The organism is Streptomyces sp. NPDC048269, from assembly GCF_040652395.1.
Lineage (GTDB): Bacteria > Actinomycetota > Actinomycetes > Streptomycetales > Streptomycetaceae > Streptomyces.
In genome coordinates this window covers 1-44,916 of sequence record NZ_JBEZLW010000053.1, presented here as the reverse complement: position 1 = coordinate 44,916, position 44,916 = coordinate 1, and the positions used below count along the sequence as shown (strand labels likewise).

At 67.9% G+C, this 44,916-nt stretch carries 30 protein-coding genes and 5 pseudogenes; 20 read left to right on the top strand and 15 right to left on the bottom strand.

What is annotated here, in order from left to right; genetic code table 11:
* Positions 1 to 412 precede the first annotated feature (412 nt).
* The gene (locus AB0D48_RS32810; protein WP_362405327.1) at positions 413 to 937 is read left to right on the top strand and encodes a hypothetical protein; all 525 of its coding nucleotides are present in this window, start codon (positions 413 to 415) and stop codon (positions 935 to 937) included.
* A gap of 60 nt (positions 938 to 997) precedes the next feature.
* On the opposite strand, the gene AB0D48_RS32805 is transcribed toward AB0D48_RS32810, so the two are convergent.
* Positions 998 to 1,192 (bottom strand): DUF397 domain-containing protein, encoded by a 195-nt coding sequence (locus tag AB0D48_RS32805; RefSeq protein WP_362405345.1) that lies wholly within the window; start codon positions 1,190 to 1,192, stop codon positions 998 to 1,000.
* A gap of 17 nt (positions 1,193 to 1,209) precedes the next feature.
* Positions 1,210 to 2,082 carry a DUF5753 domain-containing protein gene (locus AB0D48_RS32800; RefSeq protein WP_362405325.1) on the bottom strand — a complete coding sequence of 291 codons (873 nt, stop codon included), beginning with the start codon at positions 2,080 to 2,082 and terminating at the stop codon, positions 1,210 to 1,212.
* 342 nt (positions 2,083 to 2,424) lie between these two features.
* Between AB0D48_RS32800 and AB0D48_RS32795 the strand changes: the two genes are divergently transcribed.
* From AB0D48_RS32795 to AB0D48_RS32740, 12 genes are all read left to right on the top strand, one after another.
* Complete coding sequence (locus AB0D48_RS32795) at positions 2,425 to 2,589, top strand: hypothetical protein (RefSeq protein WP_362405322.1); 165 nt, start codon at positions 2,425 to 2,427, stop codon at positions 2,587 to 2,589.
* Positions 2,590 to 2,594: 5 nt separating this feature from the next.
* On the top strand, positions 2,595 to 3,026 hold the full coding sequence (locus tag AB0D48_RS32790; RefSeq protein WP_362405319.1) for an ATP-binding protein: 432 nt from the start codon (positions 2,595 to 2,597) through the stop codon (positions 3,024 to 3,026).
* 504 nt (positions 3,027 to 3,530) lie between these two features.
* Positions 3,531 to 3,974, top strand: a complete 444-nt coding sequence (locus tag AB0D48_RS32785) for a YbaK/EbsC family protein (RefSeq protein ID WP_362405316.1) — start codon at positions 3,531 to 3,533, stop codon at positions 3,972 to 3,974.
* A 130-nt stretch (positions 3,975 to 4,104) separates the two neighbouring features.
* Complete coding sequence (locus tag AB0D48_RS32780) at positions 4,105 to 5,106, top strand: NAD-dependent epimerase/dehydratase family protein (RefSeq protein WP_362405313.1); 1,002 nt, start codon at positions 4,105 to 4,107, stop codon at positions 5,104 to 5,106.
* Positions 5,103 to 6,029, top strand: a complete 927-nt coding sequence (locus AB0D48_RS32775; protein WP_362405310.1) for a thymidylate synthase — start codon at positions 5,103 to 5,105, stop codon at positions 6,027 to 6,029. The genes AB0D48_RS32780 and AB0D48_RS32775 overlap by 4 nt, the downstream gene beginning before the upstream one ends.
* Positions 6,029 to 7,732, top strand: coding sequence for a carbamoyltransferase C-terminal domain-containing protein (locus AB0D48_RS32770; RefSeq protein WP_362405306.1), 1,704 nt, complete (start codon positions 6,029 to 6,031; stop codon positions 7,730 to 7,732). The genes AB0D48_RS32775 and AB0D48_RS32770 overlap by 1 nt, the downstream gene beginning before the upstream one ends.
* A complete protein-coding gene (locus tag AB0D48_RS32765; RefSeq protein ID WP_362405303.1) occupies positions 7,714 to 8,793 on the top strand; it encodes a hypothetical protein in 1,080 nt (359 codons plus the stop codon). The genes AB0D48_RS32770 and AB0D48_RS32765 overlap by 19 nt, the downstream gene beginning before the upstream one ends.
* Positions 8,794 to 8,804: 11 nt before the next feature.
* Positions 8,805 to 9,317 (top strand): topology modulation protein, encoded by a 513-nt coding sequence (locus tag AB0D48_RS32760; RefSeq protein ID WP_362405300.1) that lies wholly within the window; start codon positions 8,805 to 8,807, stop codon positions 9,315 to 9,317.
* Positions 9,318 to 9,347: 30 nt separating this feature from the next.
* The gene (locus tag AB0D48_RS32755; RefSeq protein WP_362405297.1) at positions 9,348 to 10,187 is read left to right on the top strand and encodes a class I SAM-dependent methyltransferase; all 840 of its coding nucleotides are present in this window, start codon (positions 9,348 to 9,350) and stop codon (positions 10,185 to 10,187) included.
* The gene (locus tag AB0D48_RS32750; RefSeq protein WP_362405294.1) at positions 10,184 to 10,912 is read left to right on the top strand and encodes a phosphotransferase; all 729 of its coding nucleotides are present in this window, start codon (positions 10,184 to 10,186) and stop codon (positions 10,910 to 10,912) included. The genes AB0D48_RS32755 and AB0D48_RS32750 overlap by 4 nt, the downstream gene beginning before the upstream one ends.
* Positions 10,909 to 11,928 (top strand): sulfotransferase, encoded by a 1,020-nt coding sequence (locus AB0D48_RS32745; protein WP_362405291.1) that lies wholly within the window; start codon positions 10,909 to 10,911, stop codon positions 11,926 to 11,928. The genes AB0D48_RS32750 and AB0D48_RS32745 overlap by 4 nt, the downstream gene beginning before the upstream one ends.
* A gap of 1,427 nt (positions 11,929 to 13,355) precedes the next feature.
* The gene (locus tag AB0D48_RS32740; RefSeq protein WP_362405288.1) at positions 13,356 to 14,330 is read left to right on the top strand and encodes a CRISPR-associated endonuclease Cas3''; all 975 of its coding nucleotides are present in this window, start codon (positions 13,356 to 13,358) and stop codon (positions 14,328 to 14,330) included.
* Between the two features lie 86 nt (positions 14,331 to 14,416).
* On the opposite strand, the gene AB0D48_RS32735 is transcribed toward AB0D48_RS32740, so the two are convergent.
* The 3 genes and pseudogenes from AB0D48_RS32735 to AB0D48_RS32725 all read right to left on the bottom strand — a co-directional run.
* Positions 14,417 to 14,920, bottom strand: a complete 504-nt coding sequence (locus AB0D48_RS32735) for a hypothetical protein (protein ID WP_362405285.1) — start codon at positions 14,918 to 14,920, stop codon at positions 14,417 to 14,419.
* Between the two features lie 23 nt (positions 14,921 to 14,943).
* Positions 14,944 to 16,806 carry an amidase domain-containing protein gene (locus AB0D48_RS32730; protein ID WP_362405342.1) on the bottom strand — a complete coding sequence of 621 codons (1,863 nt, stop codon included), beginning with the start codon at positions 16,804 to 16,806 and terminating at the stop codon, positions 14,944 to 14,946.
* A gap of 321 nt (positions 16,807 to 17,127) precedes the next feature.
* Positions 17,128 to 18,987 (bottom strand): annotated as a pseudogene (locus AB0D48_RS32725) (DNRLRE domain-containing protein); the annotation flags it as partial.
* Between the two features lie 756 nt (positions 18,988 to 19,743).
* Here AB0D48_RS32725 and AB0D48_RS32720 point away from each other — a divergent pair.
* A complete protein-coding gene (locus AB0D48_RS32720; protein WP_362405282.1) occupies positions 19,744 to 20,556 on the top strand; it encodes a hypothetical protein in 813 nt (270 codons plus the stop codon).
* A 508-nt stretch (positions 20,557 to 21,064) separates the two neighbouring features.
* Here the strand turns inward: AB0D48_RS32720 and AB0D48_RS32715 are convergent.
* From AB0D48_RS32715 to AB0D48_RS32700, 4 genes and pseudogenes are all read right to left on the bottom strand, one after another.
* Entirely contained in the window at positions 21,065 to 21,526 is a 462-nt protein-coding gene (locus AB0D48_RS32715; RefSeq protein WP_362405340.1) for a tetratricopeptide repeat protein, read from the bottom strand.
* A 15-nt stretch (positions 21,527 to 21,541) separates the two neighbouring features.
* Positions 21,542 to 21,724, bottom strand: a pseudogene (locus tag AB0D48_RS32710) (hypothetical protein); the annotation flags it as partial.
* A 404-nt stretch (positions 21,725 to 22,128) separates the two neighbouring features.
* Complete coding sequence (locus tag AB0D48_RS32705; protein ID WP_362405279.1) at positions 22,129 to 22,425, bottom strand: hypothetical protein; 297 nt, start codon at positions 22,423 to 22,425, stop codon at positions 22,129 to 22,131.
* Between the two features lie 99 nt (positions 22,426 to 22,524).
* Positions 22,525 to 23,373 (bottom strand): IS5 family transposase, encoded by an 849-nt coding sequence (locus AB0D48_RS32700; RefSeq protein ID WP_362405276.1) that lies wholly within the window; start codon positions 23,371 to 23,373, stop codon positions 22,525 to 22,527.
* A 283-nt stretch (positions 23,374 to 23,656) separates the two neighbouring features.
* On the opposite strand from AB0D48_RS32700, the gene AB0D48_RS32695 reads away from it, so the two are divergent.
* From AB0D48_RS32695 to AB0D48_RS32680, 4 genes and pseudogenes are all read left to right on the top strand, one after another.
* On the top strand, positions 23,657 to 27,994 hold the full coding sequence (locus AB0D48_RS32695; protein ID WP_362405274.1) for a galactose oxidase early set domain-containing protein: 4,338 nt from the start codon (positions 23,657 to 23,659) through the stop codon (positions 27,992 to 27,994).
* Between the two features lie 153 nt (positions 27,995 to 28,147).
* A pseudogene (locus AB0D48_RS32690) lies at positions 28,148 to 28,444 on the top strand (IS1380 family transposase); the annotation flags it as partial.
* 68 nt (positions 28,445 to 28,512) lie between these two features.
* Positions 28,513 to 30,571 (top strand): annotated as a pseudogene (locus tag AB0D48_RS32685) (DNA polymerase III subunit alpha); the annotation flags it as partial.
* A gap of 5 nt (positions 30,572 to 30,576) precedes the next feature.
* The gene (locus AB0D48_RS32680; protein ID WP_362405337.1) at positions 30,577 to 32,382 is read left to right on the top strand and encodes a pentapeptide repeat-containing protein; all 1,806 of its coding nucleotides are present in this window, start codon (positions 30,577 to 30,579) and stop codon (positions 32,380 to 32,382) included.
* A gap of 46 nt (positions 32,383 to 32,428) precedes the next feature.
* On the opposite strand, the gene AB0D48_RS32675 is transcribed toward AB0D48_RS32680, so the two are convergent.
* The 5 genes and pseudogenes from AB0D48_RS32675 to AB0D48_RS32655 form a co-directional block, all read right to left on the bottom strand.
* Positions 32,429 to 32,647, bottom strand: coding sequence for a hypothetical protein (locus tag AB0D48_RS32675; protein ID WP_362405271.1), 219 nt, complete (start codon positions 32,645 to 32,647; stop codon positions 32,429 to 32,431).
* A gap of 49 nt (positions 32,648 to 32,696) precedes the next feature.
* Positions 32,697 to 34,034: a hypothetical protein gene (locus AB0D48_RS32670; protein ID WP_362405268.1), complete on the bottom strand. Its 1,338-nt coding sequence runs from the start codon at positions 34,032 to 34,034 to the stop codon at positions 32,697 to 32,699.
* 179 nt (positions 34,035 to 34,213) lie between these two features.
* The gene (locus tag AB0D48_RS32665) at positions 34,214 to 34,876 is read right to left on the bottom strand and encodes a hypothetical protein (RefSeq protein ID WP_362405265.1); all 663 of its coding nucleotides are present in this window, start codon (positions 34,874 to 34,876) and stop codon (positions 34,214 to 34,216) included.
* A gap of 167 nt (positions 34,877 to 35,043) precedes the next feature.
* Positions 35,044 to 35,387, bottom strand: a pseudogene (locus tag AB0D48_RS32660) (helix-turn-helix transcriptional regulator).
* A 4-nt stretch (positions 35,388 to 35,391) separates the two neighbouring features.
* The gene (locus AB0D48_RS32655; RefSeq protein WP_362405334.1) at positions 35,392 to 36,513 is read right to left on the bottom strand and encodes a site-specific integrase; all 1,122 of its coding nucleotides are present in this window, start codon (positions 36,511 to 36,513) and stop codon (positions 35,392 to 35,394) included.
* Positions 36,514 to 36,763: 250 nt separating this feature from the next.
* Here AB0D48_RS32655 and AB0D48_RS32650 point away from each other — a divergent pair, with 250 nt between their 5' ends.
* Positions 36,764 to 37,471: a hypothetical protein gene (locus AB0D48_RS32650; protein ID WP_362405262.1), complete on the top strand. Its 708-nt coding sequence runs from the start codon at positions 36,764 to 36,766 to the stop codon at positions 37,469 to 37,471.
* A 758-nt stretch (positions 37,472 to 38,229) separates the two neighbouring features.
* On the opposite strand, the gene AB0D48_RS32645 is transcribed toward AB0D48_RS32650, so the two are convergent.
* Positions 38,230 to 41,394, bottom strand: coding sequence for a DNRLRE domain-containing protein (locus tag AB0D48_RS32645; RefSeq protein ID WP_362405330.1), 3,165 nt, complete (start codon positions 41,392 to 41,394; stop codon positions 38,230 to 38,232).
* A 535-nt stretch (positions 41,395 to 41,929) separates the two neighbouring features.
* Between AB0D48_RS32645 and AB0D48_RS32640 the strand changes: the two genes are divergently transcribed.
* Positions 41,930 to 44,824 (top strand): hypothetical protein, encoded by a 2,895-nt coding sequence (locus AB0D48_RS32640; protein WP_362405259.1) that lies wholly within the window; start codon positions 41,930 to 41,932, stop codon positions 44,822 to 44,824.
* Positions 44,825 to 44,916: the final 92 nt, after the last annotated feature.

The following is a 44,916-nucleotide window of genomic DNA, read 5'->3' as shown; positions in this document are numbered from 1 at the left end:
CTATCTCACCCCACTCGAGACACGGCAGCGGCACGAACAAGACCACACCCTCGCAGCGTAAGAAACGAGTGTCCACGTATGCGGGGGAACTTCAAAGCCGAGCAAACACGCCGACTGCGGCAACAACTCACACGCCAACACCCAGAACTGGCGGCCTACACCCAACAACACACATGACCAGGCTTCCTCTCGACCCGAACAACACGACCGGCGTCCTCTACGGCCGTGCGCACGGGGGAAGGCTGCAGATCCCGCCGCAGTGCCGGCCTGCGGGCCAAGCGCCGAGCAGCGCGCAATCGAAGCTGCCGGACGGCTCGCACTCCAGCGGCACCAGGACGACACAGCGGCGTCGCCCCACCCCGACGACAGGGCCGCCGAACCAACCACGCCCCCGCTCAAGGAGGACCTGCCGATGGATGACCTCACGGCCGGCGGCAAGCCGGTCGACATCGACGGCGCGGAACGCGACCGGCCCGGCTGGACCTTCGAGATCGGCACGTCCTCCTTTGTCGTGACCGCCCCGGCAGGCGAGCACCTGACCGCGACCGCCCTGCGCCGCCTGTCGATCGACACCCTGCTGCGCGCCGCCGCGACCGGCCTCGTGGATCGCGTCCCGGCCGCCGGGCTGGACCCGCGGACACGTTTGTACGGCGGCACCCTGGAGCACCTGGCCGCCGTCGCCGACTCCTGCTGGCAAGCCGTCCGCCAGAACCTGCCCGGCCGCGAGGAGATGCCCGACGATGGAGCAAGTAGTCGTCCGCGACCGCCGGGCGCTGGAGCGCGCAGGCACGCAAGGCCGGACTCCTCTCCGTCCCCGGCAGCGGAGTCGGCTCGGCGTCAGGCAGAGTCCGAGGTGATCGAAGGCTTTAAGCCGTGCGGCCCGCACCCTGAGCAGGGTGCGGGCCTATGGTTATGGATGTCCGTTCGGGGGGACTGACAGAGTGTTGAAGGCGGGCTACCCGCCTCCCCGTTATGGGCGGGGAGGACGGTGGCCCGCCTACCTCTTCCCAGCAGCGAACTGGCAGAAGTGTGTCCACTCGCTGGCGTGGAAACGAAGGGCCGGACCGTTGGGGTCCTTCGAGTCGCGGACGGCCAGGCCGCCCGGCAGGTCGGCGATCTCAACGCACTCGCCTTCCCCGCCCGAGTAGGAAGACTTCCTCCAGGAAGCCCCGTCGAGTGAAGCAGCGTGCAGGGCCGTGCGGGCTTCGGTCACTGGTTCTTCTCCTTGGCGATCATCTTCTTGATAACTTCCCTCGACTGATCGACGGGAAGGGCTGTGGCGGTGACGCGCTCGAAGGCGGTCTCGAATACGGCCACCTCATCGGTGCCCTCGATGAAGCTGCTGCCGCGGATGCTCTCCACGCTGACGACCGTGGGCCACGGGTGTTGGAACCCGACGATGTAGAACATCCCCACGAGGCCGGCGTGCGGGGTCGCGTTCAGCGGCATGATCTGGATGTCGTAGTTTGGGTTCTCGGAAGCGTCGAGCAGCCGCTCCATCTGCCCGAGCATGACGCCCTTGGTGTCGACGAAGCGCTGGTGCAGGACAGCTTCGCTTATCACCACACGCAACCTCAGGGGGTTTCCGATCCGGGTGAGGACCGACTGCCGTGCGAGGCGGATTGCGGCCAGCGCCTCGATTTCTTCGGCGGTGCGGGTCACAGCCGTGGCGGAGATGATGGCCCGCGCGTATGCGGGGGTCTGGAGTAGGCCAGGCACGAGACTGGGCGAGTAGAAGCGTACGCCTTCCGCGTCAGTCTCCAGGCTGAGCAGATCCTGGTACTCCTTGGCGGCGACGTCGCCGTATGTCGCCCACCAGCCCTGCTTGCCCGCGTCCTTCGACAGTGCTGCGCATCCGGCGATCAGGGCCTGGTCGGTAACCCCGTAGTGGCCCAGGAGTTCGTTCACTTCCTTGGGTGCGATGTGCGCTCGGGCGTTCTCGATCTTGGACAGCTTGGTGTCGTCCCAGCCCATGAGTGCGGCGGCTGCTGCCCCGGTCAGTCCGGCCTTGTCCCGGCAATCCTGAAGGAGCGCGCCGAGTCGGCGCCTGCGGAGCGTGGGCTTCGCCCTCTGGTTCGGCATGCCTGCATCCTGCCTTTCGGGGTGACGATGCGCCCTCAGTAGGTGCGTAGTTGACCCTTGCGGGTTGCATTCTGCCCCCGCCAGGTGTCAACCGTCACGGGAACATAGGTGCGAGATTTGCCAATCAAGGTGACGCACTTGCGCACCTGGGTTGCAGAGGTGCATTCTTCCAGAGCGCTCACATGACTGTGCGTCAGTTCATGATCACTCTTTGACGCTGCGTCACGTTATCCGTCAGTGGCCGGGTTCCAAGCAAGGCCCGGCAACGCGGCCTGGTGCCCTCGCCCCGTCGGGAACACCGAGCTGCGCCCACCAACCACTCCCGAACCCGCCGAGGCCACCATGAGCCAAAGCACCACCCCCGCCCCGTACGAGCGTGGCAGTGACCACCCCGCCCACGCGTTCGTCCGCGACCACCACGGCAGCACCGCCGACTGGGGCCCCGACACCTACGACCTCTACCTCGACTTCCTCTCCACCCCGACCATCGAGCGGGAGGGACAGTGATCGGCATGGTCAGCCTGATGGTCGAGTCGGCGCCCATCGGGCCGCAGCGGTACTCCGGCCGCTACACCAGCCGCCCCGAGGTGCTGGCCCGCGTCCGGTCCGACGTCGCCCTGTACCTAACCACCTGGGGTCTGGACGGGCCCGTACTGTACGACGCGCAGGCGGTCGCCACCGAGCTGGTCGCCAACGCCATACGGCACACCCGGACCCGGCAGATCGGGATGTCCGTCACCCGCATCGGGGACGACTCGGTGCGGATCACGGTCACCGACAACAGCCGGAAGCCTCCCGTGCCGGCTACCGAGCCTGGCGACTCGATCGCCGAGTCCGGCCGCGGGCTCGTGATGGTGGACGCGCTCGCGCAGGACTGGGGCAGCAAGATCGTCATCACGGGTAAGCGGGTGTGGGCCGACCTCGCCGCCGGGACCGCCGAGTGAACGGCGATGGATGGGGAGAGTTAGGCGGCCCCACCGCCCTTACCGCGATCACCAGCGTCGGCCGTGGCCGCCGTCACCCACTGCCGGACGGGAACACCGTCTTCGGTACGCTGCTGACCGGGGCGAACGCCGTCGGCCTTGGGCTGGTGGCACTGATACTTACGACCGGTAACGCGGATGCGGCCCCGCTGTCCGCCAGCCCGGCCGCCACGGTCCCGGACCTGTCTCCGGTCGAAGTGCAGCCCGCCCGTCCGGGGGCCATCGCCACGGCCGCTGCCCCCGGACCGCCCAGCCCGTACGCGGCCCAGAGACGCGCGCCTGCCGGTGCGGCACCGGCTTCCCCTGACACCCCGCCGCGCACCGCTGCCGGACCGGGCCTGTCCTTCCCCGGGCACCGGTCCGGCAGCCCACACCACGCCCGCAACGCACGGCCGAAAAGCCGCCGCTGACCCCTGGCCACGAAGGCATACTGCTCGCTTCGCCATCGGCGCGGAGGAGAGCACCGTGAACACTCGAATCCAACTGGTCCGCGACACGCTCATCCGGCACGGTCACAGCGGCAGCATCACCGGGCTCCCCGAGCGGGCCCTCACGGCGGCGGCGGCCACCGTGCAGCAGCTCGGCTGCGCGGTCGGCGCCATCGCCAACAGCCTGATCTTCTCGGTCAACGACAGCCCGATGCTGGTCCTCACCAGCGGCGCCCACCGCGTCGACGCCCGCAAGGTCGCCAATCTGCTGGACGTCGGCCGCGCCAGGATCTGCCGTGCCACGCCCGAGTTCGTCCTGGAGGTCACCTGCCAGGAAATCGGCGGTGGTGCACCCATTGGGACTCCTTCCCGATCCGGACCCTCGTCGACACGCACCTCGACTCCTGCACCGAGGTATAGGCCGGAGCCGGCCTGCACCACGCGGTGTTCCGCACGACGTTCAACGAACTGCTCAAGCTGACCGGCGGCCAGGCCGCCGACATCGGCAACGCCTAACCCACGACTTTCCGCCAACCATGCGGAGAAGATCGCCAACTCCTGCGCCGATCCAGGCGCAGGGCCACGCGCAGGCCACTTGTGGAGGACATCACGTGCTCGGCACAGACCACCAGTCGTATCGCGAAGGCGGCAAGAAGGCTCTGGTGACAGGTGCGTCCGGATTCATCGGTTCGCATCTCGTAGACCATCTCCTGTCTAAGGGCTGGAGGGTGATCGGTGTTGACCGACGGTCACCGACAAGCGACCCCATCGCGCGCCTGAACCTCATGGATGCGGTCGGTAATCCGCTATTCCACTTCCTGCACGCGGACATCGCCGAACCCAGCCTGCGGGGCTTCCTTGACGTCGGGGTCGTCTTTCACCTCGCAGCTGCCACGGGGGTCCGTTCTTCGTGGGACGCGAACTTCACCGGCTACATGCACGACAACATCGCCGCGACGCACCACCTGGTGCAGGAATGCGAGCGTGCCGGCGTTCCCCGACTCGTTCTTGCCTCTTCCTCCAGCGTGTACGGAACCGCCGCCTTACCGTCCAAGGAAGACGGTCAGGTCCGTCCGATGTCCCCGTACGGGGTGTCGAAGCTGGCTGCGGAACAGCTCGCACTGGCCTACGCCGCCAGGGGCGCAGGTTCGACCAGCACCGTGGCGCTGCGCTTCTTCACTGTCTACGGGCCGCGCCAGCGCCCGGACATGGCGATCCACCGGATGCTGAACGCCGTCCACACCGGGAAGCCGATGCGCCTGTACGGCGACGGGCGGCAGCGCCGGAACTTCACCTTCGTGGACGACGTGATCGAGGCGATCGTGCAGTCCGCACTGACGCAGCAGGCCGGGCAGGCAGTGAACATCGCCGGTCCCGCCAGCGTCACGATGCGGACAGTCCTCGACATCGTCGAGGAGGTCACCGGCAAACCCGTCCCCATCTTTGCCGACACCGCCCGCTGCGGTGATCCGGAAGCCACCGAAGCCGATTCCAGCCTGGCCCGGGAAGTTCTCGGCTACAGCCCCTGCATCGGCCTGGCGGACGGCATCGGCCGCCAGTGGCAGTGGACCCTCGACACGCACAAAGCCCCTGCCATCGGGAGCATCGCATGATCCACGTAACGGCCGGCTCCGCGAACGAGCTGTTCACCGCAGCCTGCGCGCAAGTCCTGGCGCAGGGACGTCAGGTCAAGCCGCGCGGCATGGCCACCACCGAAGTAATCGGCGCGCACCTGACACTCACCAACCCGCGTCGTCGCCTGATCAGTCTGCCTCCGGTACGAGTCCTGAACGCGGCGTTCGCCGCGGCCGAAGCCACCTGGATTCTGTCCGGCTCGGACGGGGAGTGGATCTACACCTACAACCAGCGCATGGCCGAGTACTCCGATGGAGGCACCCTGCGTGGCGCCTACGGGCCGCGCCTGCGGGCATGGCGTCCCGGACACGACCAGCTCGACCACGTGCGACGCACTCTGCTGGCCGACCCCGATTCCCGCCGGGCGCTGATCCAGCTGTACGACCCGGACCGCGACGTCCCCCACCACAGCGACGTGCCCTGCACGCTCGGATATCGCTTCTACCTGCGCGATGGCCGTCTGGAGATGCACACCACGATGCGCAGCCAGGACCTGTGGCTAGGGTTCTGCTACGACGTGTTCACCGCCACGGTCCTGCACGAGCTGATGGCCCATTGGATCGGGGCCGAACTCGGCGACTACCACCACCACGTGGACTCCCTGCATCTGTACCACGGCGACACGGTCGCGGCCCGCACGCTGCCCGATGCCCCGCAGCCCAGCCGGTTCATGGACCCGCTGACCGTGCCGTGGGAGGACTTCGATCCGATGCTGGAACGCATCACCGACGGCCAGACCCCGCACGGCCCGTGGGGAGAGTTCGCCCATGTGATGCGCAGCTACCGCGTGTGGAAGGGCGGCGACCGTACCGACGCACGCCGCATGGTCGAAGGCACCGAAGGGGTCCTCACCGAAGGACTCGTGGGCTGGTACGCAAAGCTGAGCAAGGGAGCAGCGTGATGGGACCGGTGGTACTGGGGCTGTGCTCGGGCACGCATGACTCATCGGCAGCCCTCATCGTCGAGGACCGCTTGGTCGGACTCGTCGAGGAAGAACGCCTCAATGGCACAAAGCACACGAAGGACTTCCCGCGGCTGTCCATCGACTGGCTCCTGCGCTCCGCCGGCCTGAACGACGCCGACGTCACGGACGTGGCGTACAACTTCGCCCCGCTCCGCTATCTGGCGGGAGCCTTGCCGTTGCGGCACCTGCGGGCGGCTACCGCCGCACGGGCCTGGCCCCGGGCCCGCAGCTTCGGCGTCGTACACCGCCGTGCGTCCGAGCGTCTGCGCAAGTTCGGGGAGCACTTTCCCCAGGCCCGACTCCACGGAGTGGAACACCACCGTGCTCACAGCTTGTACGCGTTCGCCGCTTCCCCATTCGACAGCGCCGCCGTACTGGTCGTCGACAGTCTCGGTGAGACCACGACCACCTCAATCTGCACGGCCCGCCGCACCGGGCAGGGCATCGTCTTAACCGATCGATGGTCCCTGCCCGATCCGGCTTCTCTCGGCTACGCGTACGGCGCCGTCACCCAGCACCTGGGCTGGCGGCGCGGCGACGAGGAAGGCACCGTGATGGCGCTCGCCGCCTTGGGAGACCCGGACCGCTTCCGGGACCTGTTCGCCCAGGCCATCCCGATGACCGGCGATGCGTTCGCCCTGGACCCCGCCCTGTTCCCCCTGCGGGTGATCTCCAGCCGGTACCCGCGCCTGTCTCCTGCGTTCGTCGCCGCGACGTGCCCGCCCCGCCAGGCCGGCGAACCTCTCACGCAGGTGCACTGCGACCTGGCCGCCGCACTCCAGGAGCGCACCGAGCAGGTCATGATCCATCTTGCGGTGCAGGCCCGGCACCGCACCGGAGAAAAGACCCTGTGTCTGGGCGGCGGGGTCGCACTGAACTGCGTCAGCACCGGGAAGATCACCGAGCGCGCCGGATACCGCGAGGTGTTCGTACCTCCCGCCCCTGGCGACTCCGGCACCGCCGCAGGAGCCGCCCTCCACATCGCCCAGTCCCGCACCCCGGCTCCCGTCGGCGGCATAGCAGGATGGTGCTACCTCGGCCCCTCGTACAAGGGCCTGATACTCCCCCCGAACCCGCGTCCCGGGATGCACGCCCACCGCCCGGCCGGCGCTGCCCAGCACCTGGCTGTGCGCCTGGCCGAAGGCCAGATCGTCGGCTTGTTCCGTGGCCCGCTCGAAGCCGGGCCCCGCGCCCTGGGCAACCGGTCGATCCTGGCCTCGCCGCTGCGCCCCGACGTGGTGCACCGACTGAACGCCAAGGTGAAGTTCCGCGAGCCATTCCGTCCCTTCGCGCCCGTCGTGCGGGAGAGCAGCGCAGGCGATTACTTCACCCTCGGGCAGGCGGCCCCGTTCATGTCGTTCGCCAGCGGGGTCACCGACCTCGCCCGCAAAGAGATCCCCACGATCGTCCACTCCAACGGTCTCGCCCGCGTACAGATCCTCTCCCCTGAGCAGAATCCGTTCCTCGACGAGGTCCTCCGTGACTTCCAGGAGATCACCGGCGTACCAGTCCTGATCAACACCAGCCTGAACATCAAGGGAAAGCCGATCTGCGGCACCCCCGACCACGCGCTGGACTGCCTCGCCGAATCGGGCATCGACGCCCTGCTGATGGAGGACTGGTGGGTGGTCGAGCAGTGAAGATCGGCTACAGCTTCTGGGGATTTCTCGGCGACGGGGTCACCGACACCCCCGATGGCGGGCGAAGCCACCGACACACCCTCGTCAACGGCCTCATCGCGGGCGGCCATCGGATCGTGTTCCTTCAGGCAGACCGCGACACCGCCGAGGCCGGAGGTTCCGCTTTCGGTGCACACGAGTGGGACATGGAGCTGCCCGAGATCGACGCGCTGTTCCTGGAGTGGCGGTGGCCCATCCCTGGCCGCAACGACACTCCATGCGGGACCCCGGGGCACACCTGCGACCTGCACCGCCAGGAGGAGCTTGTCGACCACTACAGCCGCCGCCTGGGCCTGCCCACGCTGCTGTGGGACAAGGATCAGCACCTGGCGGTGGACGACCCGCTGCGCGGACTGTCGAACATCCACGTGTGTGAGGCGGCACTCCACCCCAGGTCCGGGGCGACGAGCCTGCTGTTCCCCGTGTCCGACACCGCCCTCGACCAGGCCGATCCGTACTCGCTGGCGCGTCGGCCGAGGCGCTGGCCGCTGGTGTACGTCGGAAACCAGTACGGCCGTGACAACGCCTTCGGCGAGTTCTTCGCGCGCCCGGCCCGTCACCACCGGCACGTGGTGGCGGGGAAGTGGCCGGACATCGACCGGTGGCCGCACGTGAACTTCATAGGCAGGGTGCCGTTCCGCACGGGCATCTCACTGCACCAGGCGGCGCACGCGACGGTGATGCTGGCGCCGGATCGGTACGCCTCTAGCGGCCAGTACACGCAGAGGATCTTCGAAGCAGTGCTGGCCGGGTGCGCGCCGATCACCCCTGCGCACTACCGGTCGGCAATCCTGGTGGTCCCGGATGATCTCCACGCCTGCGACGGCGATCAGGTGTCCGATATCACGCGCACCCTGTCGGGCATGTCGGATGCCGACCGGGCCCGGCTGCTGGAGCGGTGTATCCGCAGGCTGGACCTGTTCCGGCTCTCCCGGCAGCTCTACGTCATCGACCGAGTGTTCTACACCTTAGAGAGGGGGGAGAATGGAAACCCCACCCGCCACACCAGCTCGAATCGGTAGCGTCTCATCCCATGCGAATCGCCCTGATCGGCTGCGGAGGCAGCGGCAAGACGTACCTGTCCAAGCAGCTCGGAGACCACTTCCGTGCCCCGGTGACGCACCTGGACGCGGTGTACTACGACAGCGAGTGGAACACTTTGGACAAGGAGAAGTTCTCCGCGATTCAGGAGGAGCTGGTTCAGGCGCCGTCCTGGGTCATCGAGGGGAACTACGCCGGCACGCTCCCGATCCGTCTCCGTGCAGCCGATGTGGTGGTCTTCCTGGACATCAATCCTGTCGTGTGCCTGTGGGGTATCACGCAGAGGCGGATCCGGCACGGCGGCGGGCAGGACGACGCCACGGGCGTGTACGACCGGATCACGTGGAACTTCATCAAGTACGTGTGGGGGTACCGCAAGACCATGGCGCCCCGGGTGAGGGAACTGATCGCGGAGCACGCCCAGGGCGCCACCGTGCGCCGCGTCACGAGCAGGCGGCAGGCCCGCAGTCTGCTGGCCGAGCTGAAGACCTCACAGCCCGCGTAGCCCGCACCATCCGGCCGGGGGAGGCGGGCCGTGGCTGACACCCCGCCGTTCCTCGACCAGAACCTCCTCGAAGGAACTCTCTACCAAGATCAGCAGCGGCTGGCCGACCGCACCGGTTCGCTGCTATCCGCAAAGATCAGCGGACACCCGGCCCCGCAGGTCATCGCCCGGTACGCGGTGGACGCCAACCCCGGCAGTGGGCTCGTCCTCGACATCGGATGCGGCCGCGGTGCCTCGACACTGGCGCTGACGCGGGCCCTGTCGGATGCGCGGATCTGCGCGATCGACGCCTCCGCCTCGCTGCTGACCGCCGCCCGCGACCGGCTGAGCCTGCACGGCCTGTCGGCCCGCACCCTCCGCGCAGACTTCCACCGCCTTCCGCTGGCCTCCGGCCAGGCCGCCGTGGCGGTAGCCGCGTTCTGCCTGTACCACTCGCCCATCCCGCGCCAGGCCGTTCAAGAGATCGCCCGCTGCCTCGAACCCGGAGGGCGGGCGATTCTCGCCACGAAGTCCGCCGACAGCTACGCCTCACTCGACCGCCTCATGGAGAAGGCTGGGCTCGACCCGAAGGCCACCAACAGAATCAGCCTGTACGCCGCGTTCCACAGCGGAAACCTGCGCGCCACCGCCGAGGGCGTCCTCGACCTCGTGCACATCGAGCACGAAGTCCACAGGTTCCGATTCCCCGACCTCGATCACGCCGCCGCCTACCTGGCCACCTCGCCGAAGTACGCGCTCCCCGCCGGCCTCTCCGGGAACAAGGATGCTCTCGCCAGCCGGCTGAAGGCCACGGTCCCCGACGGGCCCGTGGAGACAGCGTCCGTGGTCAGCTACCTGGTCGGCACCAAACCCTCCGGGCGCACGGCGTGAACTTCACCAAGCGCTATCAGAGCACCGAGGCGGCCCGGACCGCAGCCGCCCACCATTCATGGCTCCAGCGGACTGGGCTGCCCGTACCTGCGCTGACAGGACGCCACGGGCAGGTGCTGGCCTTCCAGCACCTGCCCGGCAGGCATGCCGCACCCAGCGACCTCCCCGCCATCGCAAGGGTGCTGGGGGCCGCCCATGCCCACGCGTACCGAACCGAACTCCAACGGGCCCGGCTCGACCGCACCCTCCTGCTACCGGACGGAACCCGCCTGGCCGCGTTCACTGAAGGAAGGGTCGACCGTGTGCAGCGCCTGCTCAACGAAGGAAGGGTGCCGGGCGCCACGCTGACCGCGGGGCAGGCAGCCGAGCTGATCGGCTCCGCCTCCGACGAACCCGCCTCCTACTACAAAGACTCCAACCCCAGGAACTTCATGGTCACCGCCACGTCCGTGACCGCCGTCGACTTCGACGACCTGACCCTGGCGCCGTTCGGCTACGACCTCGCCAAGCTGATCGCGACCACCGCCATGACCCACGGGAAGTTGCCTGCCCCGCTCGTTGCCGATGCCCTGAGCGCCTATAACCGGTCCGTACCGCACCCCTGCACGTCCGCCCGTCTCACCCAGTGGGCCGAGATCCACCACGTCCTAACCAGCCCCTACCTGGGGCGAAACGCCTACGCCCACAGCTGGCACACGCTGCGCCCCGACGAGAGGACCCCATGACGATCCCTACCCTGGCAGATCAGCTGGCCTCTCCAACCCCCGACGGTTCAGCCATCGCCCTGTACCGGACCCGCGTCTACCGGTTCAGCGACGACCCCCGCCACTACGTCATCGCCGAGGCCGCGGAGGAGAAGTACGCCAGCGGGCACATGCCGGCCCGCGAGACGATGGCCTACATCACGGCGTCCCTGCATCAGATCCGCTCCGGAGGATCGCTCCTGCCCTACGACCCACGCATAGCGGCAGCCGAAGGCATCCACATGCAGCAAGAGCTGGATGCCCGGACCCCCTACGCCCCGAGCCCCCGCCCTCAGGGGGACACGGCTGCAACCGTGTTCATCGTCGGGGCCCCGCGATCGGGCACCAGCCACTTGTTCAACTGCCTTGCCTACACCGGCCGCTACGCCTACTTCACCACCGCGTCCTGCTGGGCGTGGCCCGTCCGGAACCTGAGGCACCCCAGCCGGACATCCTTCGAAACCCTGGACACCTCGGTCCTCACCGTGGACAACAAGAAGACTCGCCTGGTCCCCGGCCTGGTCATGCCCTACGAATCCGAAGATCTCTACGGCCGGGCCATCCCCGCCTACCGGCACCTCGGCGGCCACACCTACGACCTCGCCCAGGCCAGCATCCACGACGCCGCGCTCCTGTCCTCCAGCATTCACGCGCACCGCCAGCAGTTCAGCCGAAGCGACTTCCTGACCAAGTCGCCGTTCAACTCGCTGCGCATCCCGCAGATCGAGGAGATCACCGGACGCCGTGCCCTGTACCTGAACATCCAGCGCGACCGCTCAGCGACCGCAGACTCCATGCGCCGCAACCACTTCCGGTTCCGTAGCAACGGAGCCAACCTCACCGAAGAGGACGCCTGGTCCCTGTTCGCCCAAGCCATCGACGACACCGCCCCACCTTCCCGGACCATCCGCATAGACCACGCCGAGCTGCTGTCCGACACCAAGACCGTGCTGGCCAGGATCACCAACTGGATCACCGCCACGACGGCCACTACGTGACCACCAGCCTTCTGTCGCCGACACGGCAACGCGATGGCCCACCCTGACCTCCCGGAGCCGACGGCATGCAGATGATCACCCCAGCGACGACTGCCGACCCGTCAAAGCGGTACAACCGCCAGAGCCCCCTGACCCGGCGTGGCGGCTCTGTGGCGACCGGACAAGCTCCGAGGGCAGGTCGTCGGCCTCGGCCAAAGACCGGTGGGTGTGTGGTTCGGTGAGGGGCGCACCGTTTCGTGGGGCAGAGCAATCTCCCTTCCCACGGAAAGCGCCGTCATGGAAACCACCCCTCACCCACCCCGCCGCCATACCGTCGGCCGTCCAGCCGTGCCAACGCGGTCGCGGCGGCTGCGCGCAGAGCGTCCGCAGACCGTGCCCGTCGGCCGGACCACCTCCCGTGGGCCGCTTATGGTCCGAGCCGGGATCTGGACCGCACTCAAGGCCGGCCCCCTCGCACTGGCCGTCACCCTCACCGTGCAGCGGACCACCATCGCCCCGCGCGCCAGGGACACGGCCCGCACCCCGGCCGATCCGGCCGGAGTAGCCGAGATGTTCGTGGATCTCTGGCTGCGTGCGGACGGTACGCAGCCGGACAGCGCCGTGGCGATCGCGGTCCGATCACTCGTCCCGGAGGCCGAGGTGCCCAGGCGGCCCCGAACAGCGTCCGTTTCCGTCGCGGCGCGGACCGTCGCCGTGCGCAGCGCGGTTCTGCACGAGGGCATGTGGGCGGTGGTAATCGGCGCGATCGCGGACCGCAGCGGGATCGAGGGGGCCACGCGCAGCCCGTCGACAGCCGTGGTGCGGCCGGTCTTGCCGGTGGTGCGGTACTTCGCGGTATCAGTCGCCTTTAGAAGGAACGGTCGGAAGCCCCCAGTGACACAGGCCCGCTCAAGCATTGGGCCTGCTGTCGCTCGCTCCACAGGAAGCTGAGGGTGAGGTCGATGCCATCGATCTCACCCCGTCAATCCTCCGCGATGGCTCGTTCACGACGTGCAAGTGAGGTCCTCCTCCAGTTCGTCCAGGCGGGGCAGGATCTTCGGGTTGCGCGTGAGCAGCGGACAGCGGATGCCCCGTTGACTGAACGAACTACGGAGATTCCGGAGTTCAGGGGATAGACAAAGGCCGCCGCGACCGCTTCGACCCAGCGCAGCTCGCCGACCTCAGGGTGGAGTGGGGGCAACGAGCGGCCAGGGCACGGAGCTCCGTAGTAGCCACCGAACAGAGTGCGTCCGCAGCAGGTGATTGGGCAGCCGGTGCGGACTTCTGTTCCGAGAAGGGATCAGCGCGGAAAAGATCTTGCATCCGGCGCCGTATCTGCGACCCATGCACCCACAGCCAACAGCGATCTCGCCAACCGCCGATCAGAGCGGACCGGGCTTGTCAGTGGCAGCAGTTACGCTCCCAACCGCATACGCACAAGGGGTGCCATGTCTAACGATGCCTTTGAGTGCCGGATATGGGGCAAGTCGAAGGACCTGCCAGCCGGGTCGCACTACCCGCTGCTATGCCACCTGGTGGACACCGCTGTGATGGCCGACCTGCTGTGGGACACGTACCTGTCTCGGGCGCAGCGCCGGCTGATCGCGCGTGCGCTGGGAGTGGAGGCGGATGTGGCGCGCAGGGTGGTGGCGTTCTGGGCGGGGCTGCATGACATTGGCAAGGCGGTGCCCGGTTGGCAGGGGCAGCCTGCTGATCTGGTCGCCGCTCTGGTGCAGGTCGGGTTCCCCACGCCGGGTGCGGTGGATGCTGCTGTTTTGGGCCGGCACGAGGCGTCATCTCAGTTGCTGGTGCCGTCCCTGCTGAACGGGCTGGGGTGGGCGTTGGACGGGCAGCGTGACCGGGTTGCCGCCGTGGTGGGCGGGCTGATCGCGGGTGGTCATCACGGCCGGTACGCGGAGCCCAGCCACCCGTCCGTGGTTGCGGACCCCGTGGCCGCGTATCCCGGTCTGGGGACTGGCGGGTGGGTGGAGCAGCGGGAGGCGATGGCCCGGGTGCTGGCCGCCGTTACGGGGGCTCCGCCACTGCCGATCGTGCGGGAGCGTATGCCTGCCGGGGTGATCACGGTGGTGACGGGGCTGATCATCCTTGCGGACTGGCTTGTCTCGCAGGAAGACCATTTGAACGCCCGGGTCGCCGGAGCGGGCGGCGTGGTCGACACTGCTGCCGTTCATGCCTGGGCCGCGGAATCCGCCCGGTACGCGCGGGACCTGGTCGATGAGGCCGGACTCGCATTACCGGAACTCAATGACGAACCGGTCTCGTTCGCCGACATGTTCGGCTACATCCCGATCGCCGACCCGAACCCCCTGCAGGCGAGCATAAGCCGCACCGCACGTCACTTCCTCGTTCGGAGTGACCGGACTCTGGTGGCCAAGCCGCTGGGCGTGCAGCGGCGAAGATAACGTGCAGCTGCGGTACCGCGAAGGGGCGCCGCCCACGCGGTTTCCCACGCAGGCGACGCCCCTTGCCCGGACTTGTTCGGATCAGCTCACCGTACGGTCTTCGAACCGAGTTCGCCGGGCTTCTTCGGCACCCACGGGTGCACGGCGGTGGCCTCCTCAGGGGAGGGTTCGTCCATGGTCACACGCCAGATGTCCTTGCCTTTTACGCTGGTGGCCCGGACCTGGATCTGTTTGATCTGGCCGGTCTCGTGCAGATAGAGCACGACCTCCTGCCGGAGCGAGCCCTCGTCGTAGAACTCCGCGGTCACCTTGCCGCGGGCTCCCTTGCCGAATGCCGTGATCCAGTTCTCGGCAGTCTTCTCGGGAGCGCCCTTGCCGTCCTTGTCGGCGAGCGACGCCAGCTCGCCCACCTTGCCGTCGGCGATGCGCCACACCACCTGCTGGGTGATGCCCAGGGATCCCGTGGACGGGTATCCGACCACGGCGAGCGGCGGGTGGCTGCCGTAGTCACCGGCGTACGCCACGTCTTGGGCATCGTAGGCCGAGGAGCAGGCGGTCAGCATGCCGACGGCCAGCACGGAAACTGCCACAGCCCGCAAGGCCGGTCCTGGCCTCATCGAGACCTCGGCCGAAGCGCGCCGACCTCGACGATCGGATTGGGACCAGTCCTGTGGCGGGCCATGATCCCCTGGAGGGTGTCATGGGCGCTGTAGCCGTGCTGGGCAACACTGATGACGCCCTGATTGTTACCGGTCACGACCGCCGCGTGATTGTACACACCGTTGTCTTTCTTCCAGCTGAAGAACAGGATGTCCCCGGGCTGAAGATTGTACGCACGGTTGACGTAGCCGGGCTGGCGGTAGTTCAACATGTGCGTGAACAGATTTTGCGCCCCTGACCAGGTGTGGCTGTTCTTCTTCCACGACGTCCAGGAGGTGTTCCGCCACCAGGCACGGTCCTGCCAGTACGCCCAATGGCGCATCTTCATGCCGCCACCGTTGTAGAGGGCCTTGGACACGAAGTTCGTGCAGTCGTTGCGACCGTACTCCCTCGGGATGCGGCCGGCGTTGTTCCAGGCCCAGCTCGCGGTTCCCGACCCGTTGACGTAGGAAGCCGAGAGGGCACCTGCCGCCACGGGGTCCGACACGGGGAACCCGTCCCCGCCCAGGAGAATGGTCTCTGCGCCATCGGTCGGCACGCCCGTGGTGTCGGCCGGTGTAGCGGCCACCTGGGTTCCCGCCGCAGCCGTGGGAGACAGTTTCTGCCCCGCCTCGCTGTCGTCGGATTCGCTCTCGAGCTTCACCGCCCCGCCCGAGACGTTGAACACGAACCGCTTGGCCCGCCGCTCCTCCGACACCTCGTCGACGCCGTTGACCCGCAGGGTCATCGTCTGGATGACAGTGGCTCGTACCAGCACGCGGGCGGCCCCACCATCGGCAACCATGGTGTCCGTCAGAGCCGAAGAGGCACCCACGTATGCCTGGCTTTGCGTTCCCAGCGCCACGAGCTCCCCAATAAGCGAGGCCTCCTGCACGTCGAGGACCGCACCGAAGACTGCACCATGCGGAGACTCGGCCGCCGCCTCGGCCGTGGTGGCGCTGACCCCCGTCATGACCTTGTTCCGGGCGCTCAAGTAGGCCTGGACATAGTCCTTGTACGGCGTGGTGCCACCGGCCACGGAGGCACCCTGCGCCAGTGCGGATCGGGACACCGGGCCGCTACCGACGGCATTCTTCGCTGTCACCGAAACCCGGTAGGAGGTCACGTTGTCCAGCCCGCCGAAGACCGCGCGCAGCGCCGTGCCCTCCCAGGTGCCCACCACCGTACCGTCGCTCTTCTCTGCCTTCGCCACGTACGTGACGTCACCGGTCGTCCCACCGTCGAGCGGGGCGTTCCAGGTGGCGAGCAGGCCGGTGTCACCCGGGGTGGTGACGATGTCGCTGACAGCGCCGGGAGCGGTCGGCGGCAGGTACTCGACTGTCAGCTTTGGACGCAGGGCGGGGTCCGCCGCCGCACCCGAGTGGTACGACGCTCCGGCCGCCGTGCCGGGGACGGTGAGGGCCAGTCCCTCGTTCCCGCCGCGGTCGAGCCAGGACTGCACCAGCATGCCGAAGTCGACCTCGGACAGCGCGAGGTCGGAGACGTAGCTGTCGTTGCCCGCGGCCGTCAGGAGGTCCTTGCCGCTCTGTGCCGCGGTCCAGGCAGTGGAGAGCTCGTACGCGCTCGGCTTCTGCGCCACGCACTGGGTGGTGCAGTCGGCCCTGGACAGTGACAGCTTGGCGGAAGTGACCCGGGCTCCCGGCGGGAGCGCGGAGAGGTCCGCCTTCAGGTGCGTCGCCCACAGGTGTCCGTCCGCGGTACCGATCCGGAGCTGCCCGTTCGGCGGCGTGGCGCAGCCGGGCGTGTCACAGTCGGTCGGGGCGGACGTGCCCGCGAGTGCGGTGCCGGTGAGAGCCAGGGACTGCGTGGCCGGCATCGACGGCAGCGGCTGGAGGCGGACAGTCAGGCTCTGCTCGGCCGACCAGGGTGAGCAGCCGACGCTGTCACAGGCCCGTACCGACCAGCGGTAGCTCGCACCGTCCGCGAGCTTGCCCTCGGGGATTTGCAGGGAGGCCCGACTGCCGCTCTCCACCCATACGGGAGGCAGCGGGAGATTGGGGACGAGATTCCCGGCCGCGTCCTTCAGCGAGAACTCGGCGCTCACACGGGTCTGCGCCGAGGTCGTGACGACCGCGGACAGGATGGGCGTCAGCGTCTGCTGCGCGCCCGCCTGAATGTCCTGCGGAGCATCGGGCAGCGGGCTGACGGTGAAGGTGGTCCAGTTGGACCAGGGCGACCAGCTGTTGCTGTAGTGGGTGCCGTCGTAGGGCGAGGTGCGGAAGCGGTACGTGCGGCCGTGCTGAAGCACGCCCGCCGGTACAACGACCGACGCCGGGGTGCCGGCCGGGACGAACGGCGATACCAGGGTGTTGCCGACCTGGGTGTTGGTGGCGGCGTCGAAGATCTGGAAGGTGCCGTTGACCGTGTCGCCGTCCTTGTCCGCGAACGTGTCGCGCAGGGTGGGCGTCGTCGTGTCCACGCGCCAAGCGGGGGTCTTGTCCTGGACGAACGGAGGGCCGGCCTCCTGCTTGGTGCCGGTCTGCGGACGGTAGTTGTAGGTCACCGTCAGCTTCGGCGGGTTGGAGGTGGCGTTCGCGGAGTTGACGCGCTTCCACTGCCCCACGATCGACTCCGACGTCGCGCGCAGGCCCATGCTGGACAGCGGCGCCTTCGCGGACGCCCAGGTCTGCACGAGGGTGGTCACGTCGGCGTTGATCCAGCCGTCCGGTGCCGAGCCGCAGCCGGGGTTGCCGCGGGTCTCGGTGGAGGTGGCGTACTTGGTGCCCATGGCGGGCTGGCTCGTCCAGCGCGACGCGGTGCTCGGGGTGCCCGAGTCCCACACCTCCCACGGCTGCGCGACGCAGTCGGTGTTGCCCGAGTGGAAGTTCCACAGGGACAGCTTGGCGTCGGAGACGAGCGCGTCCGCGATCGGCGCGGTGTTCCACGTGATGAAGGACCGCGCGGTGCGGAAGGTACCGTTCGCGTTCTTCGTACCGGGGTTTCCGAGGTCGAGCTCGGTGTCGTTCGACCAGTCGACGGTCTCGCCCTGCTGGACGTAGGTGTCGAAGACGTTGCCCAGCGCGGAGGTGGAGGGGTCCACGGTCACCGGGTACTTGGTGGCCGGGTCCGCCAGGAACTTCGCGTCCGGGGTGACGACCAGGTCGACCGTGCCCGTGCTCTGGACAACCTTCATCGCCACGGGCACCTTGCGGGTGTGCTCACCGGAGACCGGATCGACCGTGGAGTCCCACATCACCGGTGCCGGCATGACCGCGGTCTTCTTGCTCTTACGGTCGGTGAACTGCACGCTGCCGTCGGCCTGCTGCTCCACTTTCAGGCCCTTGGCCACCAGGGGCAGGGTGTAGGAGTAGTTCTCGCCGGTCGGCCGCTGCTTCAGCTCGACGAACTGCTCGAAGCCGCCGCGCGTGGCCTCGATGACGACGTCACCGCCGGGGACGGCGTTTGTGTACTCGGCGCGTGCACCGTCCAGCTTCGGGGACGGTAGGGCGCCCTTCCACTTGAGAGTGATCTGCTGGTCGCCCTCGCCCAGGGTGACGAGGTCGGTGCTGATGTAGTTGACCGACGGCGCTGCCTGCGGCGCGGCCTTGGCCATCTGCGGAAGGGTGCCGGCGGCCAGCTTCAGGCCCTGTGGGTGGGCCTTGGACGCCACGGACCCGTCCGGGCTGTGGCCCAGGGTCACGTCGACGGCGCGCCAGCCGCGTGCCTGCTGGTCGTAGAAGCGGATCGGTCCGGCGGCCACTTCGGTGGTGAGCGTGCCGTTCGGGTTCACCCACGTGGTGGAGGTCTCGGACCGTTCCGAGACCGCCTCCACGCGGTGGCCCGCCGTCCGCGCGGCCACCCGGGCGCGCGCGAGGTTGAGTTCTTCGGTCACGGCGCCGGGCTTGGCCGCGGCGGCCGTTGATGCAGCGGCGTCTGCCGGGTGCGAGCTCTGGATGAGGGTTGCGGTCACGATGAGTGCCGCTCCGCCCGCTATCCAGTGGGTGGTCCCCCAGGGCCCTCTTCCGCGGCGTCTTGCCGCGGAGAAGCGAGTAGCCATACGTCCTCGGTCTTTCTGCGAGTACCCGATGATCTAGGTACGAGAGGAGCAACGTAGCGCTCTGACCAGGCATTTCATTCCTGGAAACGGGCAACTGGGGCATAATCTCGCCACGGTGACTCATTTGTGATGTGCCTTGCCTCCGGACTCTGCAGCACGTCCTGGGGTCAGAACTCCGTCGGCCAGTGCCCCGGACGCCGTCCTTCCTCGATGCCGGCCTCCTTGCCGAGCCAGTGACCCGTCAGCCGTAGCCGCCATAGTGGGCCGCTTCGCAGGAACGCACTGCTCCGGCTGGCGGCAGGCCGAACCCACGAGGTCGGCCGCTCGCTCGCCCTGCCGGGGAAAGGCAGCAGCAGGACGACAGTAGGCCGCCCGCCGCCGGCTCGCCGGTCACTGTCCGGCCTGAGACACGCCGCTGACCGGCTGACCGAGGAGACGGGCAATCCGGTTCGGGCTGGAGCAGGCCGTAGTCGGTGGTGAGCCGGTCGGCGATCCACTCCCACCAGCCCGGGTTGAAGCCGGTGAGCAGGATGCGGGTCGGCATGCCGGGGCGGTGGAGGCTGATGCCGCTGCTTTCGCGGCGGTAGCGGAGGGCCGGCTACCCCCAAGGACACCTGGACGACGCCCAGGGGGTACTCGGAGAGGCTGCCGATCTTGCAGCAGGCGAGAAAGACCGCGGCCTCCAGCTGCGCCTGCTCAGGTGCCGGGCCGCGGGGATGGTGAGCGGCTGGTCGGTGTCCGGGAGGAGTGCATGGAGTGCTTGGTGGGATTCGCGGGCGCGCCACCGGCCGCCGGGTGTGGGGGTACCGGGGCCGGACCCTGTCGTCGGCCGCCGGCCCGCACTGGCTCCGCGTGGTCTGCGCCGAGGTCAGCACCGAGGGCGGCACGCTGTGGAACGGCCCCTCCACCTCCCGCGCCCTCCCCGCGTCGGTGCCGCGCCCCGACCTGTTCCGCATCCGGGACTGGACCACCGAGGGCTACGCCTACCGGGCTGAGCTGTACGCCTTCGCACCCGACCCGATCGTCTCCCCGCGCCCCGTCCTCGACGAGGACCCCGGCCTGCCCGAGACGTGGTGGAAGGAGATGGTCGCCGCCCTGGACGCCCTCGACGACGTCCCGCCGCCGACGGACCGCGAGGCCGTACGCGAGGAGTACCTGCGCCGCGTCATCCCCCAGTTCACCGGCCACCAGGTCGACGACGTCACCTGGAGCACCGCCCACGGTGACCTCCACTACGGCAACGTCACCCGCGGCCCGCACATCCTGGACTGGGAAGGATGGGGCCTCGCCCCGTACGGCTACGACGCCGCCACCCTGTACGTGTACGCCCTGCTGACCCCCGAGACGGCCGCTCGCATCCGGACCGAGCTGTCCCCCGTCCTGGACCGGCCCGAGGCCCGCACCGGCATGCTCACCGTGTACGCCCAGGCCCTCCAGGCCCAAGACCGCGTCGACCTCTACGCCGAGCTGGCCGGCCCCGTCCGCGAGCACCTGGTCCACGCGTGCCGCGCACACCCACTTTTCTGGACGTTCTGGCCCCACCCGCACGCGAATGGGACCAGGGTTTGATGACGAGCCCGGATCGCGGTGGTGGGGAGAACATGATGCGCCCAGGTGTAAGCCCGGAAGCGCGGGAGAAGCAGGCCCGTGAACTGGAACGGCTGAGGGAGCTACGGGCAAGCGCCGAGCAGGCCCGACTGGCGGCGGATCAGGCTGAGGCCGCGCTCCTGGACGCTGCTGTCAAGCTCGTGCTGGACAGGGTGGTGAACCCATCGGGAGCTTTGGAGACCTCGGAGATCGCGAACGCATCTGGCATTCGTTCGCGGACCCTTCAGGGGGATGCGTACACTTCGGACTCGGCAGCCGCCTCGGCAAAGCAAGACGACCTCCTTCCAGCCAAGGCACGTACTTGCAGATCGGGCCAAGCCAGCGAGCAGCCGAATCCTTAATGGGCGGTTAATGAACGGGCGCATCCCCAGTCTTTCCCCGCCAGCGAGCTAGCTCGTTCCGGGTGGCGAGGGTGTTTGGGTGGTCGGGGCTGGCCCCAGTACCCGCTCCTTATCCCTGCCGCCTGAAGCTAGCGAGGAAGAGCCAGGAAGAGCCTTGTGTTGAGGGTGTCGGGGTGGTCGGGCCCCAGCACCCGCTCCTGGTCCGCCAACAGCTGCTCAAAGGCGGCGACGGCGCCAGCCACATCGCCCGCCTCCCACCTGAAGCCCGCGAGGTTGTTCCGGGTGTTGAGGGTGCCGGGGTGGTCGGGCCCCAGTACCCGCTCCCTATCCGCCAGCACCTGCTCAAAGGCGGTGACAGCGCCAGCCGCATCGCCCGCCTCCCCCCGCCAGTGGGCGAGGTTGTTCCGGGCGGTGAGGGTGTCGGGGTGGTCGGGCCCCAGTACCCGCTCTAGGTCCGCCAGCACCTGCTCAAAGACGGTGACAGCACCGGCCACGTCCCCCGTCTTTCCCGTGAAGCTAGCGAGGTTATGCCGGGCGGTGAGGGTGCTGCGGTGGTCGGGCCCCAGTATCCGCTCTAGGTCCGCCAGCACCTGCTCAAGAGCGGCTGCTGCTCCGGCCGCGTCCCCTGCACGCCCCCGCCAGCAAGCAACGTTACCCCGGGCGATGAGGGTGTGGGGGTGGTCGGGCCCCAGATGGTGCTGGGTGTCGTTGGCCAGCTGCTGGAAGTACTGGCAGGCAGCCGTGGCCTGGCCAGCCTTGCCGAGACTTGTACCAGCATGGCTGAGCACTACATGGGCATCGGGCTGGTACAGGGCGTCTTTGGCGTGGAGGGTCAGGATTTCGAAGTTGGCGCGCAGAGCCTGGGCAAGGGCAGTGTCGCGTTCGATCTCGGGCCACGCGGCCATCAGGGCATCGGCGACGGTACGTGCAAGTTGGTTGCGCTGGTCATTGGAGAGAGGGTCACGGATGGCGCGTTGTAGGAGCTGGTGGACGCGGACACTGCGGTGTGGGCTGCTGGGGGTGTGGTCGATCAGGCTCAGGCGGTGGAGCGCACGCAGAGCTTCTATGGCTTCTGGGGCCGTGATCTCTCCGGCGTGGGTTTGTTGGGCGAGGTGGCTTAGTGGGCGGTTCTTAAGGTGATGTCCGTTTCCGGCTGAGGTTGGGGCAAGGTCGGTGGTGGAGATTTTGTCGGCTATTGCTTCCTGGCGAAGCTGCCGGTGTCGGCCTCGGTGAGGATGCCGAGTTTGACCAGGCGTTTCAGCTTGGCGCGGATGCCTTCGACGTTCTTCGGCAGCAGTTCGTGGCCGAGGGCTTCGCAGACATCCTTGGCCCGCAGCGGGCCGGTCGCGTGGTTGAAAGCGGCGAGGATGCGGGGGTAGTCCGGGTGCTCGGGCAGGTCCGGCGCGACGGCCGGGAGCCGGTCGGCGAGGCCGGTGACGGTCTTGCGGGTGATCGCGAGGTGCTCCAGGTGGGTCTCGGCCTTCCGCAACCGGGTCTGCAGGCCGTCGATCTGTGCGCGGAGGTCGTCGGCCAGGGCCCGGGGCGGCGGCTTCCTGCAGGTCCAGGGCGTCGAGCAGGGGTTGGATGTTCACGCTGCCACCGCCTGCGCCTCGCGCCAGGTGGGGGCGTTCGCGCCGGTGAGGCGTCGGGTCATGACGTGGGTCATCGCCCAGTAGACGCGGGAGGCGGAGGAGGAGGGGTGGTGCTCGTAGTCGCGGACCAGGCGCCGGTGCAGTATCAGGACCCCGTAGGTCTGCTCGACCCTCCACCGCTTCGGCTGCGGCACGAACCCCTTGACCTGCGGGTTGCGTTGGACGATCTCGACGTCGATGCCCAGGCCAGCGCCGTGCACGACGACCCGGTTCTTGAAGCCCTGGTCGACCAGGGCTTTGCGGACGGTTCCGCCGGCGTGCTCGGCGACCTGGTCCAGCAGGATGATGCCCGCGGCGTTGTCGTGGGTGTTCGCGGCGAGGACGACGACTGCGATGACCAGGCCGAGGACGTCCACGGCAAGGCCCCGCTTGCGGCCGGGCACCCGCTTGGCCGGATCGTGGCCGCTCGTGGCGGCGGGGACCCCGGCGGCCACATGGACACTCTGGGTGTCCAGGACCACCAGGGTCGGGTCCTCTAATCGCCGGGCGCGTTCACGGACCTGGCAGCGCAGGAGTTCATGGATGACCTGGTCGGTTCCGTCGTCCCGCCAGGCGGCGAAGTAGTAGTAGGTCGCGCTCTTCTGCGGCAGGTCGCGCGGGAGATAGGCCCACTGGCAGCCGGTCCGCCCCTGGTAGAGGATCGCGTTCACGATCTCCCGCATGTCGTAGGCGCCCTGATGGCCGCTGACCGAGCGGTGCCGGTCCTTCCACGCGGTGATCACCGGCTCGATCAACGACCACTGCTCGTCCGATAAGTCACTCGGGTACGGCTTGCGTTCACTCACCCGGACACATCACCAGACCAGCAACCCCGGACCGGCAGATTCCGCCCCGCCGCCACACCATCAGGCGACAGAAGATCCACTCAAAGACTCACGAACCGCCCACTTACAGGTAGGCCCCGAGATGCAGCATCAGTGCTCCGGGAGCAAGGTGAAGGTAGGGGCGACGATCCGATGGCCCCGAGGCCGGCGAGGCTGGGGCCGCACACTGTGACCGGTCGATCGCGGCTAGGTCCGCCGCGCTGGATACACCATGCGAAAGTCGCGCCTTGGAAGGCGGATCAGAATGCCGAACATTCGCATTGACGCCAGCAGCCTGTCGAGCAAGAAGTTCCTCATACCAGGGCAAACCGCGACGCCGGTAGATGGAACGGCGGCCACTTCGTTCGCACTTGCCCCCGGAACATATGCATTCCAGCAAACGGGCGGTCCGCTGGGCACCTTCAACTTTGATGTCACTGCAGATGGGCTCGTCACGTACGACCCTGCGAACGACGGCTTCCTGAGCGGCCGGGGAACCGACACGCTCATCGTGCGAGGCTTCACCATCACCCTCGACGGACGTGCCCTCTCCCACGACCTCAGCCCGTTCCTGATGGGCAACTCGGATGTGCTCTCACGCACCTCCACCCACGATCTGACACTGACCCCCGGAACTTACGCGATTGCGTTGGCGGGAGTGTTCGCAGATTTCGCGTTCATGGTCGGCATGGATGGTCAGGTGTCGGTCGAGCCCCGCTTTGCCGGCTTCGCCGAAGCATCCGGACGGACCCTGACCATCCACGGCTACCGCATCACCATCGACGGACGCGCCCTCTCCCACGACCTCACCCCGTTCCTGCTCGGAAACGGGGACGTACTCTCACGCACCTCGACACACGAGCTGACCCTGATGCCCGCCGAATTCGCGATCGCCCTGGCCGGAGTGATCGCCGACTTCAGGTTCGTCCTCAGCACGGACGGCCAGGTGTCGGTCGAACCCCCCTTCGCCGGCTTCGCCGAAGCATCCGGACAGACCCTGACCATCCACGGCTACCGCATCACCATCGACGGACGCGCCCTCTCCCACGACCTCACCCCGTTCCTGCTCGGAAACGGGGACGTACTCTCACGCACCTCGACACACGAGCTGACCCTGATGCCCGCCGAATTCGCGATCGCCCTGGCCGGAGTGATCGCCGACTTCAGGTTCGTCCTCAGCACGGACGGCCAGGTGTCGGTCGAACCCCCCTTCGCCGGCTTCGCCGAAGCATCCGGACAGACCCTGACCATCCACGGCTACCGCATCACCATCGACGGACGCGCCCTCTCCCACGACCTCACCCCGTTCCTGCTCGGAAACGGGGACGTGCTCTCACGTACCTCGACACATGAACTGACCTTGGTTCCGGCCCAGATTCACAAGTTCCTGCCCACTGATGGAGCAGGCACCTCCTTCACACTCACCCTGGACGTCGACGGCAAGATATCGGTCACCCCCAGTGGACTAACTGCCCAGCGCACCCTGCTCCACAACAGATTGCTCGACGACTTCACCACCGGCGGGGACAACTTCTCGGTGCCCTTGTCGGCCACCACCACCCGCAGCCAGGCCGGGACGATGCTCGGCGGCGAGCGGTCAACGAGCGTGACCAACCTTACGTCCCCCCAGGGAGCGCCAGCCCGCTTGGAGGTGGGCGGCGCGGACCGTCTCCGGCTGACGCTCGGTGCCGACCAACAGGCCCGCCTCCAGGTCAGTTACGGGCTCAGGGCCGATGGCACTCCGGCCCCTCTCGGCGTGAACCTGCATGACGGTGGTGCAGACCGGCTCCGGACCACGATCTCCCAATCCGGTGCCGGTGGCGTAGACGTCAAAGTCACCATCGTCACTGCGGCCGGCCCCTCATCCGCCAGTGCGCGAGCCAGCGCCGGACTGAGCGAGTTCCGATTCGTCGACTTCACCGGCCCAGGGGGGCAGGACTTCACGAACGTCAGCCACATCATCTTCGAATTCACCTCCGGCGGCAGCCTCACCGTGGACGACATCGAAGCTCGCGGTCCCTTCCGACTCTCGCACCTCATGAGTTGGAACCCTCGCACCGACGAATCCGGAAAACTCGCTGTCCACGCCGCGCTGCTCCACACCGGTCAGATCGTGTTCTTCAGCGGCGATGAGCACGACCCCGGCCGCCACTTCCTCGGCCGTACCGACCGCAAACACATCGATAGCACGCGGATCTACGACTGCCGCAGCGGCGCGGTCCGGATCCTGGCATCGCCCGAGGTACCACCTGGCGCCCTTGCCCCGGACTTGTTCTGCTGCGGCCACGCGTTCTTGCCGGATGGTCGCCTGCTCGTCGCCGGCGGCACCGAATCGTGGGACAAGGGACACGAAGGAGACCCCGACGCCGGCGGGCACCACACGCACAAACACTTCACGGGCTTGCGTTACACTTGGATCTTCGACCCGGAAGCGCCGCTCGGTGCGAACCCATGGAAAAGGGCTGCCGACATGCGGGACGGCCGGTGGTATCCAACCCTGGTGACCTTGGGCGATGGCGACTGCCTGGCGCTATGTGGTCACCCCAGCACGGCCACTGTGGGGAGTCACGTTAATCTCGATGTCGAGACTTTCTCGGGAAGCTGGAACGTACTGGGCGCGGTCCCTGTTAACTCTGCGGCTGAGATTTCCTATCCGCGGGTCCATGTTCTTAAGAACGGCGAGGTCTTCTGCGCGACACCCATCGCAGGTGAATGCAAGACTTGGGGTCGAATGTCCGGATGGAACGGTAGCAGTGCGCCGAGCCCTCCCGAGGCGCTCTATAGCAGCATAAAAACGACTTCGGTCCTGCTTCCACTGCATCCGCCGAACTACGAGCCGCAGATTCTCATATGCGGTGGCAAGAAATCATTCATCGTCAGGCCGCACGCCGACAAGGCCGACAGGGTGTGGACGGAGACATCGGCGCGTGAACCCATCGAAGGCAGCCGCTCCCGCGAGCGCAAAGACAGCAACGCAGTCATCCTCCCCACTGGAGAGATCATGGTGTGCGGTGGCTTCGATGGCGATCGCGCGATGGTGGAAACCGAGCTCTACGACCCAGCTTTCGAAGAGAAGCTCGGCGCGCCCCGCGGGCGCCGGGGACCCTGGATGACACTGCCGGATACCGGCACGGCCAAAGTGCCGCGGGGATATCATTCGGTCGCGCTCCTGATGCCCGACGGTCGGGTGTTCACTGCCGGCAGCAATAAGCGGGGTGACTGGAGTTATCACAATAGGGACGACTTTCCAGGTAAACTACCAGAAGACGAAGGCGTCGGAGTGGATAATCGGGAGACTCGGATTGAGATCTACGAGCCGCCGTACGTCGAAAGCAGCGATCGCCCCAAAATATCTTCCGCTCCCTCCACCATCGGGTACGCCAAAACGTTCCTGATCGACACGCCGGACGTCGACAGAATCCGCCGGGTGGCGCTAATCCGTGCAGGCTCGGTGACGCACGCCTTCAACTCCGACCAGCGTTATGTCAGGCTCCTTTTCACCCGTGTCGGTGACCGGATCGAGGCCACTTCTCCTCTTCACGGAGGTATCGCTCCTCCCGGCTGGTACCTGTTGTTCATCGTGGCGGAGGCGGACGGCCAAGCCGTCCCCTCGGAGGGCGTCTTCGTTCGTTTGTCTGTTGGCTGCAGTGGCAACCCGGTCCTCATCCAAGGCAAGTTCGGCGGTCAAGGGAACTTCGAACTCGTAACACCCCGGGCCGAGGGAGGGCTGGCACACTTCATCCGCAACAACGACAATCCCGCCAGTCCTTGGGTCGGACCCTTCCGGTTCGGCGCCGAAGTGGGAAGAGTCGATGCGGTCACCATGATCCAGAGCAACTTCGGAGACCCAGGGAACCTGGAGGTCCTAGCCCGCCACAAGGATGACCGCAAGGATGGGCTGGTGCACTTCTTCCGCGACTCTGAGCCCCCCTTCACCTGGCACGGACCTTTCCCCATCGTCCCGGCAGGGGTCAGCGGTATCCCCGTCCTCATCCAAAGCAAGTTCGGTGACAAGGGGAACTTCGAACTCATAACGCCGATGGCCGCCGGCGGTCTGGGGCATTTCGTCCGCGACAACGACAACCCCACAATGCCCTGGGCCGGCCCCTTCCCGGTCGGCACCGGACTGGGCACAGTCGATGCAGTCACCATGATCCAGAGCAACTTCGGAGACCCAGGGAACCTGGAAGTCATCGCCCGCATCGGCCCACGGCTGGCCCACCTCTTCCGCGACCCTCAGCCACCCTTCACCTGGCGCGGACCGTTCTTCCCGTTCCCCTTCGTCCCGGGAGGAGTCAGCGGTAACCCCGTCCTCATCCAAAGCAAGTTCGGTGACAAGGGGAACTTCGAACTCATAACGCCCATGGCCGCCGGCGGTCTCGGGCATTTCGTCCGCGACAACGACAACCCCACAATGCCCTGGGCCGGCCCCTTCCCGGTAGGCACCGGACTGGGCACAGTCGATGCAGTCACCATGATACAGAGCAACTTCGGAGACCCAGGGAACCTGGAAGTCATCGCCCGCATCGGCCCACGGCTGGCCCACCTCTTCCGCGACCCTCAGCCACCCTTCACATGGCGCGGACCGTTCCCCATCATTTGAGTCAGCCTGGACCATTCACACCCATCGCACCACCGCGGGGCGGCGTGCTACGGGCGGACCTAACCTCGCCGTTTCACTTGGTGTGGGGCCGGTTTCTGTGCGGTAACGCGAAAGTGCCTTCTGAGCTGGGACGATGAACCTTGTCGAGGGGTTCTGTCGGTCCAGACGGAAGGCACTTTCTGCGTGCAGGGTATCGGTTCGCGTCCCAAGCTCCATGTCTCCGCTGACGGTGCAGGAGTGGTGGGTCACGCCGGGGCACGGTTGCTGGCCGATCTCGCCGATGCCACCGGGCTGACCACCGCGTACTCCACCGTATTGAGGCAACTTCGGCCACGCGGCACTGGCCACGACCCGGGCCGGATCGCCGCCGATCTCGCGGTGATGCTCGCCGACGGCGGCGAGACGATCACAGAACTGGCCGTTCTGCGGGACCAACGCGCCGTGCACGGCGCGCAGAAGCAGGTCGGCATCAATCAGGCGGCCGAGGTCGACACGGGAAAGCCCGGCGTTCTGGGCCCTACCGGGCCCGCCACGCCCTGCGGGACACCGGCCTGGCGCTAGGCATTCCGCCGCAGGTGATCGACAAGGTCGCGAAATCGTTCCCGCACATCCGGGCCTGCGACATCCGCGACGCGCTCGTCTCCCTGCCGGAGCTCAAGCAGCTCGCCGCCGACGCCGCCTCCTACGGGGCGCTGTGGGAACTGGCGGAGGGCTTGGACAAGCTGCCGCGGGGAATCGCCATGCACCCCTGTGGCGTGATCCTTTCCAACGCGAGTCTGCTGGACCGGCTGCCAGTGCAGCCCACGCCCGGCGGGCAGTACCCGATGGTCCAGGCCGACAAGGACGACGTCGAGGACCTCGGGCTGCTCAAGCTCGACGTGCTCGGGGTACGCATGCAGTCCGCGATGGCGCACGCCGTCGGCGAGATCCGCCGTACCACCGGCCGGCACATCGACCTCGACAACCCCGACCACGTCCCGCTCGGCGATCACGCCGCGTTCGAGCTGATCAGGAAGTCCGACACCGTCGGAATGTTCCAGCTGGAGTCCCCCGGCCAGCAGGACCTGGTCGGCCGGCTCCAGCCACGCGACGTCCAGGACGTCATCGCCGATATCTCGCTCTTCCGGCCGGGCCCGGTCAAGGGCGGCATGCCTGCCCTTTACATCGCCGCCCGCCACGGCGCCGCCCCCCGACCTCGAACCGGTCCTGTCCGACACCTACGGCGTGACCATCTGGCACGAGCAGATCATCGACATGCTGGCCGTCATGACCGGATGCGACCGGGCCCTCGCAGAGGTCGCCCGCCGCGCCCTCGGCGACGGGGACCGCCTGCCCAAGCTCGAAGCCTGGTTCCGGCGAGAGGCAGGCGCCGGCGGCTACACCCCGTCCGTGCTCACCGAGGTCTGGGACATCATCAAGAGCTTCGGCGCCTACGGCTTTTGCCGTGCGCATGCCGTGGCCTTCGCCGTGCCTGCCCTGCAGTCCGCCTGGCTCAAAGCCCACCACCCGGCCGCCCTGTATGCGGGGCTGCTGGAGCACGACCCCGGGATGTGGCCGCCGCGTGTGATCGTCTCCGACGCCCGACGCCACAACGTGCCCGTCCTGAACGTCGACATCAACCACTCCAAGGCCGACTACCGCATCGAGCGGGCGGAAGGCGGGGGGTGGGGGGTTCGGCTGTCGCTGTCCTCGGTGAAGGGGATCAGCGAGGACCAGGTCGCCCGGATCACGGCCGGCCAGCCCTACAACAGCCTCCAGGACTTCTGGCAACGCGCCCGCCCCGCCCTGCCGACCGCCGAACGCCTCATCCAGATCGGCGCCCTCGACACCCTGCGCGGCCCGCTCACCCGCCGCGACCTCCTCCTCCAAGCCGCAGAGCTCCACGCCCACACCCGGGCCCGGCCCGCCGACGGCCAGCTCCCCCTCGGCGGCGAACTCGTCACCGCCGAGCCCTCCGGGCTCCCGGAGATGACCAGCCGCGAAGCGCTGAACGCGGAGATCAACGTCCTGAAGATCGACGTGTCCCAGCACCTGATGACCCACCACCACCGGCTGCTGCGCGAGATCGGCGCCACCGACGCCGCCCACCTCAAAACGATTCGGCCCGGACAGCAAGTCCTGGTCGCCGGTGTGCGCGCCTCCACCCAGACCCCGCCCATCCCCTCCGGCAAGCGCGTCATCTTCGTCACCCTCGAAGACGGCTTCGGGCTCGTCGACATCGCCTTCTTCGAAGACAGCCACGACCAGGTCGCCCACACCGTCTTCCACTCCGCTCTCCTGCTCGTGCGCGGCACCGTCGAGGCCCGCGGCCCGCGCCGCACCGTCGTCGGGCAGATGGTGTGGGACCTGGAAGAGCTCGCCGCCGCCCGCCGCGACCACGGCCCCGAAGCCGTCCTCACCCTCCTCGGCCACAGCGAACTCGCGCCCACCCCCGCGGAGCACCCAGTCCCGGCGCGGACGCTCGCCGTGGGCACCGCAGGAGCTCGGATGCATCCGTACGCCGACCTCCAGCCCGCCGGCACCCGCGCCGCCGACCTCAAAGCCCTCGGCTACACCAGCCCGGGAAGCGCCGGGTGAGCGCCATGAACGAACGCCGCATCCTTCACGCCCACTTCCACATGCCCTACGGCGCCCATCCGGACCTGTACGAGCAGCTCCTCCTGCTCGCCGAAGGCATCACCCCGCGCGTGCAGGCCATCCCCCCGGACGCCGCACATCTCGACATCAGCGGCGCACTCCGCTACTGGGACCGCACCCCGGAGCAGCTGGCCGCCCTCCTGCGGCTGCGCACCATGGCCCTGCACGGCGTGCAGACCACCTGCGCCATCGCCCCTAACCGAAACCGACGGGTTCCCGGATTCCTAGCGCCCCCTGGCGACGAACCCGAGGGCCATTGTGGTCGAACGCCTCGCCTCGCACGTCCGGTTCTACGCCATCACGCAGTCCTCCAACCCGCGGCGCACGCTGCGGAGGCTGGTAAAAGAGGTGAGTTCCTGGCCGACGGTGCGTACCAGCCGAGCAGAGTGAGCTGTCTGGCCGTCGGCTTCTTCGCTCAGGCCCTGGAGCCGGTATCGAGGTGGCGAGCGGCGTGGGAGGCGTACCCGTCGACGGGCGCGGCGCATGCTGGGAGAATGCGAGGCAACAGGGACAGGCGACGCAACAGGAATAGGCGACGCCTGATTGCGGAACGCCGCCGTGGGCTCCGCCGCCCCGCGCGGCCGGCGAATGAGGCAAGAGCGGTATCCTGGGTGACCCTTCTTGCCGCGGCCCCAGGCATCGCGGCGCTTGTGGCGCTGGCCGCCACCTTTTCGCAGGTACGGCTCGCGGAACAGGGTCAGATCACCACACGTTTCAACGACGCCACCACCAACCTGGGTTCCAACAAAGAGCCTGTCGCGTTCGGCGGGATCTACGCCCTCGACCGCATCATGACGGACTCACCCAAGGACCAGCCGCGTGTCATCAGCGTGCTCTCCGCCTACGTCCGTAACAAGCGCAGTGTCCCAGAGGAAGGAAAGTTCAGTCCGCTGTCCGGGCGAGTTCCTGAAGCCCCCAGGGAGGTCACGGCCGCCACCCGGGTGCTCGCCTCGCGGCCCTCCGGCGAGGACGGCCGTGGCCAGGTCGACCTGGCGTACGCCGACCTACACGGCCTGAGACTTTCCTCCTACAACGTCGACGAGACACAGCAAGAAACGACGCCGGGCCGGAGGGTCCTCCCCCCGCCCAGGCTGAAGTTTGGACCGGTCAACCTCGGCTTCGCAGACCTGCGTTTTGCCAACATCGTGCACACGGACCTGGACACATCGTTCCTGTGGAAGGCGAATCTCACGTGCTCCAACTTCCTCGACGTCTCCATACACCGCACCAACTTGGAGTTCGCTCGCTTGGACTCGATCCAATGGAAGGATGTCCGGATGCGTCTCGCGGATCTGACCAGTGCGCATCTGACGGGTGCCGTTCTGGAGAAGGTGGATCTGTCTGGCACCGACCTGATCGACGCAGACTTGCGTGGGGCGCAGCTGAAGAACGTCAATCTGACCGGGGTGGAACTGCCGCCCGGTGCATTCCTTGCGGGCAAGCCCATGAAAAAAGCGGACGGGTCGGATCTCCGGGTGCGTAACGCGAATCTGACCAGTGCGCAGCTGCAGGGTGCCGTTCTGCAGGATGTGGATCTGTCTGGCGCCAACCTGATCAACGCGGACTTGCGTGGAGCGCAGCTGACGAACGTCAATCTGACCGGGGCGATTGTTTACGGTGCACGCTTTGACGGCGCAAGCATGACAGGAGTGATCGGACTGCCCGCCGCCAGCAATGGGGTGGCGCCGCCTGTCGGCACTGACGAGCTACCGGCGGAGGTCAACTGCGACAAGCCCGTCAACCTGACCTGACCTGACCTGAGCTGCGACGGGCCCGCCCCACCGCTCCCCTCTACGGCTACGCCTGCTCCAGGACATGCACGCGCTTCAGAGCCATCCGCGCCTCCACGACCTTTTCCCGCTCCACCGTCACCCAGAACGGGTCAGTGATCACGAGAGCGGTCGGGCGGCGCATCCGCCGCTCGAAGGCCCGGACGCGCTCCCGCTGTTGGCCGGTGTAGCCCGGGCTCGGCGCGCCCTCGGGCGCCTCGCTGTACCGGGCTTCACCGGCGCTCAATTAGACGGTGGCGACTTCACCGCCGCCCACTTCAGCAGGGTCCGCTCGGTCACGGCCCCGGTCCGAGACCGGCGGGAACGGGGACTGGCGGCCCGGCGGGGTAGGCGGTGTGCAGGTATCTCACGGCGGTGCAGGCGCTGATGCCGAACTGGCGCATGAGGTGGACGGGGTCGGCTTTGTGTTGGGCTTCATTGAGGATGCGGTCGGCCCGCAGGGCGCCGACGGTGAGTTTGATCGCGCGGATCGGTTTGACGACGGCCTCGGTACTGACCGGTGGGTGGGTGTCGTCGGCGGAAGTGCGGCCGGTCACCAGAAGGTGCGGGTTGGCCGTGGCGGGCCAGAGCCGGTGGCGCTCGGCGAGGTAGGCCGTGGCCAGCGTTGAGGTGAGTTCGTCGAGGAAAACGATGTGGTCCGCGCGGCCGGGCCGCCGAACTGTGAGGCGCCCGGTGGTGCGGTTGAGGTCTTCGAGGAGGATTCCCCGCTGGTCAGCCACGGACAGGGCGTGGACTGCCGCGAGCGCGAAGCAAAGCCGGGCGCGCGTCGTGGTCAGAGTAGCGAGGGCAGTGCGGAGCCGGTCAGTGGGGACCGGGAGGGGAAGGGCGATCGGGATGGAGACGGAGAGGGCGGTGGCCGGGTTACGGAAGATGAGCCGTTCTCGTTTCAGGGCCCGAAACAGGGAGCGCAAGGCGGTAGCCCGGGAGTGGGCTGCTTCCCCCTGAACGGGCTTGACGGCTTCGTCGATATGGGTGGGCGTGATCGAGCGGAGGTCGTCGATGCCCTGACGGGCCCACCGGTCCAGGACCGGCTTCACGTTGCACAGGTAGTGGTAGATCGTGGAGGACGCCCTGCGTCGGCCCGGTCGTGCGCCATGGCCCAGGAGTACCTCGATCCAGGTCAGGGCTGGTGCGCTGAAGCCTTCCGGGAGGACTTGGGCGAGGTGCCGGGCGCGGGTGAGGTACCAGTCGGGCCGGGGGTCGGGGATGAGCATGCCAGCGGTGCGAAGGTAGTTGATGATGCGGGCGGCGCTGGCGCGACGCAGGTGTGCGACGGCGCGTACGTCTGCCTCGGGGATCGGGACCTGGGCGCCGAGGTACGCGACGATCACGTGGAGGGTGCGGTGGGCGGAGCTGTGGGCGTCGCGGCTCCAGCCTCGGTCGGTGATGTGGTGGGCGAACCCGCCGAGGAGGGCCTGGGACTCGGGGGTCAGGGGCGGCAGCTTCGTCTCGTCCAGTCGGTCCCAGCTCCGGTTCAGGGTGAACAGGGCCGCCTGGCCTGGAAGGCTCTGGTGTGGGGAGGCCGTCTTGCCGTCCTGGTGGGTGCGGCGGGCGGTGCGGGCCCGTGCTTCCAGGCGTCGGTGCAGGGCCAGGCCGCCGGCGGTGGTCCGCATGCGCGGAGCGAGCGCTCCGCCGAACCAGAGCTGGTCGCCGCCGTCCAGGGCGATGCCGTCGAGGTCCGTGGTGGTTTCGGCGAGGAGGAGCAGGCAGCGCCGGCAGTGACCGTCCCGCAGGGGCAGCAGGTCCGCGCAGCGGGTGCAGGATGCTGTTGCGGGATGTGTGGCGGCCCAGTTCAGGCAGTCGACGCACCGTTGGTCGGCCTGGTTCGTCCAGGCCAGGCATGAACGGCAGCTTCCCTGGCCGGAGCCATCCAGCCCGGGACGAGTCGGGTCCGCAGCCGAGCGAGCAGGCCAGCGCGAGCCAGGGCCTCGGTGATGGTTGGTCTCATCTGGGGAAGGTCGGCCAGCGCCTCGGGGCGTACTAGGTGTTCGTCGGGCGGGCGCGCGGCGAGGGCGAGGCGGGTGCCCTCCTCGGTGTGAAAATGCCAGCTCTCGCCGACCCGGCGTTCGGCGGCCATCTCCCGCAGTACCACCAGCACTGCGGGCAGGCCGTCGATCTCGCGGCCGCGAATAAGCTTGCCGTGGCCGAGGGTGAAGGTCCGGGGCCACGGCGCGAACAGACCGAGCTGCCCAGGCACCTGGACCTCGCAGACTCTCGGATCGTCGCGGGGCGGCGGCTTCCGGTCCCGGGCCCAGCGGGGCAACTTCACCACGGTGGTGGGCTCGCCGGTCAGCCGCAGCGGCTGAGCCGCCGGAGGCCGTACCCCCTCAAGACGCAGCGACAGCTGTAGCGGGCGCCCGCGTGGCAGCTGGCGCCGTTCCAGCTCGGCCCACATCCACTCGTCGTCCTGGCCGAGGCGGACCGCGGCGCGGCACCCGCGGCAGGTTCCGTCCACGGCGAGGATGCCCGGCCATCCGCACCGCCGGCATGCCCCCTCCACGGCGTGCTTGCTCGGGCTGCGGGCCGCTGAGCATTCCGGGCAGTGACCGCTGATCGTCACCGTTCCCCAGCTCCCGCAGAGCACGCATCCGCCCCGTTCGGGCCGGCGCCCGGCAGGCATCGTCAGTTCGGCGGCAGTGAGCGGAACGCGCCGCCCCTGCCGCCCGCCTGCTTCGGCACCGGCCTGCCCCCGCCAGCCGCCGGGGTACTCTCGCCGACGGCCTGCGGCGCCCGTTCGCCCGCCTCTAATCGACAGGTTCGGTCTCCATGAGGTCCCCGACCGTGCACTGCAGGGCAGTGCAGATCATGTCCAGGTCGTCCAGACGCACGGTGAGCGGCTTGCTCGACCACAGCGCGGCCACCTTGCTCAGCGACGGGGTGAATCCGACTTCTTCGAACGCGGTCTTCAGCTGGGTCGGCCGCCAGATGTCCCGCTTGGCAGCCACCCACCGCAGATTCCACTTCATCTCTTCAGCTCTCCCAGCTCAGCCGACGCACCGCACGCCGCGACGATTCCAGACTGGCCCGCTCCGGATCGCCCTTCACGGTCGCCAGGTAGCCGACCGTGGTGGTCGGCCACTGATGTCCCAGCAACACCTGCACGTCCCACAGGGGCATCCCCGCCTCGTAGTTGTGGGTGGCACACGCGTGCCGCAGCAGGTGCGGGAAGAGCACCGTCACCGTCCCCGAAAGGTGATGGCGCGAGGCAGCCTTCAGCGTCCGGCGGAAGGTGTCCGGGTGCAGTGGCGGGGCGATCGCCACGTCCACGCCGAACGCTGACGGAAGCCTCTCCGAGGGGAACATCGGGGCATACGGATCACTGGCATCGTCCGGGAACTGCCCCCGGACCTCCTCCACGTACCACCACAGCAGCTGCCGGCCCTCGGCGAAGAGGAATGCCTCCCGCTCGCGCGGTCCGGATCCACGCGCTCCCTTGCCGCGGACCAGGTAGCGGCCCCACTGGCCGCTGTCCCAGTGCACATCCCCCAGCCGCACCTGACACAGCTCGGCCGCCCGTACCCCCGACACGTACGCGATCTTCGCCATCACGTAGTCCCTCACGGCGACCGGATACTTCCGCGCGAGAGCGAGCTCGTCCCTCCACGAGGCGAAGAACGCCGTCATCTCCTTCGCCGACGGTGGGATCCGAAGGCCGAAGTCGCCCCGGTGATGGGGCCGGTTGAACGCGTCGATCGGAGACTCCACCGCCGCTCCGAAGCGGCGGAGCACCTCCCCGGCGTAGCGCTGTTCCAGGAACGCGAAGTACAGATCGATGCCGGTGATCTTCTTACGGACCGTCGCGTGACCGCGCTTGCCCGCGCCCGCGAAGTACTGGTCCAGCTCGCGCGGCGTCAGCCGCCAGGGCACCGTGTCGTAGAACGCACACACCTCGATCACCGGCTGCACCAGCCTGTTCAGGGTCGAGGCGGCCAGGCCAGCGACGTCCCTCGCCCAGCAGTACTCGGCGAGCGTGTCCTGGAACAGGTCGCGCTCGGCCTGCGGTGAGGACGATGCCTCTGCCCGCCGCTGCAGTGTCAGAACATCGGCTAGCCCCTCCTCCGGCCCGTTGGCCGGAGGAGGGGCACCGATCACGCTGAAGCGGCGACTCCCGAAATCCGTCACAGCCACGCAAATTACGAGAACGACTCCGGGAATCTGCGGTTAAGTAGCGGAATCACACCAGATCGAGTGAAAAGCGCCAGGATGGGCTTGACCAGCATGAACAGGTACAACGGGTCAGCACACACCTCTGCGGGAACCTGTCGGGACTCCAGTCGCATGCTCGCCACCATGGCCGCGGCAGCCACGCCGCCCGGCGCCACCACAGTGATCAAGGCCCGAGATGTGGAAGCGTGGCTGCGGCCGCGCCCCGTCGCCGTTCCACCAGGTCGGCCCCGCGACCGCGAACAAGCTCCGCACCTACGGACTGCACACCATCGGCGACATCGCCGACGCCCCCGTAACCGCCCTGGTCCGGCTCTTCGGCGCGGCCACCGGCCGCTCCCTCCACGCCCACGCCCACGGCCAAGACCCGCGCACCGTCCAACCCGAGCCAGTCGCGAAGTCGATGAGCGCCGAGCGGACCTTCGACCACGACGTCCTCGACCCCGCCGAGCACCGCAGAAACCTGCTGGCCCTGACCGAGGAACTCGGCGCGCGGCTCCGCGACGCGCAGCAGGCCACCAGGCACCTCACCGTCTCCGTCCGCTACGCCGACCGGACCGGCAGCACGCGTAGCCGTACCCTGCCCGAACCCACCGCCCACACCCGCCCGCTCGCCACCACCGCGTACGAGCTCTACGACGTGCTCAGCCTCCAACGGGCACGCGTCCGCGCCATCAGCCTGCGCGCCCAAGACCTCCGCCCCGCCGAAGAGGCCACCCAGCAACTCACACTCGATCCCACCGATGACCGCACCCTCGCCATCGAAGCCGTCACCGACCGAGCCCGCGCCCGCTACGGTCCCGGCACCATCCGGCCTGCCGCACTCGCCACCACCAGCAGCCGGACGAGTCCCGGAATACGCGGTGGAAAGACGTTCTTGCCCTGATGACCGCCTCGCCGAGACGACCGTCGCGGAGCTCCTCAAGCGGAACCTGCCATCCCGAAGCTGGTGACCGCACCTCCCTGGACAAGCCCAGCTGCCGGGCCTTTCACCCGAGCCGACGCCTCTCTGTCAGGGTCAGGGCAAAGCACGCCATGTTCCAGCGCAGGCTCCTCTTTCAAAGAGTGGCGTAGATCGGTCACCCCGCACTCCAGCGTGACCGCGTCGGAGGTGAACGCGTAGCGGTCGAGTTCCAGGAACCCTGCCGCCATGAAGCCGCACCGTACGGCCCAGAGCCCTCGGGAAGAGTCACGCTCAGCCTGGCGCATTTCGGCGAGGCGCAGAGCTGCTTCTACGATCGCCCGGGTCATCGCAGCCGCGACTGGGAGGGCCCATCGGTAGCGCGGTGCAGCCGGTGCCGGGGGAGCCGGCCTCGCGCTGCCAGGTCGTAGTGGTCACGGTGCCCCCGTCCTGGGTCCGCTGTAGCCTGGTCGGTCTGGGAGCTCTTGCCCAGCCAGTCATGCGAACGGCGACGGGGTGCTCTGTACCACAGGGTGATCCAGAGGCCGCCAGCAGCCAGCCCGGAAACCCCGGATCCGCCCACCTGCTCGGTGAAGGCGCGGCGTCCACTGTCCCAGGTGGCCTCCGGGCCCGCCCAACCACCGGCTGTGACCGAGACATCGAGGCAGCGCATGTCTCCGGACATGGCAGCGCCCGACCGGGACTGGTCCCGGTCGGGCGCTGCCACAGGGCTTGCTGAGCGTTTATCCGATGGTGAGGAAGGTGTTCCAGCCGTCTTCGTCCCTGCCGGATGCGGCGCCGAGTGTGGCGGTGCCGCCTTGGTAGAGCCATTGGTTGCCGAGGGTGTCTACAGCCCAGATGTCTGGGATGCCGTCGCCGGTGGCGTCGGGTGTGCCGAGGATCATGGGGATGGTGGTGCGGCCCCAGCCTGTGGTGGCGTAGCTGTAGTCCACGCCGCCTGCGGAGCTGACGGCGTCCTTGAGGGAGACGAGGTCCACTCCGCCGTTCGTACCGGGCTTGCCCTTGCGGAGGGCGATTCCGCGGTTGGGGTTGGCGTTGTCGCGGAAGAGGAGGTCGGGGACGTTGTCTCCGGAGATGTCGCGGACGCTGATGACGTCTCGGTCGGCCCAGACCGTGGTGGCTACCTTCTTGTAGGAGGTGAAGCTGGATCCGGTGTAGCCGGAGAAGGACCACAGCACGTCGTCGGCGATGGCGAACATGTCGGCGAAGCCGTCGCCGTCGATGTCTTCGGTGACGACGATCTGCCGGAAGGTTGCGGGGTCGGGTGCGCCTGTGGGCAGCAGGATTTCCATGCGGCGGCCGACGTCGAACTGGCCGGTGCCGATGCCCGGGTAGACGTACAGCTTACCGTCGGGCATGCGGGCGATGAGGTCGGTCAGGCCGTCGCCGGGGAACCAGTCGGTGGAGTGGCCGATGAGTGCGGGCTTCCCGTTGGCGCCGGTCTTCCAGTAGCCAGCGGCTACGGGGACGCCATCTTGCACGGCGCCGGGTATGGAGATGTCGGTGTCACCCATCGTGTCGCCGGCGTAGGAGCGGAGGTTTCCGTCCTTGTCGATGGCGAAGAGGTCGGGGTGGCCGTCGCCGGTGGCGTCGCCTGGCTTGTCCTGGCCGGCTCTGGGGCTGACGAGGAACTGGTAGGTGGTCTGGGGGGAGGTGTTGCCGTACGTGTTGACGGTGCGGACGTACAGGACGTTGGGGCCGGCCGTGTCGACCTGGAGGCGGATGTCGGCCCGGTCACCACTGGTGGCGGTCGGCACGGCCTTCTTGTCGAAGAGCGGCCGGTTCAGGCTCCACTGGTATTCGCGGATGTCCTCGGCCTTGGCACCGTTACCGCTGACCGTGATCACCTGGTCAGGTGTGCTGGCCGGCTTCATGCTCCACTCGGAGTAGTTCGGGCCGGGCACCGGGAAGTCGGTGGAGGAGACGGCGGGGTTTTGCGGGACCGAGTGGCTGACAGTGAAAGTGCACCAGCCGCCGCCCCCGGAGTCGTTCGGACCGCTGCCGGACACCCGGAGATCCTTGTCCCTGACGCGGGAGAGCCAGTAGTACTTCTTACCGTCGGTGAAGGCGCCCATAGGCACTTCGTGGGTGACGACGCCGTCGCTGTTGGGCGGCAGCCACTCGTTGTATATCTGGGCTCCGGTCGCGGCATCCCATATCTCGATCTGGACCGCGTCGAGGGTTGCAAGGCCGTCGCGGTCGCTGCCCTTGGACTGGAAGATCACGTTCGTCTTGCCGATGCCGGTGCCGGGGCTGGTGGTCAGGCACGGGCCGCCGGGGAAGGTCTGCATGTTCGCGGCGGTCGGGGTGTCGGGCGGGTTGTTGAAGAGGATCTCGATGTACGGGGCGGTCTCGCCGTTGGCGATGAACTTCTTCCAGTAGTACGAGTCCGACTCGTTCGGGGCGGCGAATCCGAGAGACAGGGCGCCCCAGCCGCTGCTGGCGGCGTCGGTGACCAGGCCCTTGATGTCGGGGGCGATCCAGTTGTCCGGGCAGGAGCTGTTGTAGCCGTAGCCGGCGTACTCGGTGGCGACCTTCCGGTTCCACCACGTCGAGTTGTTGGTGTTGTTCCAGGTACTGGAGGAGGTGACGAAGGGGGTGGAGTAGATGTCCATCGCCTTCTGGCTGCACGACCAGGAGTACGTCTGCAGGGCCCGGACGCTGGCGGAGATGATGTCGGCACCGTGGAGCTCGCTGCCGAAATAGAAGTTGAAGATGGAGCGGGAAGTGCCACCGGTGGTGGACTCGTACCCCACGCGGGCTTCGTTCGTGCCGCTCGCGTTGTAGTTCTGCCCGTTGTAGAAGCTGGAGTTGCCCTCGGTCTTGTAGAGCAGTGACCAGGAGTGCTTGTGCCCCTTGAACGAGGGGTCGATGAACACCGGATACGCCGTCTCCGGGGCGTTCAGCAGTGTGGTGTCCGGGGTGATGGAGAGTGTGTTCTCCGCCAGGGCTGCCTTGGCGGGCTTCAGGCGCGCGCCCTCCGCGCCGGCCAGGCCTGCGAAGGCAAGGGTGGGGTGCTGGGCGGCGACGTCGGTGGGCTTCCAGGCCGGCTCGTTGTCGGTGGTGGCGACCTTCCCGCTGGAGTCCCACATCATCGGCGTCGGCGAGCCTGCGACTTCCTCGTCCTGGGCATCGCGTGCGCTGACCGCACCGGATTCCGCGTCGAGGCGGAAGGCCAGGTCGGGTGAGGCGAGGCGGTACTTCAGCTGGCCGAGCAGGGGGTTGGCGGCGGCCTGTCGGTCCTTGACGACCAGCAGGTGGGAGTAGCCCCCGTCTTGGGCGGTCATCAGCAGGTCGATGCCGGGCTGCACGTTCTCGTAGAGGGCGCGGGGGCCGTCGATGACCGGCTGCGGCAGGATTCCGGGCCAGCTGACGGTGATGTCGTGGCCGTCGGTGTTAAGCCGCACCAGCTCGGTCCACACCTCACCGGGTGCATCCTGCCGCAGAGTCATGCGGGTGACGGAGCGCGAAGAACGCTTCTCGCCGCCGGCCGCCTGTTGCTTGGACCCGGCGGAGAAGACGACTCGTCCGTTGACGGCCTTCGCGGCGAAACCGCCTTCGATGCGCTCAAGGGTGGTGTCGATCGGCTTCCACCGTCCGCCCACCTGCGCGCGGATGGCCGAGCTGAAGACCTGCTTGCGGTACGTGCCGTCAGGCCTGGCCCAAGTCGTGGTGTTGGCACCGCGGGCGGCGGTGACCTCGACCTCCTTGCCGGACTCCGCGGCCAGACGCCGTGCCTGCGGTTCCGCGATGGGTGCTTCCTCGGCCTGGCCGGCCTGCGGCTTCTTGCTCCCCGTGACGTGCACGCCGACGGGCACGGCGACCGCTACCGCAAGGAGAGCGGCAATCCCCCCCAGGGCCTTGCGGCGCCGGTACCAGCGGGGCACGGGCAAGGCAACTTCCTTTTCACCGGCCACGGTTGGCGGACTCTCGTCCACCGATTCACTGACAGACACAGGTGTACTTCTCCCCCCTCGGGCACACCCTTCGGCAGCCCTCGGAACTCACCAAAAGAATGATTCGGCCCAGGGCCGGAATACGTGAAAGGCCCACTCCCCGCCTGCCTTTCGCACACACGAGGTGCGAGCTGAGCCTGGGACCTCGCACCGACATCTTCGCTCCCCGCATCAACCCACCGACCAGCCATTACGACCGGTTCGCGCCGATTACACCACTGTATGCAGTGAGTAAAGTGATAAACGCCACACCGGATATCGGAACCGTAGGTTTTCCGGCTCTTCGGCCGCAGAATCAGCTGGCTAATTGTCAGTTTCCTGCCGGCCGTGGGCCCTCGGCCGCGGCGGCAGAGCGTGGGGGGTCCACATGTCGCCGTTCTCGGCGAATTTCCGCCTGCCCGGAAACAGAAAGGCACGCGCGAAACGCGCGCGCCTCGCCGGGCGCACCGGCATCACGCTCTCCGTGATGCTCGTTGCATCTCTCCTACCCGCAAAAGCCTGGGCGGCGCCACCGGGCGACCGCAGCGGCGTCACCCTGCCAGGCCTCCAGAAGGACCTGAAGGCGATACTCGACCAGGGTGCGGCAGCACAGCTGGAGGACTGGGCACCGGCGTCGTCCGCGGCTGCGCCAGGGCCGTACGAGGCCAATGCGGTGACTCCGCCTGCCCCCGCTTCCGTCCCTGTCACGCTCAGCGGTGACCAGCCCGTTCAGGCGGGCACCCTTCCGGTGAAGATCGGCAAGGCCACCGGGGCTCAGGCGAACCCGTCAGGGACGTGGACGGTGGCGGTCGAAGGACGTGCGGCGACTGAGGCCGCCAACGTCGACGGCGCCCTCATCAAGGTCACACCGCCCGCGGACGGTGCCACACCGGTCGATGTCCAGCTGGACTACACCAAGTTCAAGGACATCTACGGCACCGAGTGGGCCTCCCGTCTGAAGATCAGGCAGCTTCCCGCGTGCTTCCTGGAGACTCCGACGGCCCCTGACTGCTCGGTCTCCAAGGAAGTCCCGAGCATCAACGATCCGTCCACGGCCACGGTCAGGGCCACCGTCGACCCGGCGACCGCCCCGGCCCAGGGCCTGCGCACCCTGGCCCTCAACGGCGGGTCCGGTCCGATGGTCCTGGCGGCCTCGGACAGCGGCTCCGGTGTGGGCGGCACCTACAAGGCGACCTCGCTTGCGCCCTCCGGTTCCTGGACCGCGGGTAGCAGCGGCGGCGGCTTCTCGTGGACCTATCCCCTGACGGTCCCGGAACCCCCAGCCGGCCCGACACCCAAGATCGCGTTCTCGTACTCGTCCCAGGCGGTCGACGGGAAGACGTCCGCGGCCAACAGCCAGGCTTCCTGGGTCGGTGACGGCTGGGACTACGAGCCGGGCTACATCGAGCGCCGCTACCGCTCGTGCGCCGACGACCTCGAAGCCAATCCCAGCGCGGCGAACAACAACAACGACGCAGACAAGAAGAAGGGCGACCTGTGCTGGGCCGGCGACAACGTGGTGATGTCGCTCGGCGGCTCCACCACCGAAATCGTCCACGACACGGCGACCGGAAAGTGGATCCCGGCCAGCGACGACGGCTCCCGCATCGAGCACCTGACGGACGCGAGCCTCGCCAACGGGGCCAGGGAAGGCGAATACTGGATCGTCACCACGCGTGAAGGCACCCGCTACTTCTTCGGGCGCCACGATCTCGACGGCGCGGGCAGCCGACCCGGCACCAACTCGGTCCTGACCGTCCCCGTCTTCGGCAACCACCCGGGGGAGCCCTGTTACCAGCCCGCCTTCGCCGACTCCTCCTGCAGCACCCAGCCACAGACCGCCTGGCGCTGGAACCTCGACTACGTCGAAGACGTCCACGGCAACGCGATGACCATCGACTGGGCCAAGGAGAACAACCGCTACGCCAGGAACGAGAAGTACAAAGAAGCGGTCACCTACAACCGCGCCGCGTACCCGACACAGATCACCTACGGTCTCCGCAAGGACAACCTGTCCGGCGCCCCCTCCGCGAAGGTCGAGTTCACCGTCGCTGAACGCTGCATCAAGGAAGGCAAGTGCGAACCCGCGGCGTTCGAGTCGAAGAACTACGGCGACAAGCAGTACTGGTGGGACACGCCCTCCACGCTCCACTGCAAGGACGGCGCCGACTGCAACATCGGCTCGCCGACCTTCTGGAGCCGCAAGCGCCTGACCGCCGTCACCACCTCCGCCCAGCGCACCGAGGGCTCGACCGCCCTGTCGTACGTCGACAAGTGGACCCTCACCCAGAAATTCCTCGAACAGCGCACTGACACCTCACCACCGCTGTGGCTGGAATCCATTCTCCGCACCGGTTACAGCACCGAGAGAGACGACCAGAACAAGCAGCTGACCACGTCCCTGCCGCTGGTCTCCTTCATCCCCAACGGAAAGGACATGCCCAACCGGGTCGCCAACCCGACCACTGCGGACGGGAAGGCGGACGCCACCCCCGACTTCGACCGCCTGCGTGTGGAAACCATCCGCACCGAGACCGGCGGCGACATCCACGTCACCTACTCCGCACCCTGCAAGATCACTGATCCGCGCCCACAGCCCGAAACCAATACCAGCCGCTGCTACCCGGTCCACTGGTCACCGGACACCGGTCTGGAAAACCCTCCGCTGGCGTGGTTCAACAAATACGTCGTCGAGCAGGTCACCGAGAAGGACCGCGTCGCCCGCCAGCCCGACGTCACCACCACCTACACCTACGAGGGGGACGCCGCCTGGGCCAAGGACACCGACGAGTTCTCCAAGCCCAAAATGCGCACCTACAGCCAGTGGCGCGGCTACGCCTCCGTCAAGACCACCCGAGGCGCCCCCACCACAGGCGAGCACGACTCCACCGAGGAGTCGCAGACCCAAACCCGGTACTTCCGCGGCATGTCCGGCGACGCCGGGCGAGCCAAGATCACCGTCAAGGACTCCACGGGCGCCGAAGAGCTCGGCGAGGACCTCCCCCAGTACCAGGGAATCGCTGCCGAGACCACCACGTACTCCAAGGAGAACAGCAGCCCCGCCTCCCGCACCCTTACCGTGCCCTGGAGTGAGAAGAGCGGCGAGCGGCCCAGGGCAGGCACCACCACCCTGTACGCGTACCGCTCCGGCACCTCGCGCACGGACCAGACCCAGTGGATCAGCGGCGGCGCCACCCGCACGCAGCGCACCCTGAACACCTTTGAACCAAAGACCGCCGATTCACACGGGCTCATCGAGACCGTTCAGTCCGAAGTGGTCACCCCCAACGGCACCGGAGGCTGGAACACAACCGACCAGAGCTGCGCCAGCACCACCTACGTCCACAACACCACCGCGCACCTGATCGGCCTGGTCAACTGAAGTTCCCCCGTTGATGTGGACACCTGGACACTGGGACGTATGAGCCCAGGGGAAGCAGTGCCAGGTGGGAAGTAACTACACGAAGCGATATA

Bases quoted from the DNA above. Each gene is read 5' to 3' on its own strand.
- AB0D48_RS32810 (WP_362405327.1), top strand. From the start codon at position 413: ATGGATGACCTCACGGCCGGCGGCAAGCCGGTCGACATCGACGGCGCG.
- AB0D48_RS32800 (WP_362405325.1), bottom strand. From the start codon at position 2,082: ATGCCGAACCAGAGGGCGAAGCCCACGCTCCGCAGGCGCCGACTCGGC.
- AB0D48_RS32795 (WP_362405322.1), top strand. From the start codon at position 2,425: ATGAGCCAAAGCACCACCCCCGCCCCGTACGAGCGTGGCAGTGACCAC.
- AB0D48_RS32790 (WP_362405319.1), top strand. From the start codon at position 2,595: ATGGTCAGCCTGATGGTCGAGTCGGCGCCCATCGGGCCGCAGCGGTAC.
- AB0D48_RS32775 (WP_362405310.1), top strand. From the start codon at position 5,103: ATGATCCACGTAACGGCCGGCTCCGCGAACGAGCTGTTCACCGCAGCC.
- AB0D48_RS32770 (WP_362405306.1), top strand. From the start codon at position 6,029: ATGGGACCGGTGGTACTGGGGCTGTGCTCGGGCACGCATGACTCATCG.
- AB0D48_RS32760 (WP_362405300.1), top strand. From the start codon at position 8,805: ATGCGAATCGCCCTGATCGGCTGCGGAGGCAGCGGCAAGACGTACCTG.
- AB0D48_RS32745 (WP_362405291.1), top strand. From the start codon at position 10,909: ATGACGATCCCTACCCTGGCAGATCAGCTGGCCTCTCCAACCCCCGAC.
- AB0D48_RS32740 (WP_362405288.1), top strand. From the start codon at position 13,356: ATGTCTAACGATGCCTTTGAGTGCCGGATATGGGGCAAGTCGAAGGAC.
- AB0D48_RS32730 (WP_362405342.1), bottom strand. From the start codon at position 16,806: ATGCCGGCCACGCAGTCCCTGGCTCTCACCGGCACCGCACTCGCGGGC.
- AB0D48_RS32695 (WP_362405274.1), top strand. From the start codon at position 23,657: ATGCCGAACATTCGCATTGACGCCAGCAGCCTGTCGAGCAAGAAGTTC.
- AB0D48_RS32680 (WP_362405337.1), top strand. From the start codon at position 30,577: ATGAACGAACGCCGCATCCTTCACGCCCACTTCCACATGCCCTACGGC.
- AB0D48_RS32670 (WP_362405268.1), bottom strand. From the start codon at position 34,034: ATGCGGACCACCGCCGGCGGCCTGGCCCTGCACCGACGCCTGGAAGCA.
- AB0D48_RS32650 (WP_362405262.1), top strand. From the start codon at position 36,764: ATGTGGAAGCGTGGCTGCGGCCGCGCCCCGTCGCCGTTCCACCAGGTC.
- AB0D48_RS32640 (WP_362405259.1), top strand. From the start codon at position 41,930: ATGCTCGTTGCATCTCTCCTACCCGCAAAAGCCTGGGCGGCGCCACCG.